This is a genomic window from Nesterenkonia halophila, assembly GCF_009467795.1.
GTDB classification, from domain to species: domain Bacteria; phylum Actinomycetota; class Actinomycetes; order Actinomycetales; family Micrococcaceae; genus Nesterenkonia; species Nesterenkonia halobia.
Map to the genome: position 1 here is coordinate 114,126 of NZ_WIAX01000008.1, position 57,553 is coordinate 171,678.

47 protein-coding genes and 1 tRNA gene (1 of these 48 running past the window's edge) are annotated in these 57,553 nt (G+C 72.6%); 23 read left to right on the plus strand and 25 right to left on the minus strand.

The annotated features are described in order from the left end of the window. Positions 1–55: 55 nt before the first annotated feature. Complete coding sequence (locus tag GCL72_RS04030; RefSeq protein WP_246161001.1) at positions 56–1,258, plus strand: YlbL family protein; 1,203 nt, start codon at positions 56–58, stop codon at positions 1,256–1,258. A 116-nt stretch (positions 1,259–1,374) separates the two neighbouring features. Next, positions 1,375–4,530: a UPF0182 family membrane protein gene (locus tag GCL72_RS04035; RefSeq protein WP_153143430.1), complete on the plus strand. Its 3,156-nt coding sequence runs from the start codon at positions 1,375–1,377 to the stop codon at positions 4,528–4,530. A 213-nt stretch (positions 4,531–4,743) separates the two neighbouring features. On the opposite strand, the gene GCL72_RS04040 is transcribed toward GCL72_RS04035, so the two are convergent. Next, entirely contained in the window at positions 4,744–5,193 is a 450-nt protein-coding gene (locus GCL72_RS04040; RefSeq protein WP_153143431.1) for a DUF2231 domain-containing protein, read from the minus strand. A 243-nt stretch (positions 5,194–5,436) separates the two neighbouring features. On the opposite strand from GCL72_RS04040, the gene GCL72_RS04045 reads away from it, so the two are divergent. The 3 genes from GCL72_RS04045 (at position 5,437) to GCL72_RS04055 (ending at position 6,407) form a co-directional block, all read left to right on the plus strand. Further along, positions 5,437–5,510: transfer RNA gene (locus tag GCL72_RS04045), tRNA-Met, on the plus strand. Between the two features lie 274 nt (positions 5,511–5,784). Continuing rightward, positions 5,785–6,000, plus strand: coding sequence for a hypothetical protein (locus GCL72_RS04050; protein WP_153143432.1), 216 nt, complete (start codon positions 5,785–5,787; stop codon positions 5,998–6,000). Positions 6,001–6,158: 158 nt separating this feature from the next. Next, complete coding sequence (locus GCL72_RS04055; protein WP_246161002.1) at positions 6,159–6,407, plus strand: TM2 domain-containing protein; 249 nt, start codon at positions 6,159–6,161, stop codon at positions 6,405–6,407. A gap of 43 nt (positions 6,408–6,450) precedes the next feature. Here GCL72_RS04055 and GCL72_RS04060 read toward each other — a convergent pair whose 3' ends face one another. From GCL72_RS04060 to GCL72_RS04080, 5 genes are all read right to left on the minus strand, one after another. Further along, positions 6,451–7,920 (minus strand): variant leucine-rich repeat-containing protein, encoded by a 1,470-nt coding sequence (locus GCL72_RS04060; RefSeq protein ID WP_153143434.1) that lies wholly within the window; start codon positions 7,918–7,920, stop codon positions 6,451–6,453. Positions 7,921–8,082: 162 nt separating this feature from the next. Continuing rightward, positions 8,083–8,667 carry a pyridoxal 5'-phosphate synthase glutaminase subunit PdxT gene (gene pdxT, locus GCL72_RS04065; protein WP_211364958.1) on the minus strand — a complete coding sequence of 195 codons (585 nt, stop codon included), beginning with the start codon at positions 8,665–8,667 and terminating at the stop codon, positions 8,083–8,085. Beyond that, on the minus strand, positions 8,664–9,569 hold the full coding sequence (gene pdxS / locus GCL72_RS04070) for a pyridoxal 5'-phosphate synthase lyase subunit PdxS (protein WP_153143436.1): 906 nt from the start codon (positions 9,567–9,569) through the stop codon (positions 8,664–8,666). The genes pdxT and pdxS overlap by 4 nt, the downstream gene beginning before the upstream one ends. Positions 9,570–9,767: 198 nt before the next feature. Continuing rightward, complete coding sequence (locus tag GCL72_RS04075; RefSeq protein ID WP_153143508.1) at positions 9,768–10,559, minus strand: PspA/IM30 family protein; 792 nt, start codon at positions 10,557–10,559, stop codon at positions 9,768–9,770. A 171-nt stretch (positions 10,560–10,730) separates the two neighbouring features. After that, entirely contained in the window at positions 10,731–12,287 is a 1,557-nt protein-coding gene (locus tag GCL72_RS04080; protein ID WP_153143437.1) for a hypothetical protein, read from the minus strand. 363 nt (positions 12,288–12,650) lie between these two features. Between GCL72_RS04080 and GCL72_RS09930 the strand changes: the two genes are divergently transcribed. Then, positions 12,651–14,360, plus strand: coding sequence for a S1C family serine protease (locus GCL72_RS09930; protein ID WP_281347425.1), 1,710 nt, complete (start codon positions 12,651–12,653; stop codon positions 14,358–14,360). A 7-nt stretch (positions 14,361–14,367) separates the two neighbouring features. Beyond that, positions 14,368–15,177, plus strand: coding sequence for a PIG-L deacetylase family protein (locus GCL72_RS04090; protein ID WP_211364959.1), 810 nt, complete (start codon positions 14,368–14,370; stop codon positions 15,175–15,177). Between the two features lie 70 nt (positions 15,178–15,247). Here the strand turns inward: GCL72_RS04090 and GCL72_RS04095 are convergent, their stop codons facing one another. The 3 genes from GCL72_RS04095 to GCL72_RS04105 form a co-directional block, all read right to left on the minus strand. Continuing rightward, the gene (locus GCL72_RS04095) at positions 15,248–16,888 is read right to left on the minus strand and encodes an anti-sigma factor domain-containing protein (protein ID WP_153143438.1); all 1,641 of its coding nucleotides are present in this window, start codon (positions 16,886–16,888) and stop codon (positions 15,248–15,250) included. Positions 16,889–16,950: 62 nt separating this feature from the next. Beyond that, positions 16,951–17,412 carry a tRNA (cytidine(34)-2'-O)-methyltransferase gene (locus GCL72_RS04100; RefSeq protein ID WP_153143511.1) on the minus strand — a complete coding sequence of 154 codons (462 nt, stop codon included), beginning with the start codon at positions 17,410–17,412 and terminating at the stop codon, positions 16,951–16,953. Between the two features lie 101 nt (positions 17,413–17,513). After that, positions 17,514–18,518 (minus strand): J domain-containing protein, encoded by a 1,005-nt coding sequence (locus GCL72_RS04105; RefSeq protein WP_153143439.1) that lies wholly within the window; start codon positions 18,516–18,518, stop codon positions 17,514–17,516. A gap of 44 nt (positions 18,519–18,562) precedes the next feature. On the opposite strand from GCL72_RS04105, the gene GCL72_RS04110 reads away from it, so the two are divergent. Further along, positions 18,563–19,789 carry a cysteine desulfurase family protein gene (locus GCL72_RS04110; RefSeq protein ID WP_153143440.1) on the plus strand — a complete coding sequence of 409 codons (1,227 nt, stop codon included), beginning with the start codon at positions 18,563–18,565 and terminating at the stop codon, positions 19,787–19,789. Between the two features lie 204 nt (positions 19,790–19,993). On the opposite strand, the gene GCL72_RS04115 is transcribed toward GCL72_RS04110, so the two are convergent. The 9 genes from GCL72_RS04115 to GCL72_RS04155 all read right to left on the minus strand — a co-directional run bounded on the left by GCL72_RS04115 (position 19,994) and on the right by GCL72_RS04155 (position 29,114). Next, a complete protein-coding gene (locus GCL72_RS04115) occupies positions 19,994–20,374 on the minus strand; it encodes a VOC family protein (protein WP_153143441.1) in 381 nt (126 codons plus the stop codon). A gap of 132 nt (positions 20,375–20,506) precedes the next feature. Beyond that, the gene (locus GCL72_RS04120; protein WP_153143442.1) at positions 20,507–21,616 is read right to left on the minus strand and encodes a uroporphyrinogen decarboxylase/cobalamine-independent methonine synthase family protein; all 1,110 of its coding nucleotides are present in this window, start codon (positions 21,614–21,616) and stop codon (positions 20,507–20,509) included. After that, positions 21,613–21,987: a chorismate mutase gene (locus GCL72_RS04125; protein WP_153143443.1), complete on the minus strand. Its 375-nt coding sequence runs from the start codon at positions 21,985–21,987 to the stop codon at positions 21,613–21,615. Before GCL72_RS04125 ends, GCL72_RS04120 begins: the two co-directional genes overlap by 4 nt. Positions 21,988–21,997: 10 nt before the next feature. Beyond that, on the minus strand, positions 21,998–23,146 hold the full coding sequence (mnmA, locus tag GCL72_RS04130; protein WP_153143444.1) for a tRNA 2-thiouridine(34) synthase MnmA: 1,149 nt from the start codon (positions 23,144–23,146) through the stop codon (positions 21,998–22,000). Positions 23,147–23,258: 112 nt separating this feature from the next. Further along, complete coding sequence (locus GCL72_RS04135) at positions 23,259–24,566, minus strand: DUF58 domain-containing protein (protein WP_153143445.1); 1,308 nt, start codon at positions 24,564–24,566, stop codon at positions 23,259–23,261. Beyond that, positions 24,566–25,666: an AAA family ATPase gene (locus tag GCL72_RS04140; protein ID WP_153143446.1), complete on the minus strand. Its 1,101-nt coding sequence runs from the start codon at positions 25,664–25,666 to the stop codon at positions 24,566–24,568. The genes GCL72_RS04135 and GCL72_RS04140 overlap by 1 nt, the downstream gene beginning before the upstream one ends. Continuing rightward, a complete protein-coding gene (locus GCL72_RS04145) occupies positions 25,647–27,119 on the minus strand; it encodes a DUF4350 domain-containing protein (RefSeq protein WP_153143447.1) in 1,473 nt (490 codons plus the stop codon). The genes GCL72_RS04140 and GCL72_RS04145 overlap by 20 nt, the downstream gene beginning before the upstream one ends. Next, positions 27,116–27,859 carry a DUF4129 domain-containing protein gene (locus GCL72_RS04150; RefSeq protein WP_153143448.1) on the minus strand — a complete coding sequence of 248 codons (744 nt, stop codon included), beginning with the start codon at positions 27,857–27,859 and terminating at the stop codon, positions 27,116–27,118. The genes GCL72_RS04145 and GCL72_RS04150 overlap by 4 nt, the downstream gene beginning before the upstream one ends. Positions 27,860–27,872: 13 nt before the next feature. Then, positions 27,873–29,114: a DUF7847 domain-containing protein gene (locus tag GCL72_RS04155; RefSeq protein WP_153143449.1), complete on the minus strand. Its 1,242-nt coding sequence runs from the start codon at positions 29,112–29,114 to the stop codon at positions 27,873–27,875. Between the two features lie 396 nt (positions 29,115–29,510). On the opposite strand from GCL72_RS04155, the gene mtrA reads away from it, so the two are divergent. The 7 genes from mtrA (at position 29,511) to eda (ending at position 39,660) form a co-directional block, all read left to right on the plus strand. Next, complete coding sequence (mtrA, locus tag GCL72_RS04160) at positions 29,511–30,200, plus strand: MtrAB system response regulator MtrA (protein ID WP_153143450.1); 690 nt, start codon at positions 29,511–29,513, stop codon at positions 30,198–30,200. 69 nt (positions 30,201–30,269) lie between these two features. Then, positions 30,270–32,147, plus strand: a complete 1,878-nt coding sequence (gene mtrB, locus GCL72_RS04165; protein WP_153143451.1) for an MtrAB system histidine kinase MtrB — start codon at positions 30,270–30,272, stop codon at positions 32,145–32,147. Then, positions 32,144–33,904, plus strand: coding sequence for an LpqB family beta-propeller domain-containing protein (locus tag GCL72_RS04170; protein ID WP_153143452.1), 1,761 nt, complete (start codon positions 32,144–32,146; stop codon positions 33,902–33,904). The genes mtrB and GCL72_RS04170 overlap by 4 nt, the downstream gene beginning before the upstream one ends. An 88-nt stretch (positions 33,905–33,992) precedes the next feature. Then, positions 33,993–34,958 carry a ComF family protein gene (locus tag GCL72_RS04175; protein ID WP_153143453.1) on the plus strand — a complete coding sequence of 322 codons (966 nt, stop codon included), beginning with the start codon at positions 33,993–33,995 and terminating at the stop codon, positions 34,956–34,958. Between the two features lie 218 nt (positions 34,959–35,176). After that, the gene (hpf, locus tag GCL72_RS04180; protein WP_153143454.1) at positions 35,177–35,899 is read left to right on the plus strand and encodes a ribosome hibernation-promoting factor, HPF/YfiA family; all 723 of its coding nucleotides are present in this window, start codon (positions 35,177–35,179) and stop codon (positions 35,897–35,899) included. Between the two features lie 378 nt (positions 35,900–36,277). Then, on the plus strand, positions 36,278–38,959 hold the full coding sequence (gene secA / locus GCL72_RS04185) for a preprotein translocase subunit SecA (protein WP_153143455.1): 2,682 nt from the start codon (positions 36,278–36,280) through the stop codon (positions 38,957–38,959). Positions 38,960–39,012: 53 nt separating this feature from the next. Continuing rightward, positions 39,013–39,660 (plus strand): bifunctional 4-hydroxy-2-oxoglutarate aldolase/2-dehydro-3-deoxy-phosphogluconate aldolase, encoded by a 648-nt coding sequence (eda, locus tag GCL72_RS04190; RefSeq protein WP_153143456.1) that lies wholly within the window; start codon positions 39,013–39,015, stop codon positions 39,658–39,660. Positions 39,661–39,693: 33 nt separating this feature from the next. On the opposite strand, the gene GCL72_RS04195 is transcribed toward eda, so the two are convergent. After that, positions 39,694–40,341 carry an Rv3235 family protein gene (locus GCL72_RS04195; protein WP_153143457.1) on the minus strand — a complete coding sequence of 216 codons (648 nt, stop codon included), beginning with the start codon at positions 40,339–40,341 and terminating at the stop codon, positions 39,694–39,696. 110 nt (positions 40,342–40,451) lie between these two features. Continuing rightward, positions 40,452–41,540 (minus strand): LysM peptidoglycan-binding domain-containing protein, encoded by a 1,089-nt coding sequence (locus GCL72_RS09850; protein ID WP_246161004.1) that lies wholly within the window; start codon positions 41,538–41,540, stop codon positions 40,452–40,454. A gap of 358 nt (positions 41,541–41,898) precedes the next feature. Here GCL72_RS09850 and GCL72_RS04205 point away from each other — a divergent pair, with 358 nt between their 5' ends. Then, a complete protein-coding gene (locus tag GCL72_RS04205) occupies positions 41,899–42,462 on the plus strand; it encodes a hypothetical protein (RefSeq protein ID WP_153143458.1) in 564 nt (187 codons plus the stop codon). A gap of 21 nt (positions 42,463–42,483) precedes the next feature. On the opposite strand, the gene GCL72_RS04210 is transcribed toward GCL72_RS04205, so the two are convergent. Next, positions 42,484–42,702 carry a helix-turn-helix domain-containing protein gene (locus GCL72_RS04210; RefSeq protein WP_153143459.1) on the minus strand — a complete coding sequence of 73 codons (219 nt, stop codon included), beginning with the start codon at positions 42,700–42,702 and terminating at the stop codon, positions 42,484–42,486. 277 nt (positions 42,703–42,979) lie between these two features. Here GCL72_RS04210 and GCL72_RS04215 point away from each other — a divergent pair, with 277 nt between their 5' ends. From GCL72_RS04215 to GCL72_RS04230, 4 genes are all read left to right on the plus strand, one after another. After that, entirely contained in the window at positions 42,980–43,717 is a 738-nt protein-coding gene (locus GCL72_RS04215) for a hypothetical protein (RefSeq protein ID WP_153143460.1), read from the plus strand. After that, the gene (locus GCL72_RS04220) at positions 43,714–45,651 is read left to right on the plus strand and encodes a CpaE/TadZ family protein (RefSeq protein WP_153143461.1); all 1,938 of its coding nucleotides are present in this window, start codon (positions 43,714–43,716) and stop codon (positions 45,649–45,651) included. The genes GCL72_RS04215 and GCL72_RS04220 overlap by 4 nt, the downstream gene beginning before the upstream one ends. Before the next feature lie 107 nt (positions 45,652–45,758). After that, positions 45,759–50,624, plus strand: coding sequence for an NAD-glutamate dehydrogenase (locus GCL72_RS04225; RefSeq protein WP_153143462.1), 4,866 nt, complete (start codon positions 45,759–45,761; stop codon positions 50,622–50,624). 3 nt (positions 50,625–50,627) lie between these two features. Then, positions 50,628–52,148: a sensor histidine kinase gene (locus GCL72_RS04230; RefSeq protein WP_153143463.1), complete on the plus strand. Its 1,521-nt coding sequence runs from the start codon at positions 50,628–50,630 to the stop codon at positions 52,146–52,148. A gap of 112 nt (positions 52,149–52,260) precedes the next feature. Here GCL72_RS04230 and GCL72_RS04235 read toward each other — a convergent pair whose 3' ends face one another. Further along, positions 52,261–52,509, minus strand: a complete 249-nt coding sequence (locus tag GCL72_RS04235; RefSeq protein WP_010524898.1) for a WhiB family transcriptional regulator — start codon at positions 52,507–52,509, stop codon at positions 52,261–52,263. Positions 52,510–52,932: 423 nt separating this feature from the next. Here GCL72_RS04235 and GCL72_RS04240 point away from each other — a divergent pair, with 423 nt between their 5' ends. The 3 genes from GCL72_RS04240 to GCL72_RS04250 all read left to right on the plus strand — a co-directional run bounded on the left by GCL72_RS04240 (position 52,933) and on the right by GCL72_RS04250 (position 55,713). Then, positions 52,933–53,391, plus strand: a complete 459-nt coding sequence (locus GCL72_RS04240; RefSeq protein ID WP_153143464.1) for a hypothetical protein — start codon at positions 52,933–52,935, stop codon at positions 53,389–53,391. A gap of 103 nt (positions 53,392–53,494) precedes the next feature. Next, positions 53,495–55,057 (plus strand): sensor histidine kinase, encoded by a 1,563-nt coding sequence (locus GCL72_RS04245; RefSeq protein ID WP_153143465.1) that lies wholly within the window; start codon positions 53,495–53,497, stop codon positions 55,055–55,057. Beyond that, positions 55,054–55,713, plus strand: coding sequence for a response regulator transcription factor (locus tag GCL72_RS04250; protein ID WP_153143466.1), 660 nt, complete (start codon positions 55,054–55,056; stop codon positions 55,711–55,713). Before GCL72_RS04245 ends, GCL72_RS04250 begins: the two co-directional genes overlap by 4 nt. A gap of 35 nt (positions 55,714–55,748) precedes the next feature. Here GCL72_RS04250 and GCL72_RS04255 read toward each other — a convergent pair whose 3' ends face one another. The 3 genes from GCL72_RS04255 to GCL72_RS04265 all read right to left on the minus strand — a co-directional run. Further along, a complete protein-coding gene (locus GCL72_RS04255) occupies positions 55,749–56,201 on the minus strand; it encodes a hypothetical protein (protein ID WP_153143467.1) in 453 nt (150 codons plus the stop codon). Positions 56,202–56,341: 140 nt separating this feature from the next. Then, positions 56,342–57,445 carry a hypothetical protein gene (locus GCL72_RS04260; protein WP_153143468.1) on the minus strand — a complete coding sequence of 368 codons (1,104 nt, stop codon included), beginning with the start codon at positions 57,443–57,445 and terminating at the stop codon, positions 56,342–56,344. A 62-nt stretch (positions 57,446–57,507) separates the two neighbouring features. Beyond that, positions 57,508–57,553, minus strand: partial view of a phosphotransferase family protein gene (locus tag GCL72_RS04265; RefSeq protein WP_153143469.1) — the 3' portion only. 1,271 nt of this gene lie beyond the right edge of the window; only the last 46 of its 1,317 coding nucleotides appear in the window; its start codon lies beyond the right edge, outside the window — the gene reads right to left on this strand; the stop codon is at positions 57,508–57,510.

Consider the following 57,553-nt stretch of genomic DNA (forward strand, 5'->3'; position numbering starts at 1 on the left):
CCGACGGCGCGTTCGTCCCGTCATGGCCAGGATGAGACAATGTCCTTCGATCACCATGACAGACCAGCATCAGTCGCCGCGTGCGGCGCAGCCTGCGCCGCCGGCCCAGGATCCCGGCCTCGCGCCGGCTTCCGCCGCGCCCGGGTCCGAGTCCTCCGACGACCGCCCCGCCGTCAGCGTCCCCGGCCCGCCGCGCCGTCGTCGCCTGCGCCGCGGCGTCCAGCTGGGCGCCGGGGCCTCGGCGCTGCTGCTGGGCGCGGCGTCGCTCTCGGTGCCCAGCGCCTTCCTCATCGAATCGCCGGGGCCGACCTTCAACACCATCGGCGAGACCGACGGCGACCCGATCATCACCGTCGACGGCGCCCAGACTTATGAGACCGACGGCAATCTGGATCTGACCACGGTCTACGTCAACGGCCAGCCCACCTCGACGGTCCGTGTGCCGGACATGATCCGCGGCTGGTTCGACCCGTCGGTCGACGTCGAGCCGCATGAGCTGGTCTACCCGTCGGGCACCTCCGCCGAGGAGGTCGAGCAGCAGAACGCGCAGGCGATGACCAGCTCCCAGGACCAGGCGGTGGCCGCCGCGCTGGACGAGCTCGGCATCGAGTACTCGCAGCGCCTGGAGGTCGTGGAGTTCACCGACGGCGCGGCCGTGTCCGGCGCCGACGACGTGCTGCAGATCGGCGATGAAGTCGTCGCGGCCGCCGGCGAGCGGGTGGCCGGCGTGCCGGGACTGCGCGATGCGGTCACCGACGCCGCAGGTCAGCCGGTAGGATTGGACGTGATCCGGGACGGCGAGCGGCAGGAGGTCGACGTCCCCACCTACGAGGAGTCGGACGGCCAGCACTACATGGGCGTTCTTCTGCAGGGGCGTTTCGAATTTCCGGTCGAGGTCGACATCCGGCTCGACGACGTCGGCGGGCCCAGTGCGGGGATGATGTTCTCGCTGGGCGTGATCGACACGCTCACCGACGGGTCGATGACGGCGGGGGAGCACTGGGCCGGAACCGGCACAGTGGAAGCTGACGGGACGGTCGGCCCCATCGGGGGCATCGCGCAGAAGGTCCGTGGGGCCGCGGCCGAGGGCGCGGACCATTTCCTGGCCCCGGCCGGGAACTGCGCCGGGCTCGACGGGCGCGTCCCCGCCGGCATCGACGTCTACAGCATCGAGGACGTCGGCCAGGGACGGTCGATCGTCCAGGCGGTTGGCGACGGCGACGAGGCCGCGCTGGACGCCGCGGAGACCTGCGGATGAGCGGTCCGCCGGCCTCGAGCACCACGCAGCATCACTGAAGCACTGAAGCACCGACGAGCACACCCACGACGCTGTGGGCCCCTCGGGGCCGCGGCAGAGGCGAGGAGAGGGTAGACGTGAGTTTCTCCCAGGGATTCGGTTCCACGAACCCCTTCAGCGGCGGAGGCCTGTTCGGCTCCGGGAACGACGACGACAGCTCCGGAGGCTCCGGCGGCGGGCGAGGAGGCGACGGCGGCGGCTCGAACAGCGCGCACAGCGGCTCGCGCCGGCCGTCGGCGCTGACCCTGACGATCATCATCATCGCCCTGCTCATCGGGGCGTTCATGATCTTCTCGGGGTTCTACGCCGAGATCCTCTGGTACAACCAGGTCGGATACTCCGACGTCTTCTGGACCGAGCGGCTGGCCCGGCTCAGCGTCTTCGCCGCCGGATTCGTGGTGATGGGCGCCTTCGTCTGGCTGAGCCTCTTCCTGGCCTTCCGCCATCGCCCGCAGACCCTGGGGCGGCAGGTCAACGAGTCGGTGCAGCGCTATCAGCGCACGCTGGACTCGATGCGCCGGCTGTTCATGATCGGCCTGCCGGTGCTGATGGGCTTCTTCGCCGGCACGGCGGCGTCGGGCGCCTGGGACACGGTGCTGCTGTTCTTCAATCGTGAGCCCTTCGGCGACAGCGACCCCGAGTTCGGCCTCGACTACGCCTTCTACGTCTTCAACCTGCCGTTCATCGGCTTCCTGACCGGATTCCTGGTCTCGGTGGTGCTGGTGGCCGGCATCGCCGGCATCATCTGCCACTACCTCTACGGCGGCATCCGGATCGAGCCCAACGGGCGCTTCATCATCGAGAAGGCCGCCCGCTGGCACATCGCGGTCACCGCCGCGCTGTTCGTGCTGCTGCAGGGGGCGAACTGGTGGCTGGACCGCTACTCCACGCTGCAGTCGCAGGACGGCGATTGGGCCGGTGCGATGTACACCGACGTCCACGCCGTCATCCCCGCCCAGGCCATCCTCGCCGTCGCCGCCGTGCTGGTGGCCGCGATCTTCATCGTCACCGCGGTGACCGGCCGCTGGCGCTTCTCCGTCATCGGCGTCGCGATGCTGCTGGTCACCGCGATCGTCGGCGGGGCGATCTACCCGTTCCTGGTGCAGGAGTACCAGGTGCAGCCGTCGGAGCGGACGCTGGAGGAGGAATACATCCAGCGCAACATCGACACCACCCGCTACGCCTACGGGCTGCAGGACATCAGCCAGGACAGCTACGACGCCGACGTCACCGCCGAGGAGGGCGGGCTGAGCGAGGACTCGGCCAATACGCAGAACGTGCGTCTGCTGGACCCGAACCTGGTCAGTGCCTCCTTCGGGCAGCTGCAGCAGTTCCGCCAGTACTACCAGTTCCCGGAGACGCTCAGCGTCGACCGCTACAGCATCGACGGCGAGGCGGAGGACACCGTCGTCGCCGCGCGTGAGGTGAACGTCGCCGACGACGCCTCCTGGGTCAACGAGCACCTGATCTACACCCACGGCTACGGGCTCGTCGCGGCCAACGCCTCCTCGGTGACCGCCGAGGGCCGGCCCGACTTCACGCTGCAGGGCATCCCGACCCGAGGCGAGCTGGCCTCGGACGAGGACTACGAGCCGCGCATCTACTTCGGCGAGAACGCTCCGGACTTCTCCATCGTCGGCGCCCCCGAGGGCGCGGACCCGATGGAGCTGGACCGTCCGGCCTCGGGCCAGAACGAGGAGGACGCGACCTACACCTTCGACGGCGACGGCGGCCCGTCGGTGGGCGGCCTGTTCAACCGGCTGGTCTACGCCATCCAGTTCCAGTCCCCGGAGATCCTGCTCTCCGGCGACATGAACTCCGAGTCGCAGATCCTCTACGACCGCGATCCCCGGCAGCGTGTGGAGAAGGTCGCGCCGTTCCTGACCGTCGACCAGAACGCCTACCCGGCGATCGTCGACGGCCGGGTGAAGTGGATCGTGGAGGGTTACACGACCTCCGACGACTTCCCCTACTCCGCGCAGCAGCAGCTCGAGTCGGCCACCACCGACTCGCTGACGCAGGGCCAGCCGGTGCTCTCCGGCCAGGTCAACTACATGCGCAACTCGGTGAAGGCCACCGTCGACGCCTACAACGGCTCGGTGGACCTCTACGCCTGGGACGAGGAGGACCCGATCCTGAAGGCCTGGGAGAAGGTCTTCCCGGACGCGCTGCAGTCCTACGAGGACATGAGTGCGGAGCTGATGGACCACGTCCGCTACCCGGAGGACATGTTCCGCGTCCAGCGCGAGCTGCTGGGTCGGTACCACGTCTCCGACGCCGGGGCGTTCTACGAGGACAACGACGCCTGGTCGGTGCCGGACGACCCCACCGAGGACGACAGCTCGGTGAAGCAGCCGCCGTACTACATGACGCTGCGGATGCCGGGCCAGGACGAGGCCGAGTTCTCGCTGACCTCCACGTTCATCCCGCAGGTGACCGAGGGGGCCCAGCAGCGCAACGTGCTCTACGGCTATCTCTCCGCCAGCGGCGACGCCGGCACCGGCGAGGACGGCGTGAAGAACGAGGACTACGGCAAGCTGCGGCTGCTGGAGCTTCCGCGCGACACGGCGGTCCCCGGACCCGGCCAGACGCAGGCGAACTTCGACTCCAACTCGGTCATCTCCCAGGAGCTGAACCTGCTGCGCCAGGGCGCCTCCGAGGTGATCAGCGGCAACATGATCACTCTGCCCGCCGGCGGCGGCATCCTCTACGTCCAGCCGGTCTACGTGCAGTCCACCGGCACCACCTCCTACCCGCTTCTGCGGAAGGTCGTGGTCTCCTACGGCGAGGAGGTCGGCTTCGCCGACAGCCTCGACCAGGCGCTGGACCAGGTCTTCGGCGGCGACTCCGGCGCCGAGGTCGCCGACGGCGCCGGCGTGCAGGGCGAAGAGGTCGAGGAGGAGGCCGGCGTCGACGGCGAGGGCGAGGGCGACTCGTCCGACTCCGGAGAATCCGGCGAGACCTCAGGCTCCGAGGAGTCTCCGTCGCCGTCTCCGGACGAGTCGACCCCCGCGCCGACCGGCCCGGCGGGCGAGCAGCTGCAGGACGCCCTGGACCGGGCGAACCAGGCCATGCAGGACTCTCAGCAGGCGCTGCAGGACAACGACTTCGCCGCCTACGGGGAGGCGCAGGACGAGCTGCAGCAGGCTGTCGAGGACGCCATGGCCGCCCAGGAGGAGATCGACGGCGGGTCCGGTGGCTCTGGAGGCTCCGAGGGCTCCGGCGGCGAGTGATCCTCCGCCGCTGAGCCCGGCCGGTCGACCGGTATGAGAAGGGCCCGGGAGCTGACTGCTCCCGGGCCCTTGCTCGTCCCGCGGCCCGGATCTGGGCCCCTCCGCACGTGAGCGGTCGATTCTGACGGCTCCGGGGCGGCGACACGCCGTCGGAGGCCGCAGAGTGTCGTCAGAAGTGACCACTCAGCGTGGGGCAGGGCCGGGAGGCTCCGCTCAGAGCATGTTGCGGATGTCTCCCCAGACGGCTTCGGCGCCGGTGTGGCCGGAGATGAGCGTCAGGCCGACGGCGGCCAGCGCGGCCAGCACGGTCAGCGCGCCGAGGACTCGGACCGCGGGAGAGCCGCGTCGCCGGCGGCCGGCGCGACGCTGGCCCAGGTGCCAGACGACGGCCAGCACGGCGAAGACTGCGCTGGCGATGAGCGTCGGGGTTCCCCAGGGTTCATGGTCGGCAGGCACTCCGACCGTCTCGGCCAGGGCGCGCCCGCTGCGCTCGGCGACCAGCGCGGAGATCGCGCCGACGACGGCGAGGACGGCTCCGACCGGCGCGCAGCTCCGACGCAGCGGCGGCACGAGCACGGCGAGGAGCACCAGCACGGCGGACAGCGGCACCAGGACGACCACGGCGTGGACGATCAGCGGGTGGAGGGGCAGATCCAGGATCATGGGCTCTCCCTGCGGTGGTGGTCGGAGGGGACGCCGGCCGGGACGTGCCGACCCTGCGGAGGGCCGAGCCCGGGCGTCTGCGGGTGGTCGCAGACTACCCGGCGGCGAGAGGGGGTGTCAGGTGGACGGGGCCGATCTGACGTGGTGCGGAGGACCTCCTCGAGGTGTGCTGCAGATCACGCAAGGAATCGTTCATCTCGATTTTGCGCCGCGCTCATCCATGGGTAGAGTGGAGCATGTCGCCGCGGGGTGGAGCAGTTCGGTAGCTCGCCGGGCTCATAACCCGGAGGTCGCAAGTTCAAATCTTGCCCCCGCAACGAAGAAGGAGGCCCCCGGCCTGGGAGAGATCCCAGGCCGGGGGCCTTCTGCATGTCCGGGGGTGGAGGCCAGCCCGCCGACCCGGCCGCTGCAGGTGCCGGGGCGTGGCAGTGCCGTCGCATGGACTCCGGGGACATTCGCACCGAGCCGGCTGGACGAGAACGCATCAAGGGTTCTCGTCGTGTCCCGCGCCGGCACCATGAATCCGAGAAGCCATCGGACGAGGGGACCGCTATGTCGATCATCCGGCCGCAGCCTGTCCAGGAGGCGCCTGTGCTGTCCTGGCTGCGCGACCATCCGCAGAACCTCGCCGAGGTCCACCGGCAGGCGTCCCAGGGCGCGCAGGGTCCCGTCCCGCGTCCCGCCGCACTGGTGCAGGAGACCGGCAACCCCGACGACGCCGTGCTGATCGTCGTCGACGGCCGTCCCGTGGGCTACATCGACCGTGAACTGGCCGCGACCTGCGCCCCGGCGCTGCGGTCGCTGTGAGCGCAGGGGGTCGACGTCGAAGTCCCCGTGATGCTCCACGGCCCCGGTCAGGACAGCGTCGGGATCCCGCACCCCGCCTCGCTCGCCGCCACCAGCAGGCTCCCTCGGCATCGGTCGCTGGCGCCCCGGCCCCGGTCGGCCAGGGTGGGGTCACCGTGGTGAACACCGTGTCCAGCCCGGCGGGCGCCGGCTACGCACCCGGGCCGCCCAAGAGCTTCGCCGCGGCCGTCCTGCTGTCGCTCTTCCTGGGGACCCTCGGCGTGGATCGCTTCTACCTCGGCCATGTGGGACTGGGCGTGGCGAAGCTGCTGCTGAGCTGGATGACGTTCGGCATCTGGCAGATGATCGATCTCATCGTCATCATCTGCAAGGGCACGCCGGCGCTGCGGGCGATCTGCTGGGAGTAGCGGACCACGAGGTCCGCCGCGGCACAGCTGCCGGCGTCGGAGCTCAGTAGGTGCTGTGCGTGCTGCGCGAGAGGTTGAAGCCCTCGCCGGTGATCTTGTTCCAGCAGGAGAGCTTCGACCGCATCGACTGGCAGGCGAAGTACTCGTTTGTCGTCGTCTGCCCGTAGGGGAGGATCTCCCGGTCGGCCTCCTCCACGGGATCCTCGCAGTCGGGCGCGGCCGTGGTGCGCAGGGTGCTCTGGTAGGTGATCAGGTCCGCCTCGTCGCAGCCCTCCGGCGCGGAGAAGTCATGCTCGACGATGCTGCAGTGCAGCCGATCGCCCATCTCGCAGCGGACGTTGCCGCTGGGCGTCATGAACGAGGCCAGCTCCATCGCGCCCTCGGCGGGGGCGTTGATCTCGATCCATCCGGTGCCCATGTCCTCGGCCGCCGCGGCGATCCCCGCGGAGGACTCGCCGGTCAGCTGCTGATGCACCTGGGCGCTCTGCAGCGCGCCGCATTCAGCCTGCAGGTCCTCCACGGTGCGCTGCACCAGCTCATCGTCCTCCGTGCTCCAGGAGTCCTCGTCGGCGGCGCGCTCGGCGTAGGCGGTGAACACGTCGACGTCGTCGGTGACGTCCTCGCAGGAGGAGGTCTGCGGCAGCTCGGACACCGCGGTGCGCAGCTCGTCGAGCGTCGGCCCGGTGGGCGAGGGGCTCGGCTCCGGCGAGGCCTCCGACGGCGAGGAGCTCGTCTCGCTCGCGGCGTCGCCGCCCGGCTCGGCCTGCGGGTCGCCGCGGTCGTCGAGGAGCATGATCACCAGCGCGGCGATCGCCACGACGGCGATGATCGGCAGGACGACGGCGAGCAGCACCAGTCCGACTCGTGAGCGACGACGGCGGGCGCGCTCCTGCAGCGCGGCCGCGCTGATGCCGGTGCCGGCTCCGGCGGCGAGCGTCGAGGCCGGCAGCGCCGGAGCAGGTTCCTCGGCTCCGTCCCCGCCGTCGGCTTCCGGCCCCGGAGATGCCGCGCCCGCGGCCGTTCCGGCCGTTCCGGTCGCTCCGGCCGTCTCGGTCGGTTCGGGTGATGTCGGCGGCTCGTCCGTCGCCTGAGTCGGAGCCGATGTCTCGGCAGGGCCCGTCGCCGCCGCGGTGTGCGCCGCCGTCGCCGCTCCGGCCGCCTCCGGCGCGCTGTCGCCGGCGTCGCTGCTCTCAGCGCTCCCAGCGCCCGCGTGCTCGTCGGGGTGCTCGTCGTCCCCGGGCTTGGCGTCGGGCTCGTCGTCCCCATGCTCGCCGTCCTCGTGCTCGGCGCCCTCCGCGGGCGCGGCCTCAGGATTGAAACGACGCATCAGCGCCGCGGTGATCGCGGGGTCTTCGAGATCGGCCAGCGCTTCCAGCAGCTCGGGATACGTCGCGGGGTTCGCCGCCACGGCGGGGCGCAGCTCAGGGTACTCCTCTGCGATCCAGTGCAGAGTGTCCCACTCGGACTCCGGGTCGGAGGCCAGGCGGCGGACATCGTCGTAGCTGAAGGTCATGATTCCTCGGCGCCGGGAGGCAGTCGGGGCTCGGGTCGTCGTGAGAGAGCTTACAGCGCCGAACGGCGGCGCGGCACTCCGATCCCCGGCCGACGCGCGGGAGGCCGGCGGAACCCGCCCGCGGGACGCCTCGGGCCGCCCCGAGGCGTCCCGCGGGCGGGTTCAAGCTCCGGCGAGCTGCACGAACAGCGCGTGCAGGCGGTGGTCCTCGGTCAGCTCCGGGTGGAAGCTGGAGGCCATCATCCGCCCCTGGCGCACCGCCACCGGTCGCTCGGCCGCGGAGGCGAGGACCTCGACCTCGCCGCCGGTCGACTCGACGACCGGCGCGCGGATGAACACCGCCGGCAGCGGAGAGTCCAGTCCGACGACGTCGAGGTCGGCGGTGAACGAGTCCAGCTGGCTCCCGTAGCCGTTGCGCCGGGCGACGATGTCCAGGCCGCCGATCCGCTCGAAGCCCTCCAGTGCCGCGGCGTCGGAGACGTCGTCGGCCATCAGGATCATCCCCGCGCAGGTGCCGAAGAGCGCCATGCCGTCGTCGTGGGCGGAGCGGATCTGCGGCAGCAGCCCCGTCGGGGCGGCCAGCCGGGCCATCGTGGTCGACTCCCCGCCGGGGACGACCAGTCCGTCCAGACCGGCCAGCTCGGCGGGGCGCCGCACGGTGCTCACCTCGGCGCCGACGGCCTGCAGAGCACGGACATGCTCGGCGACGGCCCCCTGCAGCGCCAGGACTCCGATCCGCGGGCTCACCAGCCGCGCTCGGCCAGCCGGTGCGGCTCCGGCAGGTCGGCGACGTTCAGTCCGACCATCGCCTCGCCGAGGCCGCGGGAGACCTCCGTGACCACCGACGGGTCGTCGTAGTGGGTGGTGGCCTGCACGATGGCCTTCGCCCGGCCCGCCGGGTCGCCCGACTTGAAGATGCCCGAGCCGACGAAGACGCCGTCGGCGCCCATCTGCATCATCATCGCCGCGTCGGCGGGCGTGGCCACGCCGCCGGCGACGAAGGTCACCACCGGCAGGCGGCCGTCGGCGGCGACCTGCTTGACCAGGGCGTGGGGAGCCTGCAGCTCCTTGGCCGCGACGTAGAGCTCGTCCTCGGCCATCGAGGTCAGCCGCGCGATCTCGGCGTTGATCGTGCGCAGGTGCTTGACCGCCTCGGAGACGTCGCCGGTGCCGGCTTCGCCCTTCGAGCGGATCATCGAGGCACCCTCGGTGATCCGGCGCAGCGCCTCGCCGAGGTTGCTGGCCCCGCAGACGAAGGGCACCGAGAACTTCGACTTGTCGACATGGTTGACGTAGTCGGCGGGGGAGAGGACCTCGGACTCGTCGATGTAGTCGACCTTGAGGTGCTCCAGCACCTGGGCCTCGACGAAGTGGCCGATGCGCGCCTTCGCCATCACCGGGATGGAGACGGTGTCGATGATGCCCTGGATCAGGTCCGGATCCGACATCCGGGCCAGTCCTCCGGTGGCGCGGATGTCGGCGGGGACGCGCTCCAGGGCCATGACGGCGACGGCGCCGGCCTCCTCGGCGATCTTCGCCTGATCGGGGGTCACCACGTCCATGATGACGCCGCCCTTGAGCATGTGGGCCAGGCCGGTGTTGACCGTCGTCGCGCCCTGTCCGGGCGACTGGGTGTTCTCAGGGGTCACTGATGGGCTCCTCGATGATGGATGCGGATCACGGATGCGCAGGCATCCATTGAAGCAGAGATCCGCGCGGTTTCGGCGGGATGGGGCCGCAGAACGTCATCCGCCGTCGGGCCGGGAGCGGGGGCACGCTCGGGGCACGCCCGTCGTCCAGCGATGGTGCGCCGGGTCGAGGGGGCGACGGCGGCAGGCGACGCGGCGTCAGCGCTGCTGCTCGGCCTCCAGGGCCGCCAGGTCGTCGGCGAGGTCGAGGTCTTCGGAGGTGGTGTCGGCGCCGTCGTCCTGACCGGCGCCCAGCGACTTGGTGTCGCCGCCGCCCTTCAGCGCCGCGAGCCGGGCGTCGACCTCCGCCTGCTCGCCGAGGTCCTCGAGGTCCTCGAACTGCGCGTCCAGGCTGGAGGCGGCCAGCTCGGACTGTCCGCGGACCTTGGCCTCCTCCCGGCGGATCTTCTCCTCGAAGCGGCCCACCTCGGAGGTCGAGTCCATGATGTCGATCGACTTCACGGCGTCGTGGACCTGGGACTGCGCCTCGGCGGCGCGGGACCGGGCGACGAGCTCGTCGCGCTTGGAGACCAGCTGCTGGCGCTTGGTCTTCATCTGCTCCAGGCCGTTCTTGAGCTTCTCCACGATCTCCCGCTGCGACTGGATGGTCGGCTCGGCGGTCTTGGCCGAGCTCTCCGCATCCATCTGACGCTGGATGGCGACCTTGGCGAGGTTGTCGAACTTCGCGGCGTCCTCGGTGTCGCCCTCCGCGCGGAGGTCGTCGGCCTTGCGCGAGGCGGCCAGCGCCTTCTGGCCCCAGGAGCGCGCGGTCTCCAGGTCCTCCTTGTGGTCGTCCTCCATCATCCGCAGATTGCCGATGGTCTGGGCGATGGCCTCCTCGGCCTCGGCGATGTTGTTGGTGAAGTCCCGGACCATCTGGTCCAGCATCTTCTCGGGGTCTTCGGCGTTGTCGAGCATCGCGTTGATGTTCGCGCGGACCAGCTGGGACATCCGGCCGAAGATGGACTGCTTGGACACGGTGATCACCTTTCATGGAGGGGGCGGGACCAGTCTAGTGAGTCCGTGGCCCGCGGCACAGGGGTGTGAACGGGCCGACGGCGGGCGGGGACGGGTGCAGGACGGGCGGGGACGTGGCCGGGCCGGGCCCGGACGGTGCTGGGGTCAGAATCGGCGTCGCCGGCGGCCATGACCGGGAGAGCCGAGGACGCCGCCGAAGCCGCCCGGGGCTCCGTAGTCGCGTCCGCCGCCCATGCCGCCGCCCATGCCGCCGCCCATGCCGCCGCCCATCCCCATGCCGCCGAAGCCGCCGCCACCGGTGAGATTGCCCTCGGCACGCTCCCGTTCGGCGATCTGCGCGGCCTGCACAGCGAGCTGCTTGGCCTGGGTCGCCGACTGCAGGGCCTTGGCCGGTTCGGTGTTCTCCTGCGCCTGAGCCTCGGCGAGGCACCGTTCGGCCTCGGCCATGCGTGTGCGCGCGGTGCTGCCGACCTGACGGCGGCGCGAGCGCAGGAAGTCCACCGAGGACTGGACCTGGTTGCGGGCGGAGAGCAGCTCGGTCTGCAGCGAGGCGCGCGCCCGGCGGTCCTGGGCCTGACGGTCGCGGACCTCCTCGAGCGGTGCGTCGAGCTCGCGGTGGGCCGTCTCGAGCTGGTCGCGCAGCTCCAGCGGGTTGATCGGGGCCTCGCCGTCGAGCGCGGCGCGCACGCGGCGCACGGCCTGCTCGGTCGCGGCGATCGGACCGGCCAGCTCCGGAGCCTGCCCGGCGTCGAGGATCGCTCGGGCCTGGGCGACGTCCTGCTCGGCGTCGGCGACTTCGCCGTCCAGCCCGCGCCGGGCCTCGGCGAGCCGTCCCGAGGTCGTCTCCATCGAATCCAGCAGGTCCGCGGCGTCCGAGGCCTCCTCCTCGCCCTCGTGCAGGGCCACCACGGCGTCGGACGCCCGCGAGGCCTCCACCGCCTCGCGAGCGCGCGCCAGCGCCGCCTCGGCCTCGTCGAGCTCCTCTCCGGTGCGCCGCAGATTCGCGACGTACTGCGGGAAGGCCGACGGGTCGTAGTTCTCCCGCAGCTCGGCCAGCCGCTCCTCGGCCGCGGCCCGACGGTCCCGCAGCCGCCCCAGCTGGTCGGCCAGCTGGTCGGCGGCCGGTCCCGGGTCGCGCTCCAGGCTGCGCAGGTCCTCGAATTCGCGGCGATGCTGCTCGAGGGTCGCGTCGATGCGCCGGCAGTTCTCCACGATCTCCTTCAGCGGGCCGCGCAGGGCCGCCTCCCGCGCCTGGTCGAGATCCTCCTGGGAGGGGTCCAGATCGCGCTCGGCATGGTCGGCCTGCTGCTGCAGGCGGAAGGACTCGGTGAGCAGCCGCCGGGCTTCGTCGATGTCCTCGCGGAAGACGGCCACCTGCTCGTCGCCGTAGGAGGCCTGGGCGAAGAGCACCTCCTGCTCCGAGGAGCGGACCGCCTCATCCGCGCCGACCAGCAGCGACCCGGCCCGGCGGCGCAGCGCATCCAGGTCTTCGGCGTCGAGCGGATCAGTCTGCTGCTGCTCGACCTCGCCGCCGTTCCGCGACCGGTTCGCGGCGGCGATGCGGCGCGACTGCGCCCCGCCGCGCGTCAGGTAGAGGGCGCCGACGCCGATGAGCGCCAGCACTGCGGCGCCGATGATCAGCGGACCGACGATCACGGCACCGACGGGCGGCATCAGGGGCATCGCGGCGGCTGGAACCATGTGGTCAGTCTATGGTGCGCCCCCGAGGCCGTCCACGGAGATCAGCGCCTGGGCAGGATGCCCGCCGAGACGGGCGGAGGGGCCGGCGGCGGGGGCGCTCGCCGGACTGCTGACCGGGCTGCTGGCCGGGGCCGTCAGCGGGGTGTTCGCAGGGGGTGAACGCTCGTCGGGGAATCGTTCAGCACATATTCAGCAGGTTATCGTCGTCATCACAGGGTGCCGACGCACAATGCTGGAGGTGCACCCGGGCAGGACCGTCCGTCGCGACGACCCCCGTCCGCTCCGCGCAGGAGGTGCACCGCCCCTCGAGCAGGGTCGTGGCCGATGCGCCCACGACCGCACCAGACTGAAGGCAGGTACACCATGACGTCCGGTCCGTACGATCCGCATTCCGACGACGACCGCACCGGCCCGTCCGGGCCGCAGGGCGAGCAGCCGCCGCAGCAGCCCCGCGAGGAGACGGACGGCCCGGAGCAGGCGCCGTCGACGCCGTCGTCGGGACCCTCCGGCGACGCTCCCGGCGCCGGGCATGGAGCACCGGATGCAGTTCAGCATGGCGCCGAGTACGGCGCCGAGTACGGCGCCGAGCACGGGGCCCAGCACGGCGCCCAGTACGGCGCCCAGCACGGGGCCGGGTATGGAGCTGAATACGGAGCTCAGCACGGTTCCCCGTACGGAGCTCAGCACGGCTCCCCCTACGGCTCCCCCTACGGCGCCTCATACGGGTCTGCCTACGGCTCCGACTATGGGGGCTCCTCCCCGGACCCGCACGGCTACGGGCAGCGGCCGACGGAGCCGGCGTTCGCCGCTCCGCAGGCCGCCGGCCCGCCGTCGGGCGGTCCTGATGACCGCGGGTCCCGCCGTCCGGCGACGGTCGGACTCGGCGCGCTGGCCGCCGGCGTCGTGGTGGCCAGCCTGCTCGGCGGCGGCGTCGGCGCCGGCACCGTCGCCCTGCTCAACGATCAGCCCACAGTGCAGACCAGCGGCAGCACCGGCGAGGGCGTGACGATCAATGACCCGGAGAGCGCCACCGCCGTCACCGCCGCGGCGGCGAAGGCCTCGCCGTCGGTGACCACGCTGCAGGTCAGCGCCGGCGGGCAGGGCGGCTCCGGCTCGGGGATCATCCTCGACGACGAAGGCCACATCCTGACCAACACGCACGTGGTCACCCTCGGCGGCGCCGCCTCGGACCCGCAGATCAGCGTGCGGCTGAACGACGGCAGCACCCGCTCGGCTCAGGTCGTCGGCACCGATCCGGCCTCGGACCTGGCCGTCATCAAGGTCGACGACCCCTCGGGGCTGCAGCCCGCCGAGCTGGGCTCCTCGGGCGATCTGAACGTCGGCGACCAGTCGGTGGCCATCGGCGCCCCGCTGGGCCTCTCCGGCACGGTCACCGACGGCATCATCTCGGCCAAGGAGCGGACGATCTCAGTGGCCTCCTCGGCGACTCCCGAGGAGTCAGAGTCTGACGCGCCCCAGCAGCAGGAGCAGCAGGAGCAGCAGGAGGGCGAGGGCTTCGAGTTCTACTTCCCGGACATGGAGGATCGGTCGGCTCAGAGCCAGATCCACCTGAACGTGCTGCAGACCGACGCGGCCATCAACCACGGCAACTCCGGCGGCGCGCTGGTCGACGGCGAGGGGCGGATCATCGGCGTCAACGTCGCCATCGCCTCCGGCGGCGGGGGAAGCACCACCGGCCAGAGTTCCGGCAACATCGGCGTCGGCTTCGCCATCCCGATCGACTACGCCCAGCGCGTGGCAGAGGAGCTCATCGCCGACGGCGAGGTCTCCCACGGGCTGCTCGGCGTGACGGTCGGCCCCTCGCAGGACCAGACCCAGCAGCAGGCCGCGACCGCCGGCGCCACGGTTCAGGAGGTCGCCTCCGAGTCGCCGGCCGCGGAGGCCGAGCTGCAGTCCGGCGACGTGATCACCGGCGTCGACGACCGTTCCATCCAGGACAGCACCGACCTGACCGCCACCATCCGGGAGTACCCCGCCGACAGCGACGTGACCATCACCTACCGGCGCGGCGGCGAGGAGCAGCAGGCCGACGTGACCCTGGGAGCGATGTGATCGCCGCATGACGCCGCTGTCCCGCTCCGCCGCCCCCGCCCCGTCGGCCGATGAGCTGGTCGACCCCGACCAGCTCGTCGAGCGTCTCGGCATCTCCCGCGTGCTGGCCGTGGGCGCCCACCCCGACGACGTCGACTTCGGCGCCGCCGCGACCGTCGCCGCCCTGGCCGAGCGCGGCGTCGAGGTCACCCTGTGTCTGCTCACCGCCGGCGACGCCGGCGGTTTCGAGGGCGGGCACGACCCGTCGGAGATGGCCCGGCGCCGGGAGGCCGAGCAGCGCGAGGCCGCCGAGGTGCTGGGGATCTCCGACGTCGTGCTGCTGGACGAGCGCGACGGCTGGGTCGAACCCTCTGCCGACCTGGTGGAGAAGCTGGTGCGGGTGATGCGGCAGGTGCGCCCGGACGTGGTCATCTCTCCGCATCCGGAGCGGGCCTGGGACCGGCTGCAGAAGTCGCATCCGGATCATCTGGCCTGCGGCGAGGCGGTGGTCCGCGCCAGCTACCCGGCGGTGGAGAACCCCTTCGCCTTCCCGCATCTGCGCGAGGACGAGGGGCTGGAGGCCTTCCGGATCGCCCATCTGCTGCTGATGGCCGCTCCGCAGGAGCGCATCGATGCACGGGTGGAGGTCACCGCGCAGCTGCCGACGAAGCTCGCCGCGCTGCGCAAGCACTTCAGCCAGCATCCCGACCCGGGGCAGATGGAGGAGCGGGTGGCCGACCAGATGCGCGCCGCCCATCCTGCGGGGCCCTCCGGCGCGCTCGCGGAGGGCTTCCACCACGTGGTGATCAACGGCCCGGAGACCTTCGCCGGGTTCTGAGCTCGTCGGGTACTGAGTTCGCCGGCTCCTGAGCCGCCGTCCGACCGGCGGGCGCCTCGCGCCCGCCGGATCACTCGCCGTCGGCGGAGTCTCCCGGCGAGTCGTCGCCGGAGCCGTCCTCGGCGGGCGACTGAGTCGTGTCCGGTCCGCCGTAGTTCGGCCCCGAGGCCCCGTCCTGCAGCGGGATCTCGACGACGACGTCGCCGGCCGGTCGCTCGCGGCCGGTGACCTCCTCCGCCGTGACCACCAGGGAGCGGTGCTCGGCGAGGTCGCTGATCTCGATGATCTCCTCGTCGAGCTCCTCGGCGGTGTAGCTGCCCAGCGAGGACGGCTGCGCCTGGGCGTCGGCGGGCATCAGCCACACCATGTAGGCCGCGCCGTCGGGCGTGCCGACCTCGGAGAAGTCCGCGTAGCCGAGGTCCTCGGACTCGGCCAGCACCGCCGTCGCGGTCCCGCCCTGCGCGAGCTCCAGGTCCTCGAGCCGCTCGGCGTCGGGGGCCTCGTCGGCGATCTGTCGGACGTCTCCGCCGGCGACGACGCGCCAGATGAGCACGCCGGCGACGATCACGACCAGCGCGAGGGCGGCGAGGACCATCCACCGCTTCATCAGCGGCTCGCGGCGACCCTCCTCCTCGGTCGCCTCGGAGAACTCCTCGACCATGCCCATGCCGACCTCCTGGTCGCCCAGGTCCAGCAGCACCTCCTCGATGAGGTGCGACGGCGGACGCACCGGGTGGACGGTGAACACCTCCGCCAGCGAGCGGCGGGCGGCGAGCACGCGCGTGTCCCATTCCTGGGCGACGTCGGACGCGGCGGTCAGCGCCGACTCGTCGAGCAGGGCGCGCTGGCGCTCGTCGATGGCGTCCAGCGCGTAGACCTCGGCGAGCTCGACCAACAGGCCCTTGTCGAGATCGGCGGAGATCTCCCGGGTGAAGTTCCGATTGGACCCGGAGGACCGGAGCACGTCCCGACGGGTCACCGCGGCCCGCAGGACCGGGTCGACCTGCTCCTCGCGGGCGGTGCGCCGGCTGTGCACACGGGTCATGCCGTCGCGCAGCCGCGACTTCACCGCCGGGACCGCCGCGCCGACGGCCTCGGCGATCTCCAGGTGCGTGGCCCCGACCAGATAGCTCAGCGCGATGACCTGGATCTGCGAGTCGGAGAGTGCCGAGAGATCGTCGACGACCTCTTCGGGCAGCCCGCTGATGCCGCCCTCCTCGGCGACGACCTGCAGCCGGATCGGCGTCGCCTGCCCCTCGCGGAATCGCTCGACCATGATGCGGTGCGCCAGCGGCACCAGCCACTCCAGCACCTGCTCGTACTCGTCAGGCCGGTAGCTGGCCTCGGCGTCGGCGTGCTCGTCGGTCAGCGACTGCGAGGCCGCCGTCTGCAGCCGCAGGTCGCGGGCGCGCTCGCCGGCCTGGTCCCAGAGGTGGCGGTAGACCGCCACTGTGGCGGTGTCCGCGCCGTCGGAGTGCTCGTGCATCAGCATCGCCAGTCCGTGCACGACGTCGGCGGTGGCGTCGTAGAAGGCCGCGAAGGAGGCCTGGTCGCCGGCAGCGGTGGCGCCGAGCATATCGGCCAGCGACGGCTCACCGTCGGTCGCGGACTCTGCCGCCGGGGAGCCGGGGGAGCTCGCGGGGTCGTGGACCGAGCGGTCGTCGGCGTCGTCCCGGCCGCGGTCGTCAGGACGTGAGGAAGGGGTCTCCATGATTCGCGAGTCTAGCGACCCGCGCCGGCGCCTGCGGGGACCGACGCGGACCGCGGCGGACCTCAGGAGGCGCCGTCGAAGCCCTGCTGCCGCCAGGCCTCGTAGACGGCGACTGAGACCGAGTTCGCCAGGTTCAGCGAGCGGCGGGAGGGCAGCATCGGGATGCGCACCAGGTCGGTGACGCGGGGATCGGCCTTGACCTCGTCATCCAGTCCCGTGGACTCGCGGCCGAAGAGCAGCACGTCGCCGTCGCGGTAGTCGATCGCGGTGTGGCTCGTGGTGCCCTCTCCGGTGAAGGCGAGGAGCCGCTCGGGGCGCAGCCGCTGCAGGGCGGTCTCCAGGTCCGGGTGCACGGTCAGCACCGCCAGATCGTGATAGTCGAGCCCGGCGCGCTTGAGCTTGGCATCGGCGAAGTCGAAGCCCAGCGGCTCGGCCAGATGCAGCTCGGCGCCGGTGACCGCCGCCAGGCGGATCATGTTGCCGGTGTTGCCGGGGATCTCGGGCTGGTCGACCAGCACCCGCAGGCGGGGGCGGGCCGTCGGGGCGTCGGCGGAGGCGGCGTCGGGGGCGTCGGAGGTCTCAGGCACGCCCACGATCCTAGCGACTCGGAGCGGGCGGACGCGCCTCAGCGGGTCACCGGCGACGCCAGCTGGCCGCGCAGCACGGACAGCAGGGCACGGTCGACGACGTTCGCCCGGGAGGAGATCGCCAGCTGGCCGGTGATCGCCCGCACCGCCCGGCCGGCGGCCAGCGGAGCGCGACCGCCGGGCCGCAGGGTCTCCACGACCGGGGAGAGCAGTCCGCCGTCGGGCGAGTGCAGGATCACCTGGTGGCCGACGGTCAGCTCCGCGCGCCGGCCGTGCTCGTCGGCGAGCCGGCGGAAGAGCGTCTCCTGCAGCTGGGCGGCCTGGCCGGCGAGGTCCGGCAGCGTGATGGCCCGCCCGGCCGCGCGCAGCGTGGTCCCGTCCCAGGAGGCGACCGACGCCGGCACCTCCAGCGAGAAGACCACCACCAGGGCATCGCCGCAGACCAGCACGTGCTCGGCGCGCTCGCCCTGCTTCGGCGGCCGGGCGCGGCCTCTGCGGTCCGGCCGGGGCGGCAGCAGATGGACGTCGTTGAACAGCCGCGCCGCCGGCAGCTCGGCCAACACCTGGCGTTCCAGCAGCTCGACGGTGCGGCGACGACGGCGCAGCGCCCTGCCGCCGACGAAGAGCCCGCGGGAGGCGAACTCGCCGTGGACCTTCTGGCTGGTCAGCGGCAGCGAGAGCGGCTGCGGTGAGGACAATTCCGGCTCGTAGACCACCGCCCGGTGCGCCGCGCCCGAGGGGGTCGCCCGCTCGGCCCCGCGGGCGGCGCCGGCGGCCGTCGGCGCCGTCCAGGACGGGACGTCCTCGGCCGGTCCGGCGCCGCCGGCCCGGCTGCGGCGTCGGTCATAGTCGGCCCGGGCCTCGGCCGATCCGAGGACCTCCCAGGCGTGCTGGACGTGCTGGAACTGCTCGTCGGTGCCGCCGCGGTCCGGATGGGCCTCCCGGGCGCGCCGCCGGTAGGCGGTGCGGATGGCCGCGGGGTCGGCGTCGGGCGCGACGCCGAGCACCGCGTAGAGGTCGGGATCGGGGGAGGGGGAGCTCATCTCCCGTTCACGATAGCGTCTCCGCCCGTAGAATCGGTGGCACGATGACGACGACCTCCCGGTACTTCGACCATGCCGCGACCACGCCGATGAAGCCGGCGGCGCTGGAGGCGCTCACCGCGGCGCTGACCGAGGCGGCGCCGCGGCTGGCCAATCCCTCCTCGCTGCACGGCTCGGGACGTCGCGCCCGACTGGCGGTGGACTCCGCCCGGGCGCGGCTGGCCGCCGCGCTGGGGTCCGACGCCTCCGAGGTGATCCTCACCTCAGGCGGGACCGAGGCCGACAACCTGGCGCTGAAGGGGCTGTACTGGCATCGCCGGGACCAGGACCCTCGGCGGACGCGCATCCTGCTCACCGGCATCGAGCACCATGCCGTGCTGGACACCGCCGAGTGGCTCCAGGCCCATGAGGGTGCCGAACTGGTGTTCGCCCCCGTCGACGCCGAGGGGATCGTCGACGTCGAGGCCTTCGCCGCGCGGCTGGCCGAGGCGCCGGAGGCGATCGCGCTGGCCACACTGATGTGGGCGAACAACGAGATCGGCGCGATCCAGCCGGTGGCCGAGATCGCCGCGCGCTGCGCCGAGCACGGCGTGCCGCTGCACACCGACGCCGTCCAGGCCTTCGGTTCCGAGCCCGCCGGCGCCGCGCCGGTGGACTTCGCCGCCAGCGGGGCGGCGACGCTGGCGGTCAGCGCGCACAAGATCGGCGGGCCGGTCGGCGTCGGCGCGCTGCTGGTGCGCCGCGACGTGGCGCTGACCCCGGTGCTGCACGGCGGCGGACAGGAGCGCGACATCCGCTCCGGGACCCTCGACGTCGCCGGACTGAGCGCCTTCGCCGTCGTCGCCGAGGAGGCTGTGGGTACCCGTGCGGAGGAGACCCGGCGGGTCGCCGGGCTGCGCGACCGGCTGCTGGAGGCCGTCGAAGGCCTCGACGGAGTGCAGCTGCGCGGGCCGGACCCGCGATCCCGCCCGGAGCGGCGGCTGGCGAACAATCTGCATTTCACCGTCGACGGCGCCGAAGGGGACTCGCTGCTGTTCATGCTGGACATGGCCGGGTTCGACACCGCCACCGGCTCGGCCTGCACCGCGGGGGTGCCGCGCCCCTCGCACGTGCTGCTGGCGATGGGGCTGGGCGAGGACGTCGCCCGCGGCGCCCAGCGCTTCACCCTGGGGCACACCACCACGGAGGACGACGTCGAGGCGCTGATCGCCGCGCTGCCGGAGATCGTCTCCCGCGCCCGGGCGGCGGGGATGGCCGGCGACCGACGCTGAGCGGGACCGGCGGGCCCCTGCCCGCCCCCGCCAGGTGTCACGCCCTCGTCCTGTTGTCACGTCCTCACCGGGTCGCCGCCGGCCTCTCTCCGGGCCCCGGCTCACGTGTCACGTCTGCACCGGGTTCTCACGTCCGGACAGGGGCATGACAACTCGGTCAGGATGTGACACCTGGGTCAGGGCCGCCGGGCCGAGCGGAGCGGGTCAGAGCGGGTCGAGCCGCGCCTTCAGCAGGCAGAACTCGTTGCCCTCCGGGTCGGACAGCACATGCCACGGCTCGGCTCCGGTCTGGCCGACGTCGGCCCGCCGCGCGCCGAGGGCCAGCAGGCGATCGAGCTCGGCGTCATAGTCCCGATCGGTGGCGTTGACGTCGATATGCAGCCGCGGCTTGCCCGACTGCGGAGCGCCGTGGCGACTGAGGATGATCGTCGGCTGCGGCCCGCCGAAACCGTCCCGCGGGCCGATCTCCAGGCTGCCGTCCCCCTCGTCGCCGAGCACCACGAAGTCCAGCGCCTCGCACCAGAACTCCGCGAGCCGCGCAGGGTCGACGCATTCGAGCACGAGTTCGCTGATCCGGCATGCCATGGTCCATCACCTGCTCACGGAGTCGGGGTCCGGGCACGCCGCGACGCATCCGGAGGCGAGGTCGTCATCTCGACGCTACTCGGAGCCCCGTCCGGGGCCAAGACGACGCGTCCGAGCCCTCGGCCGCCGCCGTCAGCGTCCCATCCGGTCGGTCAGCGCCTCGGCGGCGTCGCGGGTGCGGGTCGCCGCGCGCAGCGCCTCGACCTCGCCGGACTCGGCCAGCCGGTGGTGGTGGGCGGCGTCGAAGGGGGCGAGCAGCATCGCCGCCAGCGACGACGGCGCCATGCCCAGCCGGCGCCACGGCTCGGCGAGCCGGTCGGCCAGGGTGCTGACCTCCGGCGCCGCCGCCGGAGCCGCGCCGTCGACGCCGACGACCTCGCCGGGATGCAGGAGTCCGGCGAGGAACTCCACCCCCTGCTCGGCCAGCGTCGCCGTGCGCTCCCAGTCGGCGGTGTCCAGGCGGGTCACCGGCAGGCCGAAGCCGTCGACGCGCTCGTCGCCGCGGGTCGGATGATCCTCGAGATGCTCGGCGGCGACCGGGGCGCCGAGATCCAGCAGCACGCGGTCGGCGCCGGCGGCGCGCACTGCGGCGGCGACCTCGCCGATCATCCGGCGGGTCTCGTCGCGCGGCAGCGAGCGGATCGTGCGATACCCGCTGACAGTGGGCACGGCGCCGGCACGGACTCGGGAATGGTCCGGCTCGTCGATCACCACGGTCAGCGAGGAGGGCTGACAGGCGCGCCGCACGTGGGCCAGATGCTCGCCGAGTCCGGCGGCCAGCGAGGCGGCGATGTCGCGGCGGGCGCCGTGATCGACCAATACCTTCTCTCCGGAGGGCACGGCCAGCTGGGCGGCCAGGCTGACCGGACCCAGCAGATGCAGCACCAGGCCGGGCGCGCCGTCGGCGTGCGCGCCGGATTCGGCGGCGGCTCCGCGCACATCGGCGACGGCGTCGACGTCGGCGCTCAGCTGCCGCTCGGCCCGCTGCCGGTCGGCGCCGGGGCGCTGGGTGAGCCGCCAGCCGTAGGAGGTCAGCTCGGCGGGCAGCTCGCTGAGCAGCGCCGTCGCCCGGCCCAGCTGCGTGCCGTGATGGCCGCGGCGGGGCAGCGCCGGCACGGACGGCAGATGCGGGGCGGCCAGCTCGGTCTCCAGGCGCTCGACGACCTCGGGCATGGCGAGTCCGGGCATGGTCGCCGGCGCGGACGCGGACACCCGCGTCGCGGGGGAGGGGCGTGTGCTCATCGGGCGTCGTCGGCGGCCGGCTCGGCGGAGGAGGCCGAGAGCGCCTGGTGGTGGCGGATGACCTCGTCGATGATGAAGTTCAGGAACTTCTCGGCGAAGTCCGGATCCAGCTGCGCGTCCTCGGCCAGGCGCTTCAGCCGCTCGATCTGCCGGCGCTCGCGGGCCGGGTCCGCCGGCGGCAGGTCATGGGTCGCCTTGAGCACGCCGACCCGCTGGGTGGCCTTGAACCGCTCGGCGAGCAGATACACCAGGGTGGCATCGATGTTGTCGATGCTGGCGCGCATGGCCACCAGCTCGTCGAGGACCTCGGGGTCGACGCGACCGGCGACGTCGCCGCCGCGCGCATCCGGCGAATCAGGCGTGGAGCTCATGGCCCCCAGCCTAATCGGCGCCGACCGGTTCGTAATGCCGTGACCGGGCGGTGTCGATGGTCGCCTGCCCCAGCACGCGCGTGTCCTGGTACATGACCGCCGTCTGTCCCGGCGCGACGCCCGACAGCGGCTCGACGAGCTCGACGACCAGCCGCGGCGCGCCGTCCTCGGTCTCCGGCTCCTCGGCCTCCACACGGGCGCGGGCCGGGACGGGGTCGGCGTGGGCGCGGATCTGCAGGTCGACGTCGAACCAGTCGCCCGCGACCGCCTCGGCCACCGGCTCGCCGGCCCAGGAGAGCCGGATGCCGGTGAGCCGGTCGATCTCCAGCATCTCCTTCGGCCCGGCGACGACGGTGTTCTCCTTCGGCCGGACCTCGAGCACATAGCGCGGCTTGCCGTCCGGGGCGGGACGGCCGAGCTGCAGGCCGCGGCGCTGGCCGACGGTGTAGGCCTGCGAGCCGCCGTGCTCGCCGATGGTCTCGCCCTCGGGATCGACGATGGGCCCGTCGTGCAGGTCGATCTGCTCGGCGAGCCAGCCGCGGGTGTCGCCGTCGGGGATGAAGCAGATGTCGTGGGAGTCGGGCTTCTTCGCCACCGTGAGTCCGCGCTCGGCGGCCTCGGCGCGGACCAGCTCCTTCGACGGCGTCTCGCCCAGCGGGAACCAGCAGTGGCGCAGCTGCTCGTGGGTGAGTACGCCGAGCACATAGGACTGGTCCTTCGTCCAGGTCGCCGCGCGGTGCAGCTGCCGGTCGCCGTGCTCGTCGGTGAGCACCGTGGCGTAGTGGCCGGTGGCGACGGCGTCGAAGCCCAGCGCGATGGCCTTGTCCAGCAGCGCTTCGAACTTGATCTTCTCGTTGCACCGCATGCATGGGTTCGGCGTGCGCCCGGCGGCGTACTCGGCGATGAAGTCGTCGACGACGTCAGCCTTGAACCGCTCCGAGAAGTCCCAGACGTAGAAGGGGATGCCCAGCGTCTCGCAGGCCCGCCAGGCGTCGGAGGAGTCCTCGATGGTGCAGCAGCCGCGCGAGCCGGTGCGCAGCGTGCCGGGCATGCGGCTCAGCGCCAGATGCACCCCGACCACCTCGTGGCCGGCGTCGACGGCGCGGGCGGCGGCGACGGCGGAGTCGACGCCTCCGGACATGGCAGCGAGAATCTTCACCCTTCAACGCTACGCGGGCGGCACCGCGGGCGGCAAAGTCCCGTCGCCGGGGTGGGAGCCGGACGACGTCGCGACTCCGACCGGCCCCGGGAGTTCCGGCTCGGCGTCGACGTCAGAGCCGCCCGGCGGCCTTGAGCCGGATGTAGGCGTCGGCCAGCTGCGGGGGCAGCTCGTGCGGGGAGGCGTCGACGACTTCGGCCCCGAGCGCACCCAGCTGGCTGATCAGCGCCTGCCGCTCGATCATCGCCCGTTCGGCGGCCGCGGCGCGGTAGACCTCGCCGAGGTCGTCGCGGGCCAGCGAGCGACGGTCCAGCTCCGGGTCCCGGACGGCGGCGACGAGCACCAGGTGCTTCTGCGTCAGCTGGGGCAGCACCGGCAGCAGGCCCTCCTCCAGGGAGGCCGAGTCCAGCGAGGTCAGCACCACCACCAGCGAGCGCTGCGAGGTCAGCTTCTGCACGTGGGCCGGCAGCTGGGAGAAGTCAGCCTCCACCAGCTGCGGCTCGAGCTCGGCCATGGCGTGGACGAGCTGGTGGAGGAAGTCGCCGGAGGCCGCCGAGCGCGCCCGGGCGGAGACCTCGCGGTCGAAGCCCAGGAAGTCGACCCGGTCCCCGGCGCCGGCGGCCAGCACGCCGAGCAGCAGGGAGGCCTCCATGCCGGTGTCCAGCACCGGCTCGTCTGCCATCCGCGCCGCCGAGGTGCGCGAGGTGTCCAGACAGAGCACCACCCGCCGATCGCGTTCGGGCCGCCAGGTGCGGACCACCAGCTGCTGGCCGGCGGCGCCCTGCCGCCGGGCGGTGGCGCGCCAGTCGATCGAGCGCACGTCGTCGCCGCGGACATACTCGCGCAGAGAGTCGAACTCGGTGCCCGCCCCGCGCAGCTGCACGGCGGTCTGGCCGTCCAGCTCGCGCAGCCGCTGCATCTTCGAGGGCAGGTGCCGGCGCGAGCCGAAGGCCGGCAGCACGCGCAGCTCGTGCGGGACGCGGTGAGTGACCTGCCGGCCGGCCAGTCCCAGCGGACCCAGCGAACGGATCGTCGCCGAAGGGCTGACCAGCCGGCCGCGGCGCGTCGGGCGCAGCGCCGTGGCCACGCGGCGGCGCTCGCCGGGCGACAGCGCGATCCGGTGCTCGGGAGCCTCGGCGCCGGCGCTGGGCTGCCATCCGTCGCGCAGCCGGCCGCGCAGCCTCCGGCGACCTCGGTGATGCACCACCGTCGTCGCCGTCGTCGTCCGTCCCAGCCGGACCGCCTCGGCCGCGATCCGCTCGACGCGGACCCGCCGCGGCGAGCCGGCCAGCAGCAGGTCCACGACGACGAGCACCACCAGCAGCGCCAGGCAGACTCCGATCGTCGCGGAGACCGGCACGGCCACCACGACGATGCTCAGCGCCAGGGCGAGGCCCAGCAGGCGGCGGGTGAGCACCATCAGCGCGGCACCGCGACAGTGGCCAGGATGCCCTGCAGCACGTCGTCGGCGCTGACCCCGTCCATCGAGGCCTCCGGACGCAGCGAGACGCGGTGGCGCAGGCAGGGCAGGGCCAGCGCCTTGACGTCGTCGGGGGTGACGAAGTCCCGGCCGGAGAGCCAGGCCCAGGCCTTGGAGGCGTTGAGCAAGGCGGTCGCGCCGCGCGGCGAGACGCCGAGCTGGAAGCTGGGCGTCTGGCGGGTGGCCCGGGCGATGTCGACGATGTAGGCGACCACCTCCGGCGCGATGGAGACCCGCCAGACCGCCCGGCGGGCGGCGAGGACGTCGTCGGCGCCGGCGAGGGGCCGCACTCCGGCGTCGGCGAGGTCGGAGGGATTGAATCCGGCGGCGTGGCGGCGGACGACCTCGATCTCCTCGCCGCGCTGGGGAAGCTCCATAGTGACCTTCAGCAGGAAGCGGTCGAGCTGGGCCTCCGGCAGCGGGTAGGTGCCCTCGTACTCCACGGGGTTCTGCGTGGCGGCGACCAGGAACGGATCCGGCAGGCCGCGGCCCAGCCCGTCGACCGAGACCTGGCGCTCCTCCATGGCCTCGAGCAGCGAGGCCTGGGTCTTCGGCGGGGTGCGGTTGATCTCGTCGGCGAGCAGCAGATTGGTGAAGATCGGCCCCTCGCGGAAGCTGAAGTCGCCGGTGGTCGAGTCGTAGACCAGGGAGCCGGTGACGTCGCCCGGCATCAGGTCCGGGGTGAACTGCACCCGGGCGGTGTCCAGCGAGAGCGACGCCGAGAGTGAGCGCACCAGCAGCGTCTTGGCCACGCCGGGCACACCCTCGAGGAGCACATGGCCGCGCACCAGCAGGCCGATGAGCACGGCGGTGACCGCCCCGTCCTGGCCGACGACGGCCTTGGCGACCTCCTGGCGGACCCGGTGGAAGCGATCGCGCAGCACGTCGTCGCTGGGTTCGGCGCTGGGTTCGGCGCTGGGTTCGGCGCCGGCTGAGGTGCCGGATCCGGCGTCCGTCTCGGCCGGGGCGGAGGCGGCGGGCGCCGGGTCGCTCAGCTGCTGGGGGAAGGGGGGCTGGTCGTCAGTCACGGGAGAGTCCATCGCTTCCGTCGCGTCGATCGGCAGGTTCGGCAGGTTCGGCAGGTTCGGCAGGTTCGGCAGGGCCGGCGGGGTCGGCGGAGTCCGGTCGGCGGGGCCCCAGGCCGCTGCGGATGCGCACCTCGTCCTCCAGGACGGCCAGCTCCTGGGCGAATCGCAGCAGGTCGGAGCTGGAGGTCACGGCGGCGGCGTCGAGCATGCCGGCGACGGCGCGGGGCTCCCGGCCGGTGGTGGTCGCCGTCGCGTGCACGACGGCGGCCTCCTCGGCGGCCGGGCCGAGGCGCAGCAGCCGGGCGAGCCGCAGCATGTGCGCCGAGCGCAGCGTGCGCGCGGCGGCGTCGACGGCGTCGGCCTGCTGGTAGAGGCGGGCCCGGCCCTCGGCGGTCTCCGCGGCCGGGACCTGCACCGGCAGCGGTTCGGAGACGATCGGACCACGGCGTCGTCCGGCCACCAGGATCAGCAGTCCGGCGACGATCACCAGCCACCAGCTCAGCGTGGTCACCCAGTCCGGCAGGTGGTCCCAGGCGGAGCCGGGGGCGGTGTCGGAGACCTCGGCGGCGGTGCTGCGGTACCAGATCAGGTCCTCGTCCTGGCCGAAGAGCCAGACGCCCAGCGCCGCGTGGCCCTCGTCGGTGATGGTGCTGTTGGTGAAGGCGTCGGGGGAGCCGAAGACCACCCCGTCGTCGGTGAGCACCATCGTCGCCGCCGGTGCCGTCTCCGGGGCGGTGTCGTCCGGGGAGGAGGCCGCGGCGGCCTCCTCCCCGGTCTCGGCCGGTCCGCCCCCGTCGCCCGGCGCGGACCGGGCGAAGCAGGAGGGCAGGTCGGTGCGGTAGAGGTCGCCGGAGGCGGCTATGCTGCCGGCGCTGCGGGCGGCGGGCGAGGGGCATGCGGGGCCGGCGGGCAGCACCGGCGGCTGCGCGCCGAGGCCGGCGCCCGGCCCGCGGACCAGGTCGTCGCCGTCGAGCTGCGAGGAGCCGACGGCGTCGAGAGTCTCGCCGGAGGGGGAGAGGAAGACGGTCTCGCCCTGCCAGTCGGTCTCCTCGGGGAGCGTGCCGTCGACGAGCTCGGAGCGGATGCGGCGGTCCATCGGCCAGTCGGCCTCGAAGCCGACCAGTGTGGCCTCGGGATGCTCGGAGAGGCTGCTCCGCAGCTGCTCGGCGTCGCTGACCTCGTGGATGGTGACGCCCTGATCCTCCAGGACTTCGACGACGGCCCGGTAGCCGTCCTGCTCCGTGCTGCCCAGGCTGTACGGGGCGACGTCGGGGGTGGTCAGCAGCTGCTGGGCGAAGGCGAGCGTCGTGCCGAGCACGACCAGCAGCACCCAGAACTGCCAGCGGCGCCAGGTGCTGCGCAGGGCGGCGCGGCCGCTCTCGACGGTGGCGTCGGAGCGGTCGGCGCTCGCGGCCGGCGCGGCGGATCCGGCGGCCTCGACGGTCCGGGCGGTCTCGTCGGTCATCGCGGCGCCACCACCTGTGTCGCCGGGGACGACTCGGCGCCGTCGTCGGGTCGGCTGGTCTGCAGCGCGGCGTCGAGGGCGGCCAGCTCCTCGCAGTCCTGGGCGGAGAGCGGGTGTCCGCCGTAGCGCGAGAGGTTGAACAGATCGGCGGCGACGCGCAGCCGGCCGCGCTGGGCGGCGAAGACCGCCCCCAGCCCGACGGCGGCCTCGGTGGCGGTGCGCCCGGCGCCGGCGGGGATCAGATCACGTTCCTCGGCGGCGCGGACGATCGCCCGGAAGCGGTCGCGGAAGGCCGCGTCGGGCTCGCCGGCGGCCAGCCGGCGGGCGGACCGGTCGCGCAGCTCGTCGGCGGTGATCCCGTGTTCCTCCTCCAGGACCCGGTCCTCGACGGAGGCATGCTGCAGCCGGGGCCGGACCAGCAGCACGACCAGCACCACCACGACGGCGAGCAGCACCAGCAGCAGCACCGGTCCGTAGGGGATGTCCACGCCGGTGAGGGTGACCAGGCGGTCGTCCAGCCATGCCAGCACATCGCCGATCAGCCGGCGGATCGGACCGGCGTCGGCCGTGTCGTAGCGATTGTCGCGGAGCTCCTGCTCGAGCAGCTCGCGAGCGCCGTCGCGGGTCGGCCGCAGCGGCGGCGAGTCCGCGGCCGGCGTCGTGTCTCCGTCGACGGAGACGGCCGGCGGCGCGGAGACGGGTGCGGTCCAGGGCGCGGCCCACGGTGGAAGCGCGGTCATCAGCACCAGTGTCCTACTGCGGCCTCGCCGGGCCGCCGTCGTCCGGGCCGCCGGGCTGATCGTACGGACCCGGCTGGCCGTATGGACCGGGCTGGCCGTATGGACCGGGCTGGCCGTATGGACCGGGCTGGCCCGGCTGGCCGTACGGACCGGGCTGCTGCGTCGGCGGGGCGGCCCCCCGGGGCCGGCCCAGATGCTCCACCGAACCCGGCACGGTGACGCCGTCGTCGTGAGCCCCTTCGGCCGCGGACATCAGCGCGACGTCGAGCCCTTCCCGGCGGTGGCGGGCGTCGAGGTACATGACCGCCACGACGGCGCCGACCAAGGCGACCACCAGCGAGCTGGTCATCGTGGCGATCAGCGTGCTGACCGCCTGGAGGATCGTCGACCCCATCCCCTGCTCGGTCACGCCGCCGGGGGCGACCGAACTGCCGGTGCCGGCGGCGCCGATCAGTCCGGCGACGATCCCCAGGATGGTGCTGGCGACGAAGGCGATGAGCAGCACCAGCGCCAGCGTGCCGATCGTGGCCCACCGTCGGCCGGTGCCGAGCGCCCAGGAGCGGCCGAGGGACTCCAGCGGGCCGCGACGCTCGACGAGCACGGCCATCGGCGCGTACATCAGCCCGGCGGTCATCCAGAGGCTCAGCAGCAGGAAGCCCGGCAGGGCGAGCAGCAGGCCGATGCCGAAGGTCATGACGGTGACCAGCACGGCCACCGTGCCCGCGACGATGGTCACCAGCACGCCGATCACGGCGAGCAGCAGCACAGTGCCGATCAGCGCCCCGATCCGGTCGCGGCGCAGCGTCAGCATCTGGAGGAACTCGGTGCGCCAGCCCCAGGCGGCGCGCATCGTGGGCAGCACGATCAGCGCGAAGCCCACAGTCAGCAGCAGGTTCTGCAGGATGGTGATCACCACAGTCGCCGTGTAGTACGGCACCGACTCCGCCAGGGCGGAGAACACCTGGTCGTCCGACCAGGTGGACATCATCATCTGGTTCTCGAGGGTCGCCAGCGGCGCGGGGAAGAGCACCTGGGCGAGCATCAGCATCAGGAAGGTGACCAGGCCGGCCAGCAGGGGCAGCCCCAGCACCGCCTTCGGCGCGTGGCGCAGCATCGCAGTCCCTCCGCCGAGGATCTCGCCGAGACTCATCCGGCGCAGCGGGAAGACGGCGCCGGGGCGGGCCGGCTCCCCCGGGGCGGAGCCCGGTCCGGCGTGGGGGCCCTGCGGGCCCCAGGACGAAGGGGGCTGGGTCACGTCATCCTCCTGAGTGGACTCCGGCGCCGTGGGCCGCACAGCGTCCAGGTCATCCGTATCTTCCATGTCATCCGTGTCCTCGGCCCCGTCAGAGTCCTCTGCGGCGGGTCCCGGAGCGACGCCGGCCGAGGCGGGCGGAGCCGGTCGTGCGGCGGCGCGGGGTCGCCGTCGTCCCGGGCCTGCGGCCGTCTCCGTCCCGCTCCTCACTCTATAGCCCGCCGGGTGCAGTTCGCAGGCGACGCGTCAGGGTTGTGGAGGAATCGACTCCACACACGACCCCGTCGCCGGTTCCGCAGGGGCGCGGAGTCCGCGCCGGAGTCGCCGATGGCGCGGGGTCGTCATATATCCTGACCGCACACGTCAGCTGAGCCAGGGGACTGAGGAACAGGAGTTCGGATGAAAGCCAGGATTCTGGTCGTCGACGATGACGAGGCGCTGGCCGAGATGATCGGCATCGTGCTGCGCAACGACGGCTTCGAACCCACCTTCTGCGTCACCGGGGACGAGGCCCTCGAGGCCTTCCGGACGACCAGGCCCGACCTCGTCCTGCTGGACCTGATGCTGCCGGGCAAGGACGGCATCGAGGTCTGCCGGGAGATGCGCGAGGAGGCCGACACTCCCATCGTCATGCTCACCGCGAAGTCCGACACCGCCGACGTCGTCCGCGGTCTGGAGGCCGGCGCCGACGACTACGTGCCCAAGCCGTTCAAGCCCGCCGAGCTCGTCGCCCGGGTGCGGGCCCGGCTGCGGCCGACCGAGCATGTCGAGCGCCACGGCGACGAGCCGCTGACCATCGGCGACCTGAGCATCGACGTCGCCGGCCACGAGGTCCGGCGCGGCAGCACCCGCATCTCGCTGACTCCGCTGGAGTTCGACCTGCTGACGGCGCTGGCGCGCAAGCCCTGGCAGGTGTGGAACCGCGAGATGCTCCTCGAGGAGGTCTGGGGCTATCAGCACCAGGCCGACACGCGGCTGGTCAACGTCCACGTCCAGCGGCTGCGCTCGAAGATCGAGAAGGACCCGGAGAATCCCGAGATCGTCCAGACCGTGCGCGGCGTGGGCTACAAGGCCGGAGGGCAGGGATAGGCCATCGCTGAGGAGGAGTCCAGGGCCTCCGCCTCTCGCGCCGTCGCGATCACCACAGGCTCCATCCCGGTGGTCCCGTCGGCCGAGGCGGAGGAGTCCGCCCGCGCGCCGGAGGGGACCGAGGACGAGCCCCGCCCCGGCGCCGGGCGGCGCCTGTGGCGCGCCGTGGCGCGGCTGCCGCGGCTGTGGGGGCGCTCGCTGCTGTTCCGCGCCGTCGCGTTCACCGGCGTGCTCACCCTGGTCAGCACGCTGCTGGTCGCGGCCTTCCTGACCCAGCAGGTGACCACCGGGCTCTTCCAGGAGCGCTTCGACCAGGTCGAGCGGCAGGCGGTGGGCGGCCTGGAGCAGGGCCAGCAGCTGTTCAGCGAGCTGTCCGCCTCCAATCCCACCGAGGCCGAGCGCAGCGTCGACGAGACCATCGGGGTGCTGGGCGACGAGGGCTCCGAGCTGCGCCGCGGGATCCTGCTGGAGCCGCTGAACCCCGAGCAGCGATCCTGGGTGCAGGCGACGGCGACCGACGACGCGATCAGCGACGTCGTCTCCGACGAGCTGGCCTCCGCACTGGCCGACGGCGACTCGCAGTACTGGCAGTCGGTGTCCATCAGCGACGACGGCGAGGAGGAGCCCGGCGTCGTCTTCGGCACCCGGGTCAACCTGCCGCCCGGCGAGGCCTGGGGCCTGTACTTCGTCTACGACTTCTCCACGGTGCAGGAGACGCTGGCCTTCTTCCTGCGGATCCTGCTGCTGGCCGGCCTGAGCGTGCTGGTGCTCAACATGGCCATCGTCGCCTGGGTGACGCGTTCGGTGGTCAAGCCGATCTCGCACGCCGCCGAGGTCTCCGAGCGGATCGCCGCCGGCCAGCTCGACCAGCGCCTGGCGGTGCGCGGCGAGGACGAGATCGCCCGGCTGGGCATCTCCTTCAACCGGATGGCCTCCAATCTGCAGGAGCAGATCACCCGCCTGGCGAACCTGTCGAAGATGCAGCAGCGCTTCGTCTCCGACGTCTCCCACGAGCTGCGGACCCCGCTGACGACTGTGCGGATGGCCTCGGAGGTGCTGCACCAGTCCAAGGACGACTTCGACGTCGTCAACCAGCGCTCCGCCGAGCTGCTCCACCACCAGGTCGAGCGCTTCGAGGCGCTGCTGGGCGATCTGCTGGAGATGTCGCGCTTCGACGCCGGCGCCGCAGAGCTGGCGCTGACCGACGTCGACCTGCGCAGCCTGGCCGGCGAGGTGCTGACCTCGGCGCTGCCGCTGGCCGACCAGCAGGACGTGCAGCTGTCGATCGTCGTCCAGGGCGAGGACTTCGTCGCGCGGGTGGACCCGCGGCGCATCGATCGGATCCTGCGCAACCTGGTCAACAACGCCGTCGAGCATTCCGAGGGACGTCCGGTGGACGTGGTCATCGCCTCCTCGCCGACGGCGGTGGGTCTGGCGGTCCGCGACCACGGCATCGGGATGAGCCCCTCGGAGGTCGGCCACGTCTTCGACCGCTTCTGGCGCGCCGACCCGGCGCGGGCCCGCACGACCGGCGGATCCGGGCTGGGGCTGTCCATCGCCACGGAGGACACCCGGCTGCACCAGGGCGCGCTGGACGCCTGGGGGCAGAAGGGGCAGGGCGCCTGCTTCCGGCTGGTGCTGCCGCGTCGCCAGGACGTGCCCTACCGCGCCTCGCCGCTGGCGCTGCCGCCGGTCTACCGCGCCTCGGACCGCCGATCGGTCAGCGGGTCGGTGATCGGCGGGCCCTCCGCCGGGGCGACGGCGTACGATCGGCTGACCGAGCAGTCGCTGGGCGAGCAGTCGTCGCATGTCGAAGCTGGCGGCGCGGATGACACGACGGCCGTCGCCGCGGACCATGGGGAGGGCGACGAGCGCGCGGAGCGCGGCGGCCGGCCGCGCGCCGACGACGACCCGCAGGACCCGACGGCCGAGGAGGCGGAGGCATGAACGAGCGACGCCGTGTCCGTGCGACCACGCTGCTGGCCGTCGTCCTCGCGGCGGCGATGCTGCTCGTGTCCGCCTGCGCGCCGATGATCCCGACCAGCGGACCGGTGGGCACCTCGCGGCCGGAGTCGGAGGACGACACCCAGTACCTCAGCCAGCCCGCCTCCCCGCAGCCCGGCGCCTCGCCGGAGGACATCATCCGTGACTTCATCAAGGCCGGCGTCGGCGCCGAGGACGACTTCGCCGTCGCCCGCGAGTTCCTCACCGACGAGGCCTCTCAGCAGTGGCGCCCCACCGAGCGCACGCTGGTCTACACCTCGGATCCGGCGATCTTCTCCGAGGGGGACGACGCCTACTCGGTGCAGGTCGGCGTGGACTCCTCCGTGGACTCGAACGGCATCATGACTCCGCGGACCTCCTCTCCGGACTCGGTGGAGTTCACCCTGACCCGCGAGGGCGGCGGGGACGGAGAGGGCAGCGAGGACGGCGAATGGCGGATCGCCGAGGCGCCGCAGGGGATCATGCTCAGCAGCACGGCGTTCTCGCAGACGTTCCGAGCTCACACGCTCTACTTCTACGACCGGCAGCATGACTACGCCGTGCCCGATCGCCGATGGTTCATGGAGCGCGGCCGCGACGTCGCGGCCGAGACGATGCGCGCGCTGCTCGAAGGGCCCGCCCCCTATCTGCAGTCCGCCGTGGATTCGGCCTTCCCGGACGGCGCGGTGATGACCAGCGGGCCCGTCGAGGGCGAGGACGGGGCGACCACGATCGAGCTGGACTCCGAGCGCATCGCCGGGACCACCGCCGAGGAGCGGAGCCTGATGCGTCACCAGGCCAGGCTGTCGCTCGAAGGGCTGCCGGAGGTCGGCGACGTCGACCTGCGCGCCGGAGAATGGACCTTCGACGGCTCGAGCAGCCTCGAGGCGCTCGGCATCACCCACCGTCCGGAGGTCCAGTCGCTGCAGGTCGGTGTGCATGACGGGCGGCTGAAGCTGCTGGAGGGGCTGCAGACGCTGTCGATCGCAGGGCTTCCGGACATCTCCCATCTGGAGCCGCAGGCTCCGGCGATGCCTGAGGCCGCCGACGACGTCTACGCCTTCCTCGACGGAGACCGCGAGGCGCTCTATCATGTGCGCCCGGACCGGTCCGCCGTCTCGGTGGCCGAGGGGGAGGCGCTCACCCGGCCCTCGATGGACAACGACGGTTGGACCTGGACGGTCAGCAACTCCGACTCCGGCGCCACGATCCATGCGGTGCCCTATGACGAGTCGCTGGAGGCTTCGCCGGTGAAGGTCAGCGCCGACTGGCTCGACGGCCGGGAGATCACCTCGCTGCGCATCGCCCAGGACGGGGCCCGCGCGGCGATGGTCGTCGACGACGGCGGCGAGCGGACGCTCTACGTCGCCGGCGTCGTCCGCGACTCCGAGGGGATCCCGCGGGGGGTGGCCACTCCGATGGCGCTGCCGACCACCGTCGACGTCGAGCAGGTGCGCTGGGACGCCAACGATGCCCTGGTGGCCTGGGAGCCCGGCGGCGTCGAAGATGAGGCGGTGCAGATCCAGCGGGTCACGCTGGACATGACCACCGAGAACGTCGGCGACGTCCTGCTGGCGGTGCGCAACGTTTCCACCGGCGAGGGGACCGATCCGGAGCTGATGGCCGAGGCGGCGGAATCCTCCGTGGTGACCCTGCCCGGAGACGCCTGGAACCTGGACAATCAGGACGTCGCCCTGCACGACTACGCCTACGCGGGCTGAGCGCGCGGCCGGCGGCGACACTCCGGGCTCTCCACAGCGGCCGCGTTCGGGTTGGCCCCCAGTTCCGCCGCGGGGCAGGCTGGCCGTCATGGTGCCCCGTCCGTCCGAGCCTCAGGATGCCGGGCGCGGTCCGCGCGAGGGGTCGCGCCCCGCCGTGCTGCTCGACCGGCTCTGGTTCTCCCGCCCCGGCCACGGACTGCGGCGCGCCGTCGACGACGCCGCGGGTCTGTTGGTGCCGGTGTGGTGCCTGGGGTGCGGAGCCGAGGGGCGGCAGCTGTGCCCGCCGTGCGCCGAGGACCTCCGCGGCGCGCTGCGCCGGCCGCGCCCCGCCGAGCGTCAGGCCATGGCTCTGCCGATCGTCCACCGCCGCGACCCGGAGGGAGGCACGCACTCCGAGGTGCTCCCGGTCACCGCCGCCGGGCGCTACGACGGCGTCGTCGCCGGCGCCGTGCTGGGCTTCAAGGATCACGAGCACATCGGTCTCACCCGCGTGCTGGCTCCGGCGCTGGCCCGCGCCGTCGAGGCGGCGCTGGCCCGCGCCGACGCGGCCGAACGGGGTCCTGCCGAGGCAGCTGAGCGCGGCCCTGTCAGCGCGGGCGCGGACAGGGCCCGGCCGCCGGAGCTGGAGGAGCCGGTGAGGTCGGTGACGCCAGTGACGCCGGTGACGCCGGTGGTGCCGCCGCCGTCGGCGGCCTCGCGGCTGCGTCGCAGCGTCGACCCTGTCGAGCATCTGCTCGCCCATGCCGGGGTGCCGGCCGCCCGCGGTCTGCTGCGCCGTCGCGCGGCTCTCGCCGGTCTGCTGCCCGGGGGCTCGCAGAAGGCGCGCGGCGCGCGCGAGCGACGCCGGCGGCTGGCCGGCAGCCTGCGGGTCGCCCGACACGGGGCCGAGGCGCTCGCCGGGCGGGAGGTGCTGCTGGTCGACGATGTGCTGACCACCGGGGCGACGCTGGCCGAGATGCATCGGGCGCTCGACGCCGCCGGAGCGCGGGTGCTGGGGGCGGCGGTGCTCGCGGCCGCGCCGCGGCCGGTCGCGCCGTCGGCGACGCGGTTCTGAGACCGCCGCCTCGGATTCCGCCGGACCGTCGGGGCTGAGCAGGTCGGGGGAGATCCGGTCGGAGCGATGCGGATATTCGTCGCGCGGATCGGGTGACGTGCGCGGCGAATCGTCCTAGTGTGGAGTATGGGAATCTTCACGATGGGTCCCATCGCAGCGGCGACGGGACGAGCGGCCCGATCGACCGTTGTGCTGTCATCGGACACGAGGAGGTCGCCATGACCCTGCAGGTCAGCTACATCGGACGCAACATCCAGATCCCCGACGCCTTCAAGGAGCATGTCGAGGACAAAGTCGGCAAGATCGACCAGCTCGCCGACAAGGGCCACGAACTCGAGGCCAAGGTCGTCGCGGAGAACTCCCATCGGCGCAGCGAGACGACGATGACGGTGGAGCTCACCGTGTTCGGCCGAGGCAAGGTGGTGCGCTCCGAGGCACAGGCCGGCGACAAGTTCGCCGCCTTCGAGATCGCGTTCAACAAGCTGACTGAGCGGCTGCGCCGGCAGCGCGACAAGAAGAAGTCGCGGGCCCACGCGCCGCGGCACAACGGCGCTCCGGACGTCGCCACCGCGATGGCCGGGCTGGAGCCGGTGTCGACTGACCGTCCGCTGTACGAGCAGGTGCTCGAGGCCGAGCAGGCCGACGACGCCCCGCCTGCCGAGGAGGACTGGGACGCACCGATCAAGATCCGCCGGAAGGTGTTCCCCGCCGAGCGGATGAGCGTCGACGCCGCCGTCGACGCCATGGAGCTGGTCGGTCATGACTTCTTCCTCTACGTCGACGCCGAGACGGGCCAGCCCTCGGCGGTCTACCGCCGGCGCGGCTGGACCTACGGCGTCATCTCGCTGGACAGCGAGCATGCGGTCGAGGCGCAGGTGACGGAGGAGCGCTCCTACCGTCCGGAGAACGGCGCGACCCACGCCGCGGTCGGCGCCGCCTGACCTGACGACGGACGCCGGAGAAGCGGCCCGCCGGGGCCCGGATCGTCGCGGTCCGGGCCCCGGCGGCCGTCCGGGGACTGATCCCTGCGACCCGACGGATCCCAGGTGTCAGCCGGGGCCGTCGTGGGCCGGGATCCCGGCGGTGCGCCGGGGCGAGGCCCCCGCCCGGCGTCGAGACAGGACCCGGGGAACCTTTAGGCACAGTTGAGACGGACGGCGTAGACTGACCGAGGCTCCCGCGTGGCCCTCAGCACACGGCACTCGTGCGCGACCGCGTCCGGACCGGGCGCCGAGGGCGACGTCGACGGTGCGCCGGCCGGTGCCGGCGGCGTCGATGTCGGGGCCGTGCCCCAGTACGAACCTGATGGAGAACCGGCTGTGCCTACTCTGCTCGAACGAATCCTCAAGACCGGGGACAAGAAGATCCTCAAGACGCTGCGGTCGCAGACCGACGCCGTCAACCTTCTCGAGGACGAGTTCAAGGAGCTGTCCGACGGCGAGCTGCGTGCCGAGACCGAGCGCTTCAAGGAGCGCCATCGCGACGGCGAATCGCTGGACTCCCTGCTGCCCGAGGCCTTCGCCGCGGTCCGCGAGGCCGCCGACCGCACGCTGGGCCAGCGGCACTTCGACGTCCAGGTCATGGGCGGCGCCGCGCTGCACCACGGCAACATCGCCGAGATGGGCACCGGCGAGGGCAAGACGCTGGTCGCCACGCTGCCGTCGTACCTGAACGCGCTCACCGGCAAGGGCGTGCACGTCATCACCGTCAACGACTATCTGGCCAAGTACCAGTCGGAGCTGATGGGGCGTGTGCACCGCTTCCTGGGGCTGAACGTCGGCACCATCACCAACGACATGCAGCCCGCCCAGCGGCGCGAGGCCTACGCCGCCGACATCACGTACGGGACGAACAACGAGTTCGGCTTCGACTTCCTGCGCGACAACATGGCCCAGTCGCTGGACGACCTGGTCCAGCGCGAGCACCATTTCGCCATCATCGACGAGATCGACTCCATCCTCATCGACGAGGCGCGCACCCCGCTGATCATCTCCGGCGCGGCCACCGGAGGCATCTCCCGCTGGTACTCCGACTTCGCGACGCTGGTGACGAAGCTGGAGAAGGACGCCGACTACGAGGTCGATGAGAAGAAGCGCACCGTCGGCGTGCTCGAGGCCGGGATCGACAAGGTCGAGGACTACCTGGGCATCGAGAACCTCTACGAGTCGCGCAACACGACCCTGATCCAGTACCTGAACAACGCCATCCGGGCCAAGGAGCTCTACAAGCGGGACACCGACTACGTCGTCGTCCGCGGCGAGGTCCACATCGTCGACGAGCACACCGGGCGCATGCTCAAGGGCCGCCGCTACAACGAGGGTCTGCACCAGGCCATCGAGGCCAAGGAGAGCGTGCAGATCAAGCCCGAGAACCAGACGCGGGCGACGGTCACGCTGCAGAACTACTTCCGCAGCTACGAGAAGCTCTCGGGCATGACCGGCACCGCCGAGACCGAGGCCGCCGAGTTCATGTCGACCTATCAGCTCGGCGTGGTCCCGATCCCGCCGAACAAGCCGCGCCAGCGGGAGGACCACAATGACCTCGTCTACAAGAACGAGGTCGTGAAGTTCGACGCCGTGCTCGAGGACCTCGTCGAGCGGAACAAGAAGGGCCAGCCGGTCCTCGTCGGCACCGAGTCGGTGGAGAAGTCCGAGTACCTGTCGAAGCTGCTGGCGAAGGCCGGCATCCGCCACGAGGTCCTCAACGCGAAGAACCACGAGCGCGAGGCCGCGATCGTCGCGCAGGCCGGCCGCCGCGGAGCGGTCACCGTCGCGACCAACATGGCCGGCCGCGGCACCGACATCATGCTCGGCGGCAACGCCGAGTTCAAGGCCGTCCACGAGATGGAGAAGCTGGGTCTGGACCCTGTGGAGGACTCCGAGCAGTACGAGGCGAAGTGGCGCGAGGTCTTCGAGCAGGCCAAGGAGGAGGCCGAGGCCGAGGGCGACGAGGTCCGCGAGCGCGGCGGCCTCTACGTGCTGGGCACTGAGCGTCACCAGTCGCGCCGCATCGACAACCAGCTGCGCGGTCGCTCCGGCCGACAGGGCGACCCCGGCGAGTCCCGCTTCTACATCTCGCTGACCGACGACCTGATGCGTCTGTTCAACCAGGCCGCCGCCCAGCGGATCATGAACTCCAAGGCCATGGACGATCAGATCCCGGTCGAGCACAAGTTCGTCTCCAGCGCCATCGCCAATGCCCAGCAGCAGCGCGAGGGCCAGAACACCGAGATGCGCAAGAACGTGCTGAAGTACGACGACGTGCTCAACCGTCAGCGCCAGGCGATCTACTCCGACCGCCGACGGATCCTCGAGGGCGACGACGTCCATGAGAAGGTCCAGCACTTCATCGAGGACGCCGTCGGACTCATGATCGACGAGCACACCACGGCGAGCTCCTCCGAGGACTGGGACCTGGAGGCCCTCTGGGAGGAGCTCTCCGGGCTCTATCCGATCGCGCTGACGATCGAGGACGTCGTCGAGGAGGCCGGCGGCGTCGACCAGCTGACGGTGAAGATGCTCAAGCGCGAGATCATCTCCGACGCGAAGGTCGCCTACGAGAACAAGGAGAACGAGCTCGGCGAGGACGCCATCCGCCAGCTCGAGCGTCGCGTGCTGCTCTCCGTCATCGACGAGAAGTGGCAGGAGCACCTCTACGAGATGGACTACCTGAAGTCCGGGATCGGCCTGCGGTCGATGGCCCAGCGCGACCCGCTGGTCGAGTATCAGCGGGAGGGCTACCAGCTCTTCCAGACGATGGCCGACACGATCCGCGAGGACTCGGTGCGCTACCTCTTCAACGCCGAGGTGCGCACGGCCTCGCCGCAGGTGCAGGCCGCTGCGCGGCCCGGCACGACGGAGAACGCGGGCGACTCCGCCGATCAGCAGGTCTCCGTGCCCGGCATGGAGGATGCGCAGAGCGGCGAGGACGACGCCGAGCTGGAGTACACCGCGCCCAGCGAGACCGGCGACTCGACCACGGAGACCCGCCCGACCCGCTGAACGAACCGGGACGCCGCCCCGGGCGCCGTCCTGACGCACTGAGGAGACCAGCGATGTCCCGGACCCCGGCCCGTCCCGACCCGCTCGACGTCGCACCGGTCATCCCGGTGGTCGAGATCCGCGAGCGGGCGCAGGCCGTGCCCCTGGCGCGCGCCCTCGCCTCCGGCGGCGTGCCCATCGTGGAGATCACGCTGCGTACTCCGGACGCCCTGGAGGCCGTCGCCGCCGTGGCCGAGGAGGTGCCCGAGATCCTCGTCGGCGCCGGCACGGTGACCGCCCCCGATCAGGTCCGTCGAGCCTGCGACGCCGGCGCGCAGTTCCTGGTCTCGCCGGGCACGACGCCGGCGCTGCTGGCCGCGATGCTCGACTCCCGGCTGCCCGTCCTGCCGGGGACCGCGACCGCCTCGGAGGTGCTGGCCGTGCTCGAGGCCGGCGTGACGTCGGTGAAGTTCTTCCCGGCGGAGGCCGCGGGCGGAGCGGAGCAGCTGCGCGCGCTCGCCGGGCCGGTGCCGGAGGCGCGGTTCTGCCCGACCGGAGGCATCACCGCGGCCTCCGCTCCGCAGTACCTGGCGCTGCCGAACGTCGCCTGCGTCGGCGGCACCTGGCTGACGCCGCGGCAGGTGGTCGAGGCCGAGGACTGGGACCGCATCGAGTCGCTGGCCCGCGAGGCGGCCGCGCTGGCTCCGCCGCAGGACGACTGACCCCGGCAGGGTCCAAGATCCGGCGCGGGGCGTTCAGCCCATCTCGAGGGCGACCACGCGCCAGCGCCCGCGGTGGGCCTCCATGCGCATCGCGCAGGCGCGGGTGCGGGCGTCCTCGGTGAAGATCACCGAGGCCTCCCAGATCCCGCCTTCGACATGGTCGGCGCGGACCTGCCGGATCTCCAGCGGCCGCGGGGTCGGAGCGGGCGCCTGCTCGTCCGGACCGTCGGTGCGGCGCCGGGCCATCAGCTCGGCCCGCTCGCAGACCTTCTGGTAGACGCAGGCCTCCAGCCAGTGCTGCATCTGCTTCACCGGCCGGGCGCCGCTCAGCGACTCCATCGTCGCCTGGCAGACGATGCGCGAGATCGCCACGATCTGCCGCCGTTCCTCACGCAGTCCGGCCAGCTGGGTCGGACGGCGCCGGTCCCCGTCGGTCTCCGCCGTCGCGGCGAGCTCTGCCGATCCCTCCAGCTGACGCAGCAGCGTCGGCGTGGTCGTGCCGCGCCGGGCGGCCAGCGGGTCGACCGGGGCCGGTCCGGGACGCTCGGCGGCAGTCTCGCCGGCGAGGTGCGCATCGTGCCGGATCAGCGGGTCGCCGTGGGGCATCCGCACGTGGCGCCGCATGCGGCGACGTTCCGGCTCGTCGGCTCCGGTCCGGTTCTCGAGGGCGGTCGCAGTCATCGGCTCGTCCTTTCGCTCGGCCGTCGCGGGCTCTCCGTCGGCGGCGATCGATCGTGCTCAGTCGGTGCTCAGTCGGTGTCGGTCGTGGGGCGAGGTCGGCGCCCCGGTGCTCAGCCGCGGGGACGCTCGTCGGGCAGCTCGAGCACCATGCCGGGCCGCAGCTCGGAGGGATCGTCGCCGATCGTCGCTCGATTGGCGGCGTACCAGCGCGGCCATTCGGCCGCGATCTGCGCGTCGGCGGCTTCCTCGCCCAGCTGCTCGGCGGCGATGCTCCAGAGCGTGTCGCCGGACTGGACGACCACGTGGTCGGCCTCGTCGGCAGCAGTGCGGGTCTGGCCGCCGGTGAGTCGATCCCCGGGCTCGGGGGAGGTCGTCCGCTGGGACCCCGCGGGCCGCGACGTCGTCGACCCGTCGGATCCGGCGGACTCCTCGGCTCCCTCGGAGGAGCTGTCCGACGGATCCTCCGACGGGGCCTCGGAATCGGGGCTCGACGCGTCGTCGGCCGTGTCGTCGGCCGTGTCTCCGGCGCCGTCGGCCGGCCCCGCGTCCTCGTCGTCGGCCGGTGCCGGAGCGAACAGCGGGTCCGGGAACTGGTCCCCGCGGTCAGCCACCAGGTCGGAGTCCGCGCCCGCCGTCGAGCCGGCCGCTTCGTCCTGCTCGTCCTGGGCGGAGGCGGCGCTGGGCGTCGGGACCGTCGTCTGGGACGCCACGGAGCTCGAGACCCCGGCGGCGGTGCCCATGACGGCCATCTGGGCGCCCAGAGCGACCACCAGCGCGCGCCGCATGAAGCCGGGGGAGAGGAGCTCCAGCAGCGCGGTGCCGCGCCGGACGCCGATGCGTCGGCTGAGCTGCAGCAGGGCGGTGGCGGCCACGGAGAGCGCGGCGAGCAGGCTCAGCAGCACGCCGAGTGCGACGCACAGCAGGCCGATGAGCTCCTCGACGGCCTGCAGGTCTCCGACGGCCAGGTCCTGCCGCTGCTCCTCGAGGGTCGCACCCCAGACCTGCAGCGTGGACGCCTCCGGCCGCAGCAGGCGGGCCGCGGAGATCTCGGCCCCGGACATCAGCACAGCGCCGAGCACCAGCAGCAGCGGACCGCTGACGACGACCAGCAGCGTCAGGACGACGTCGGCGGCGGAAGCCCGCGAGGGGGCGGGGCGGCCGGCGACCGGCGGCGGGGCCGGTGCATGGATCGCGGACATCGGCGAGCTCCTTCTCCTCATCGGACGGCGCCGGTGCGTTCTTCGGCGAGCGACCGTCGTGAGGAAGACTGTACACCGATCATGCGGTTTGATGCGATTTGGTCGAGATGAGACTGGATGCGGCGATCTGGGTGTCCCTTGGTGCCCGTTCTCAGTCGATAGGTGTCGTCCCTGGTCAGCGTCGTCGGACGGCGGGAGGAGAGCGCGCGGCTCGGTGGGGAGCGGATCGTGGGGCGGATGCGTCATGATGTCCACTGCACGCGATCATGCGTGCCGCGCCGCGTCCGGCCGGACGACGGGCGAGCACCGTCGAGCGCGTCGCCCGGGCCGGGGCGAGGCGGGAGGGGAGGCCGAGAAGATGCGTTGGGATGCGCTGTTCGCCGATCTGGAGGCTCAGTGGGAGGCCGGTGCCGCCGAGGAGCGTGATCGGGAGATCGCCGAGGCGGTGCGCGCCGAGCGCGCGACGGTGCCCTTCGCCGACCGGCTGCGTGCTCAGCGGGGCGCGCGGGTGAGCATGATCGTCGCCGGGGCCGGCTCGATGGTCGTGGACGTGGACACCGTCGGCGAGGACTGGCTGGCCGGCGCGGAGGGGCACGTCGGCGTGCTGGTGCCGCTGGAGGCGGTGCTCGCCGTCGACGGTCTGCCGCGGCGGGCGCAGGAGGAGACCTCGCCGACGCGACGGCGGCTGCGCATGACCAGCGCGCTGCGGGCGCTGGGGCGGGATCGTGCCGTGGTCTCGCTGCTCTCCGCGCAGGCCGACGTGCTGGCCACCGGACTGCTGGCCGCCGTCGGGCGTGATCACGTCGACGTGGCGCGCACGCGTCCGGGCGAGACGCCGCGGGCGCGTGAGGGCCACGGGTTGCGCACTGTGCCGCTGTCGGCGATCACGCTGGTCCGCAGCGAGGACGGCCCGGTGATGTGAGCCGGGAGGTGGGCCGGCGCGTCAGGCGGTGGATTCGTGGCGGCGCTGCTCGCGCGCCTCGCGCTGCAGGGCGTACTGGTGCTCGATGTACTCGTCGAGCTTGGCCTCCTCCACGCGCCACTGGCCGCGGCCCCCGACCTGGATGCCCTCGAGCTCCCCGCTGCGCACCAGGCTCCGGGTCTGATCCATCGAGATGTTGAGCACCTCGGCCACATCAGGAAGGGTCAGGAAGCGGCGCATCGGATACCTCCGTCGGGTCGCCGCCGATCGGCGGGGGATCGGCGCATTTCATGGGATTCGCGGTCGGACGATGCGGATCGTTCCTTGTTCGTCCGCTGTGGTCGATTGTGGCACAACGGCCGAGACGACGGGATGTTTCATCCACAAGCTCGGCGCCGACCTGGGTTTTCCACAGCCGGAGCTCGACGATGGGTCAGCCCCGCCTCCCGTCGTCTACCCTGTCGGGTGCACAGGCGGGACGGGCAGACCCGGCCCGGAGAGCGACGCGAGGAAACGCATGACGTCTGAGATGGAGGGGACGGCCGAGTCGGCCGCGGACCGGCTGAAACGCCCCAGCTGGAAGGACCCGCGCCTGCTGGTGGGGATCGTGATCGTGCTGGCCTCGGTGGCCGGCGTGGTCGCGCTGGTCTCGGCCCAGGACCGCACGACGCCCGTCTACGCGGCCGCACACACGCTGAGCGTGGGCGAGTCGGCGGACGAGGATGATCTGCGCGTGGTCAACGTGCAGATCGACGAGGTCCGCGACGACTACCTGCTCGCCGACGAGGAGCTGCCCGCCGAGCAGCAGTTCGTCTCCGTCGTCGAAGAGGGCGAGCTGGTCCCGCGACGGGCGATCGACGACGCCGACCCGCAGGGTCGGCAGGCCCTGACGCTGATGGTGGAGCACCCGCTGGCCCAGGCGGTGGAGACCGGCCGACAGGTCGACGTCTGGGCGGCCACGCCCGGGCGGATGGCCGGCGACGAGGCCGCCGTCGAACAGCTGACCGCCGGCGCCGAGGTCTCCGAGATCTCCGAGTCCAGTTCCACCTTCGGCGCGCAGTCGGCGCTGGAGGTCGAAGTCCTGGTGGATCCGGAGCAGGTGCCCGCGATCCTCGCCGCCGGCAGCTCCCAGGCCGTCGTCTCGGTGCTCCCGGCGGGCTCTCCCGAGCCCGAGCCCGAGGCGATGGTCGAGGGCGACTCCGAAGGCGGCTCCGGCGAGTCCGGCGGCGGATCCGGCGGGGAGGGATCCGAGTGAGGCGCTGCTCGGTCGTCACCACCGGACAACTCCACCGGGACCACATCGCCGCGATCGAGGGCCTCCACAGTGATGTCACCGTCGACCGCCGCTGCTCCGACCTGGTCGAGCTGATCGCCGCCGCCCGAGCCGGGCGCGCCGATGCGGCGCTGATCATCGGCGGGACCGAGGAACTGACGGGCAGCCGTCTGGCCGAGCTGCGCGGGGACGACGTCGTCGTGGTGGCGATCTCCGACCTCGCCGACGAGCGCCGGCGGCTGGCCACGCTGGGCATCGCGGCCCTGCCCGACGACGTCGGCGTCCATCTGCTGGTCCCGGCGCTCCGCGGTGAGGAGATCGAGCCGCCGGAGGAGCTCGACGCCGAGCTCGAGGCGCTGGTCGCGGCCGAAGGTCCGCCGGAACCGGAGGGCGAGGACGCCGCCCTCGAGGCGGGGGCCGGCGATTCATCCTTCGGTGCTGGGCGCAAGGACGGCAGCGACGGCACCCATGGCTCGGACGGCACCGCCGGCCGCGAGCCGGGGGCCTCCGCCGCGGAGCGTCCGGAGGACACGGCCGTCGACGTCGCAGGGAGCGACGCCGACGGGACCGGCGTCGGCGGCGACCGCGGCGAGGCGGGGGACGTCGACGACGCGGCGTCCGCCGGAGCGCCCGGTCCGCGACGCGCGGCGAGCGGCGAGGCTCCCGCCGACGCCGACGGCGACGTCGGCGCAGATGGTGCGGAGAGGGCGGAGGCCGCGGACACTGCGGACAGCGCGCCGGCGGACTCCGAGGATTCCCCGCCCGAGCAGTCCGACTCCCCTGTGCAGGGCATCACCGTGGTCTGGGGCGCGCCGGGAAGTCCGGGGCGGACCACCACCGCGGTGAACATGGCCGCCGAGCTCGCCGGCACCGGGCGCCGCGTGCTGCTGATCGACGCGGACACGGTGGCCGCCTCGGCGGCGGTGCAGCTCGGTCTCATCGAGGAGTCGGCGGGGCTCGCCCAGGCCTGCCGCCAGGCCGATCTCGGACGGCTGGACGCCTCCCGGCTGCGGCGGATCGTCACGCTGGTCGACGTCGCCGGCTGGCGCCTGCACCTGCTGACCGGCCTGCCGCGCGCCGATCGCTGGCGCGAGCTGCGCGAGCGCGGCCTGCGCCAGGTGCTGCGGATGGCGCGGGACGAATACGACCATGTCGTCGTCGACGTCTCCGCCTCCATCGAACAGGACGAGGACCTCACCTATGACACCTTCGCCCCGCAGCGGCATGCCGCGGCGGTGGCGGCGCTGGAGGAGGCCGACAGCGTGCTGGCCGTCGGCGCCGCCGACCCCGTCAGCTTCCCGCGGCTGGTCAAGGCCCTGGAGGAGCGGCGGCTGCTGGTTCCGGAGACGCCGGAGCCGCAGGTGGTGATCAACCAGCTGCGCGCGCAGGCGGTCGGGCGGTCGCCCGAGGAGCAGATTGCCGAAGCCTGGGCCCACTGGGGCGCGGCGGCGACGATCGTCCGGCATCTGCCGTGGGATCGCGAGGCCTGCGACGTCGCGCTGCTGCGCGGGCAGGTCCTGGCGGAGGCGGCCCCGGGATCGGAGCTGCGTCGCGGCATCGCCGCGCTGGCCGGTGTGGAGCTGGCCGAACGGCGGCGCGGGCTCTTCGGCCGGCGCCGGGGCGGAGAGCGGCGCTCCCGTCGCCGGGCGGACCGTCGCGGCCGCGGCGGCCGACGCGGGACGGAGGCCCCGGAGGCCGAGACGGCCGTCTCCGCCGATGCGGCGACCCGGAGCGCGGAGGCCGACGACGGCGTCGCCGGCGGCGCGGACGGCGCGGCCGACGTCGGTGGCGACGGCACCGCGTCCTCGGGGGCGACTGAGCAGGAGAGCGCGCCGGCGCGTGCCGACGCGGGCACGGATGCTGAGACGGATGCGGGCACGGACGCCGACACGGGGGCCGGCGCCGAGTCGCGGTGACGCACCGGCTCACGCGGCGGACGCGATAGAGTGAGGCTCGGAACCTGGACGACGTGGTCCGGCTCCGCACTGCTGAGCCGCGGCACATCCGAGTGAGCGAGGGGCACATGGCCGAGACAGTTCTCTGGACGCGCGACGACTCTGAGGTGGAGACGCTGCGGAGCGCATACTTCGCGCATGTCGCCTCCGATGATCTGCGGGCGGTCAGCCGGGCCGACCAGCGTGCCCGCGTCGAGGAGCATCTCCAGCTGGCGGGGCGGCGCACCGACGCCGCTCCCGAGGCCGCAGTCGTCGTCGGCGAGCGGCGCAGCATCGCCATGGTCGTCACCGACGACATGCCCCACCTGGTCGATTCGGTCACCGCCGAGGTCTCCCGGCACGGGCTGGCGATGTCCCTGGTCGTGCACCCGATCGTGCTGACCACCCGGGAGACGACGAGCGGCGAGCTGCTCGCCGTCCGGGAGGTGCCCACCGCCCAGCCGGGGATGTCCTCCGGCGACACGCAGACGCTGCCCGACCTCGCCGTGCTCGTCGACGACGAGTCCCGGCGCACCGCCGTGGAGTCCTGGATCGCCGTCGACATCGATCATCCGATCGACGAGGAGCAGGCCGACGAGCTCGCCGAAGGGCTGCGGCGGGTGATCGGCGACGTCGCCGCCAGCCACCGCGATCAGGACCGGATGGGCGGGCGGGCCCGCGGGGCGGCGGGGCTGCTGCGCGAGAACGACAGCATCGATGAGGCCGCCGAATCGGCGGACCTGCTCGACTGGATGGCCGACGGCAATTTCCTCTTCCTCGGCTACTGCGAGTACGTGCTGGACCGCGACTCCGCCGACGGCGCCCAGCTCGTCCCGCAGCCCGACAGCGCGCTGGGGATCCTCGCCGAGCGCCACGGGCTGGAGGCGCTGCATCGTGAGCCGGCGCGCGAGCGGAGCCCCGAGGCCTCCGCCGAGGAGTCTGCCGAGGAGGCGGCGCGGGATCGGGCGCTGGTGATCACCAAGGCCAACACCCGCTCCAGCGTCCGGCGCCGGACCTACATGGACTACGTCGCGGTGAAGACCTTCGGCTCCGACGGCTCCGTCGCCGGCGAGCGGCGCTTCGTCGGACTGTTCAGCCAGAGCGCCTACACCCAGTCCATCGTGAACATCCCGCTTCTGCGCTCGCGCGCCGACCAGCTGCTGCGCCGCTCGGGCTTCAGCCCTGACTCGCACTCCGGCGCCGACCTGCTGCAGATCCTGGAGACCTACCCGCGCAACGAGCTGCTCCAGATGGACATCACGGAGGTCGAGGAGACCGCCTGGCAGATCCTGCAGCTGCAGGAGCGGCGTCGGATCAAGCTGTTCCTCCGCAAGGACCTGCACGGGCGGTTCATGACCGCGCTGCTCTACATGCCCCGCGACCGGTTCAACACGGCCGTGCGGCGGCGCGTGCAGGACGAGCTGATGCGGCACATCGATGCCGAGTCGATCGACTTCAACGTCCGGCTGACCGAGTCGGTGCTCGCGCGGCTGTTCTTCCGCATGCGGCTGTCCGACGACGCCGCGGAGATGGCGCTGAGCATCGAGGAGCTCCAGGCGAAGCTCGCCCGGACCATCCGCTCCTGGGCCGAGGGCATCGCGCAGGAGGCGGCGGAGAACCGCCCCGAAGGAGAGACCGAGCGCATCGCCGCGCGCTGGGGCGAGGCCTTCCCCGACGACTACCGCGTGCTGTACGAGGTGCCCGAGGCGCTGGCCGACATCGCCGAGCTCGAGCAGCTCGAGGCGCATCCGGAGGCCGGCCCGCGGATGCAGTTCTACGCCCCGGGCGGCGAGGACCCCGCCGACATGCGGCTGAAGCTCTACCTGACCGAGCCGAAGACGCTGACCGAGACGCTGCCGGTGCTCGACGATTTCGGCCTGTCCATCCTCGACGAGCGCTCCTACACGCTGACCTGCGGTGACGGATCGGTATTCCACCTCTACGACCTCGGCCTCGGATACCCGGAGGGGATCGAGTCCGGCTCGGTGGACATCGGTCTGCTGGAGGAGGCTTACTCGCAGGTGCTGCTCGGCACCGCCGAGTCCGACGTCTTCTCGCGGCTGGTGCTGCGCCTGGGCCTCGACATCCGCACCGTCATCGTGCTGCGGGCCTACGCGAAGTACATGCGCCAGCTCGGCAGCTCGCACTCCTACGACTTCCTCGCCGAGACGCTGCGGCAGAATCCGGAGGTCGCCCTCGCCCTGGTGCGGCACTTCGAAGCCCGCTTCGACCCGACGGCCGAGGCCGGAGGCGAGGACGGCGGCGCGGAGGACCGCGAGGAACTCATGGACCGCCGTCGTCAGGAGGTCCTGGACGCCCTCGAGCAGGTCCGCACTCTCGACGCCGACCGGGTGCTGAGCGCCTTCCTGAACCTCATCGACGCCACGGAGCGGACCAACGTCCATCAGGGCCATGTCCGGGTGGCGCTGAAGATCGCCCCGGACCGCGTCGACTCGGCGCCCGAGCCGCGGCCGGCGCACGAGGTCTTCGTCTACGCCCCCGACGTCGAGGGCGTGCATCTGCGCTTCGCCAAGGTCGCCCGCGGCGGGCTGCGCTGGTCGGACCGGCAGGAGGACTTCCGCACCGAGGTCCTGGGGCTGGTCAAGGCTCAGATGGTCAAGAATGCGGTCATCGTGCCCTCCGGGGCCAAGGGCGGCTTCTATCCCAAGCAGCTCCCCGACCAGTCCGTCGGCCGCGCCGAGTGGATGGAGGCCGGCAAGGCGGCCTACCGGACCTTCATCCGCGGACTGCTCGACGTCACCGACAACCAGGTCGAGCGCGACGGCGTCATGGAGATCGTCCCGCCGCGCGCCGTCGTCCGCCATGACGGCGACGATCCGTACCTGGTCGTGGCCGCCGACAAGGGCACGGCGACCTTCTCCGACACCGCCAACGCGATCTCTCAGGAGTACGGCCACTGGCTCGGCGACGCCTTCGCCTCCGGCGGCTCGGTCGGCTATGACCACAAGGAGATGGGCATCACCGCCCGCGGAGCCTGGGAATCGGTGAAGGCGCACTTCTCCGAGATGGGCCACGACACCCAGTCCGAGGACTTCACGGCCGTCGGCATCGGGGACATGGCCGGCGACGTCTTCGGCAACGGGATGCTGCTCTCCGAGCACATCCGCCTGGTCGCCGCCTTCAACCACCTGCACATCTTCATCGACCCGGACCCCGACGCCGCGGCGAGCTTCGCCGAGCGGAGCCGCCTGTTCGCCGAGCGGCCGTCCGGCTGGGACGCCTACGACGAGAGCCTGATCTCGGCCGGCGGCGGCGTCTTCTCCCGCACGGCGAAGACCATCCCGATCAGCGAACCGATGCGGCGGCGCTTCGACCTGCCCGCCGACATCGAGCAGATGACCCCGCCGGAGCTGATCGGCGCGCTGCTGAAGGCCCCGGTCGACCTGCTCTACAACGGCGGCATCGGCACCTATGTGAAGGCGGCCGAGGAGAGCCACGACGACGTCGGCGACCGCGCGAACAACGCGGTGCGCGTCGACGGCCGCGAGCTGCGCGCGCGGGTCGTCGGCGAGGGCGGCAACCTGGGCCTGACCCAGGCCGGCCGCATCGAGGCCGCCCAGCAGGGCGTGCGGCTGAACACCGACGCGATCGACAACTCCGCCGGCGTCGACTGCTCCGACCACGAGGTCAACATCAAGATCCTGGTCGACCAGCTGGTCGCCTCCGGCCACCTCGACGCCGACGAGCGGCCCGAGCTGCTCCACAGCATGACCGAGGAGGTCGCCGAGCTGGTGCTGGAGACGAACCGGGACCAGAACGTGGTGCTGCTGACCGACCGGCACCGGCTGGGGGACTGGTCGCCGAGCTTCCACCGGCTGATGGGCTGGCTCGAGCAGACCGTCGGGCTCGACCGCGAGCTCGAGGGACTGCCCACCGACGAGCAGCTCGCCGCCCGGCGCGACGCCGAGGAGCCGCTGACCTCCCCGGAGCTCGCCGTGCTGGTGGCCTGGTCGAAGATCCAGCTCAAGGGCGCCCTGGTGGAGTCCTCGCTGCCCGACGACGACTGGTTCACCGCCACACTGGAGGAGTACTTCCCGTCGGTGCTCACCGACCGCTTCGCCTCGCAGCTGCCGCGGCACCCGCTTCAGCGCGAGATCATCGCCAACGAAGTCGCCAACGACGTGGTCGACATGGGCGGGGCGACATTCGTCTTCCGCGCGATGGAGGAGACGTTCGCGACCGAGGAGCAGGTCGTGCGCGCCTTCGTCGCTGTCCGCGAGCTGTTCCGGCTGGGGGAGTTCGACGCGGTGATGCGCGAGCTGCCGGTGAGCTTCCCGCGCGACGAGTGGGCCCACACGTACCTGGACATGCGCCGGCTGCTGGACCGGGCGGTGCGCTGGTTCGTCAACCATGCCGCCCGCGGCACCTCGGTCCAGGAGGACGTCGAGGCCTTCGCCGAGCACATCCGGCCGCTCTACGGCCGGCTGGAGGAGCACATGCGCGAGGAGGACCGCCGGCGGGTGGCGGCTAAGCGCGAGGCCGCCCGCTCCGCCGGGATGCCCGAGCAGCTGGCCGACTGGGTCGGCGAGGTCTTCGAGAGCTTCTCGCTGCTGGACATCGCCGCGCTGGCCGCCGAGCTCGACGTCGACTCGGCCGACGTCGCTGACGTCTACTTCGCCGTCTACGCCGAGTTCGACATCGACGCGCTGCTGGTGCGCATCACCGACCAGCCGCGCCGGGACAAGTGGCAGGCGCTGGCCCGCGGCGCCCAGCGCGACGAGCTGTACCGTGCCGTGCGCGAGGTGACCGAGTCGGTGCTGACCACCACGGAGCCCGGCAACGCCGAGACGCGGCTGCTCAGCTGGCGGGAGGCGCATGAGGCGAAGATCAGCCGGGTGGAGAAGCTCGTCGACGAGGTCAACCAGGTCAGTCGCGACAACGTCGCCTCACTGACGGTGCTGCTGCGTCACCTGCGCGGCATGATCGGGGCCTGATCCGTGGCCGTCTTCGACGACCCGCTGCGGGACCATCAGCACCTGGACGCCGCCGACGTCGACCATCTGCACCATCTGGTGGGCGACTGGCAGATGCTGGCCGACCTGGCGTTCTCGGATCTGGTCCTCTGGTTCCCTCCCACGGAGGAGGGCTTCGTCGACGAGGAGCAGCGCTCCTTCATCGCCTTGGCCCAGGCGCGGCCGTCGACCACCCAGACCGTGGTCCACCGCGACGTCGTCGGCGACCGGATCCGGGCGGATCTGAAGCCGATGGTCGCCCGCGCCTGGAAGCACCAGGTGGAGACCAACTCCTCCGACCAGGGGATGCCGGCGCCGGCGCGGATGCGCGTGCAGGCGGTGCCGGTGCTGCGCGGCGGGCGCACCCTGGCGGTGGTCACGCTGCACTACTCGGTGGCCGCGCTGCGCACCCCCTCGCGGCTGGAGCTGACCTATCGGCGCTGCGCGGCGGACCTGCTGACGATGATCGTGCAGGGGCGCTGGCCGCAGGGCCCCTACGAGTTCAACAGCTTCGGCGGCGCGCCCCGGGTCGGCGACGGGCTGCTGCGCCTCGACGCCGAGGGGCGGATCTCCTTCGCCAGCCCGAACGCGATCTCCGCGCTCTCCCGGCTCGGAGTCGCGGACTCGCTGGAGGGGCGTTCGCTGGCCGGCATCGGCGCCGAGCTGCAGCGGGCCACCGGAGTGGCCGTCGACGAGACCCAGCCGATGCTGCTCACCGGGAAGAAGGCCAGCCGCACCGAGCTGGAGGCCCACGGCGCCGTGGTCACCGTGCGGTCGGTGCCGCTCTACCGCGACGACGAGCGCTTCGGCGCGCTGGTGCTCTGCCGCGACGTCACCGAGCTGCGTCGCCGCGACCGGCAGCTGATGAGCAAGGACGCCACGATCAAGGAGATCCACCACCGGGTGAAGAACAATCTCCAGACAGTCTCGGCGCTGCTGCGCATGCAGTCCCGGCGGATGGACGGAGAGGAGGGCCGCGGGGGCCTGCAGCGGGCGATGCGCCGGGTGGAGACCATCGCGATGGTCCACGACTCGCTGTCCAAGGGACTGGAGGAGAGCGTCGACGTCGACGAGCTGATGCGCCGCCAGCTGCATCTGGCCGCGGAGATGGCCCAGTCGGAGCGCTCGGTGGCCACGCGTCTGACGGGCAGCTTCGGGCAGCTGCCTCCGGACATGGTCACGCCGCTGGCGCTGGTGGTCACCGAAGTGGTGGCCAACGCCGTCGAGCACGGGCTGGGGACGCTCGTCGACGACGCACCGCTGACGGTGGAGCTGCGCGCCGCGCGCTACGCCGACGCCGCGGGGCGGCGCCGGCTGGATCTGGAGATCGTCGACGACGGCGTCGGCGTCCCGGAGCAGGAGTGGACGCCTGGTCTGGGGCTGCAGATCGTGGAGACCCTGGTCCGCGGCGAGCTCTCCGGCGGCATCGAATGGGTCCGCGGCGAGGGGCAGGACCCTCGGCCGGGGACGAAGGTGGTGCTCCACGCGCCGCTGGTCTCGGGCTGAGCGGCCTGTCGTCGCGGCATGAGGAGACCCCCGTCGCACGCGGCGACGGGGGTCTCTCGTCCGGTCGGCCGCCCGTGGGCGGCCGGAGGACTGCTCGGCCGGTCCTCGCTGATCAGGAGGCGCGGCGGGCGCGGGCGGCGCGCCGCTTGAGGGCTCGGCGCTCATCCTCGCTCATGCCGCCCCAGACGCCGGCGTCCTGACCGGTCTCGAGAGCCCACTGCAGGCAGGTGTCCAGCACCGGGCAGCGGCGGCAGACGCTCTTGGCCTCCTCGATCTGCAGGAGAGCCGGACCGGTGTTGCCCACCGGGAAGAAGAGCTCGGGGTCCTTGTCCAGGCAGGCGGCTCGGCTGCGCCAATCCATGCGAATCACTGCTCCTAGGCGCCCGCTCGGGGCGAGATCACTCGGGTGTCGGGCTGCGGCGGGACCTCGACCCGAGACTGTGAAGTCGCCAGGGAGGCGGTGCCGCCGACCGGGGCGCAGGGAAGCTCGGTTGCGGACGCGGGCACGACCGCACAGGTGCAACGAGACGATGCGGGGACTGCGCTCCCGGATCAGTACGTGTTCAAGGCTGACACGTTAACAGGGCGCAAACAAGATCTCCGATCCTGGAAATCAGTCGGGAGCCATGTGGAATCACTCACAGCGCAGACGCGGTTTCGTGCGGCGCCGAGGTCTGCTGCGCCGCTCGCCGCCCGGCCGCTCGTGCCGGGGATCGGCCGACGGCGGCCCGTCGTCGGCCGGCCGGCACGGAGCACTCGCTCCGGTGCGTGGTGCAATGGTCCCATGGCCTCAGAGGACTCCATCCAGCCCGACGTCCACGCCGCCGGCCGGCCCCGACCCTTCACCCGGGCGCGGGCGCGCCCGGTCACGGTGTGGCTGCTCTTCCTCATCCTCTTCGTCCAGGGAACAGCCACGGCCTTCACCGCACTCGGCTCGTTCTTCGGCTCCGATACCGCGGTGCTCGACGCCGCGGGCGTGGCGGTGATGCTGGTGGTCTACCTGCTCGCCGCCGTCGCGCTGGTGCTGCTGGGCTTCGGCCTCTTCCAGGGAGCGCCGGCGGCGCGCACTCCGGCGATGGTGATCGAGCTGCTGCTGGTGATCGTCTCGGTGAGCTATCTGGCCCAGGGGGTGCTCGTCGTCGGGCTGCTGCTGATGATCCCGGCCGCCGCCGCACTGGTGCTGGGCTACGTCGGACCCACCCAGCGCTGGATGGAGGCGGGCCGCCGCGACCGGCGGCGCTGAGCGACCGGCGCGTCCGCGGGGAACCGGCTCCGGGCCCGCGGATGAAGGAATTCTCATGCGCCGCAGGGCCTGACAGTGCGTCGGCGGTGACAGACTGGTGGCCATGGAACGCCTCGCCGACTCGTCCGCCGACCCGGCGAGCGGCCGCCGTCGACGACTGCTCGGTCCGCTGCTCGACCGGCTGCTCAGCGTGCGGGCGCGCATCCTCGCCGCCGTGGTCGGGCTCGCCGCCCTGGCCCTGGCGGCGGCCGGCACCACCGCCTTCGTGATCCAGCAGGTCCAGGTCGAGCAGCGCATCGACGCCGAGCTGGAGGCCGACGCCGAGCAGTTCCGCGTGCTGCACGAGGTGGGCATCGATCCGAGCACCGGCGAGGACTTCTCCTCGCCGACGGATCTGGTGCGCACCGCCATGCAGCGGATCATCCCCACGCGCCACGAGGACGTCGTCGGGATGGTCGACGGTCAGGTCGCCTTCACCTCGCCGGTGACCCCGATGGACATGGAGCACGACGCCGAGCTGGTCGAGGCGCTCTCCGGTCCGACGACGGCGGAGCGGGCGAGCCTCTCGACGATCACGACCGAGCAGACCACCTATCGCGTCGCCGTCGTGCCGGTCCATCCGGAGGGCGACGAGGAGGGCGGCGTCGCGGCCTTCGCGATGGCCCACGACATCGCCGCGGAGAAGGGGGTCTTCGCCGAGGGCTTCGTGACCTACGGGATCGTCGCCGCGCTGTCGCTGGTCGTCGTCGCGGTCGTCGGCTCGGTGATCGCCGGCCGGCTGCTGCGTCCGGTCGGGGTGCTGGCCTCCTCGGCCCGGCGGATCGGCCGGGAGGACCTCTCCGAGCGGATCCCGGTGACCGGCAGCGACGACCTCGCCGAGATGACCCGCTCGGTCAACGAGATGCTCGATCGACTCGAGGATTCGGTGCGCGCCCAGGACCGGCTCATCCACGACGTCTCCCACGAGCTGCGCACTCCGCTGACCATCCTGCGCGGGCATCTGGAGGTGCTCGACGTCGGCGATCCCGAGGACGTGACCGCCACGCGGCGGCTGACCCTGGACGAGATGCAGCGGATGAACCGCGTGATCGACGACCTGACCACGCTGGCGCAGGCCGGTCACCCGGAGTTCGTCCACCCCGTCCCCGCCGACGTCGGCCGGCTCACCGACGAGGTCTATGACAAGGCCGTCGCGCTGGGGGAGCAGCGATGGGTGGTCGACGCCCGCGCTGAGGGCGAGGTGTCGCTGGACCGCGAGCGGATCACCCAGGCCTGGCTGCAGCTGGCGGCCAACGCTGCGAAGTTCTCCCCGCCCGGCGCCGAGGTCCGCCTGGGCTCGGAGCTCGTCGGCGGTGAGCTGCGACTCACCGTCCGCGACCAGGGCGCCGGCATCGCCGAGGAGGACCGGGAGCGCATCTTCGAACGGTTCGGCCGCGCCGACGCGTCCACGCCGGGCTCGGGCCTGGGCCTGCCCATCGTCCGGGAGATCTCGCGCGCTCATCGCGGCCGGGTCGAGGTCGACTCCGAGCTCGGCGTCGGCACCATCGTCACCGTCGTCCTGCCGACGGAGGCTCCGCGGCGTCCGGAGCCCGGAGCGGCGCGGTCCCGGGCCGAGGGCGCGACCGACGATGGGCATGACCACCACGACAGAGAGGCAGATCGATGACCCGGATCCTGATCGTCGAGGACGAGGACCTGATCGCGTCGTTCGTGGAGAAGGGGCTGCGCGCCGCCGGCTACACGGTGGTCCGCGGCGCCACCGCCCGCGAGGGCTACGAGCTGGCGATGAACAATGCGGTGGACTTGGCGGTCCTGGACCTGCGGCTGCCCGACGCCGACGGGTTGGATCTGCTCTCCCGCCTGCGCGGGGACGGCTTCCGGGCGCCGGTGGTCATCCTCACAGCGCGCAGCACGCCGGCCGACACGGTGGTGGGGCTGGAGTCGGGGGCCGACGACTACATGGCGAAGCCGTTCAGCATCGACGAGCTGCTCGCCCGGATCCGGCTGCGCCTGCGCGGCACCACGGGCGAGGAGCCCAGCACGCTCTCCGCCGGCCGGCTGACGCTGGATCTGCACGCCCGGCGCATCGCCGTCGGCGACGCCGAGCATGAGCTCTCCTCCCGCGAATTCGCGCTGGCCGAGACCTTCATGCGGCATCCGGGGCAGGTGCTCTCCCGCCAGCAGCTCCTGGAGCTGGTCTGGGGATACACCTTCGACCCCGGGTCCAATCTGGTCGACGTCTACGTCCGCTACCTCCGCGGCAAAGTCGGCGCCGCGGCGATCACCACGGTGCGCGGCGTGGGCTACCGGCTGGAGGCCTGAGGGGCGGCGCAGTCGGCGGCCGCGAGGGGTCCGGCTCAGTCATCGTCCTCGTCGTCCTCATCGTCATCGTCGTCCCAGTCGTCATCGTCCCCGTCGTCGTCCACCGTCGTCGGCGGCGCGGGGTCCACTGTGCTGGGCGTGGTCCAGGACCCGTCGCTGCTGCTTCCGCCGGAGCCACCGCCGTCCTTTCCGCCGGTCGTCCCGTCGTCGTCCGGGGAGGGCGTCGGCGAGGCCGCGGGGGAGGGCGTCGCCGTCTCGGTCGGCGACGGGGAGGACGCGTCGGAGGAGGGCTCGGCGGATGACGCGGCGGAGGACGTGGCGGAGGACGCCGACGGCGTGCTCGGCCGGGCGGTCTCGGCGCCGACCTCCACGGCCGGGCCCAGATCGCGGCCGCCGTCGTCGCCGGCGAGAGCGGCGAACGCCGCGGCACCGCCGACGGCGATGATGCTCAGCGCGCCGGCGACGGTCCAGGTGCTCTGTCGACCCATGGGGGCTGGTCCTTCCTCTCCGCCGAGGACGGGGGTCCTCGGCCATTCTCCCCGACGGTCGGCGACGATCCGTCGGGATGATGTGCCTCCATCCTCTCCGGTGCGCATGAACACTCGATGAGGCGACGATGAGAGAGCTCTCACTCCCGCCGGACGCCGTCGAGGAGCACCGAGTCGACGGAGCTGTCGACAGAACCGGAGACGGCGGCGCGCAGTGCGGCCGCGACCTCGGTGTGCCGGGGGCGCACGGCGTAGACGCAGCCCAGTCGCAGCAGCGCGGCCAGCTCGTAGGTCGCCAGCGCCTCCTCCGGCACGCCGCGCCGCGCGGCGGCGTCGGTCACCGTCGCCGCGACGGTGCGGCTCTGCGCGGGGGCCCAGATCCCCTGGCGCCGACGCAGCGTCGCGTGGGCGCGCAGGTTGCCCAGATCCAGGGCCGGGTCGGCGAGACAGGCGGTGTCGGCGTCCAGCAGCCCGGGCGCGGGGCCGCCGTCCTCGCCCTCGTCACCGTCGTCCTCGTCCCGCTCGCCGTCAGCGACGGCGACCAGCAGCTGCTTGTCGTGCAGGTCCCGATGGGCGGGGGCGAGCGGGCGGTCCGGCAGCCGCCGCAGCCGTCCGGCGAGCAGCTCGGCGGCCGCGCGGGTGCGTTCGACGTCGGCGATCCAGCAGGCGACGCGATCGACCCAGCCGGTCAGCACCGCGGCCTCGGCGGCGGCGTCGTGGACGGGCGCCGCCGGATCGGCGGGAGCCGAGGAGGCCGTGATCCAGGCGGAGCAGACCGTCTCCCAGGCCCGCCGCCAGCGCCGCGGCGAGAACGGCGTCGGATCGTGCAGGCCGATGCCCGGCAGCGCGGCGAAGGTCACCGTCGAGGCGTCGTGGTCCAGCACGGCAGGGGTGCGGAACGGCCCGTCGAAGGCCGCCGCCCGCTCGATCCCGCGGAGGATGCCCGCGGCGCGGCCCCGCCTGACGACCTTGACGAATCGATCGTCGAGGCGGACCACCGCCCGGCGTCCCGGCCGGTGGGAGACGACCTCGCCGAGGTCGGCCGGCCGGGCCAGGGCCGCGAGCTTCGGGTCGCGGCCGGGGGGCAGCAGCTCGAGGCCGTCGGCGCCGAGGAAGCCGGCCCGCCGGGCGCCGCCGTCGTCGAGCTCGACGGCCAGGCGCGCGCCGTCGGCGGCGGGCCAGGCCCGGGTGACGGCCAGGCGCCGGCCCTCGACGAGGAGCGCGGCCGGCGGGAGGTCCGGCACGGCCTGCAATGCTGTGCTCGGCGGCGCCGCAGCAGGGGGAGTCGCAGCTGGGGGAATCATCGTCATCCTCTCCGGGTCCGGGGCGGTCGCCCCCTGTCGAGACGTCCT

Excerpts from the sequence above, each read along its gene's own strand:
- GCL72_RS04250 (WP_153143466.1), top strand. The coding sequence starts at position 55,054 with ATGACCCGGATCCTGATCGTCGAGGACGAGGACCTGATCGCGTCGTTC.
- GCL72_RS04105 (WP_153143439.1), bottom strand. The coding sequence starts at position 18,518 with ATGAGCTCCCCCTCCCCCGATCCCGACCTCTACGCGGTGCTCGGCGTC.
- mtrA (WP_153143450.1), top strand. The coding sequence starts at position 29,511 with ATGAAAGCCAGGATTCTGGTCGTCGACGATGACGAGGCGCTGGCCGAG.
- GCL72_RS04135 (WP_153143445.1), bottom strand. The coding sequence starts at position 24,566 with ATGGTGCTCACCCGCCGCCTGCTGGGCCTCGCCCTGGCGCTGAGCATC.
- GCL72_RS09850 (WP_246161004.1), bottom strand. The coding sequence starts at position 41,540 with ATGTCCGCGATCCATGCACCGGCCCCGCCGCCGGTCGCCGGCCGCCCC.
- GCL72_RS04210 (WP_153143459.1), bottom strand. The coding sequence starts at position 42,702 with ATGCGCCGCTTCCTGACCCTTCCTGATGTGGCCGAGGTGCTCAACATC.
- hpf (WP_153143454.1), top strand. The coding sequence starts at position 35,177 with ATGACCCTGCAGGTCAGCTACATCGGACGCAACATCCAGATCCCCGAC.
- GCL72_RS04170 (WP_153143452.1), top strand. The coding sequence starts at position 32,144 with ATGAACGAGCGACGCCGTGTCCGTGCGACCACGCTGCTGGCCGTCGTC.
- GCL72_RS04140 (WP_153143446.1), bottom strand. The coding sequence starts at position 25,666 with ATGGACTCTCCCGTGACTGACGACCAGCCCCCCTTCCCCCAGCAGCTG.
- GCL72_RS04195 (WP_153143457.1), bottom strand. The coding sequence starts at position 40,341 with ATGACTGCGACCGCCCTCGAGAACCGGACCGGAGCCGACGAGCCGGAA.
- GCL72_RS04090 (WP_211364959.1), top strand. The coding sequence starts at position 14,368 with ATGACGCCGCTGTCCCGCTCCGCCGCCCCCGCCCCGTCGGCCGATGAG.
- GCL72_RS04075 (WP_153143508.1), bottom strand. The coding sequence starts at position 10,559 with ATGTCCCAGCTGGTCCGCGCGAACATCAACGCGATGCTCGACAACGCC.
- GCL72_RS04145 (WP_153143447.1), bottom strand. The coding sequence starts at position 27,119 with ATGACCGACGAGACCGCCCGGACCGTCGAGGCCGCCGGATCCGCCGCG.
- GCL72_RS04245 (WP_153143465.1), top strand. The coding sequence starts at position 53,495 with ATGGAACGCCTCGCCGACTCGTCCGCCGACCCGGCGAGCGGCCGCCGT.
- GCL72_RS04125 (WP_153143443.1), bottom strand. The coding sequence starts at position 21,987 with ATGAGCTCCACGCCTGATTCGCCGGATGCGCGCGGCGGCGACGTCGCC.
- GCL72_RS04215 (WP_153143460.1), top strand. The coding sequence starts at position 42,980 with ATGACGTCTGAGATGGAGGGGACGGCCGAGTCGGCCGCGGACCGGCTG.
- GCL72_RS04235 (WP_010524898.1), bottom strand. The coding sequence starts at position 52,509 with ATGGATTGGCGCAGCCGAGCCGCCTGCCTGGACAAGGACCCCGAGCTC.
- GCL72_RS04040 (WP_153143431.1), bottom strand. The coding sequence starts at position 5,193 with ATGATCCTGGATCTGCCCCTCCACCCGCTGATCGTCCACGCCGTGGTC.
- GCL72_RS04225 (WP_153143462.1), top strand. The coding sequence starts at position 45,759 with ATGGCCGAGACAGTTCTCTGGACGCGCGACGACTCTGAGGTGGAGACG.
- GCL72_RS04030 (WP_246161001.1), top strand. The coding sequence starts at position 56 with ATGACAGACCAGCATCAGTCGCCGCGTGCGGCGCAGCCTGCGCCGCCG.
- GCL72_RS04205 (WP_153143458.1), top strand. The coding sequence starts at position 41,899 with ATGCGTTGGGATGCGCTGTTCGCCGATCTGGAGGCTCAGTGGGAGGCC.
- GCL72_RS04095 (WP_153143438.1), bottom strand. The coding sequence starts at position 16,888 with ATGGAGACCCCTTCCTCACGTCCTGACGACCGCGGCCGGGACGACGCC.
- GCL72_RS04060 (WP_153143434.1), bottom strand. The coding sequence starts at position 7,920 with ATGACCTTCAGCTACGACGATGTCCGCCGCCTGGCCTCCGACCCGGAG.
- GCL72_RS04150 (WP_153143448.1), bottom strand. The coding sequence starts at position 27,859 with ATGACCGCGCTTCCACCGTGGGCCGCGCCCTGGACCGCACCCGTCTCC.
- eda (WP_153143456.1), top strand. The coding sequence starts at position 39,013 with ATGTCCCGGACCCCGGCCCGTCCCGACCCGCTCGACGTCGCACCGGTC.
- GCL72_RS04175 (WP_153143453.1), top strand. The coding sequence starts at position 33,993 with ATGGTGCCCCGTCCGTCCGAGCCTCAGGATGCCGGGCGCGGTCCGCGC.
- GCL72_RS04115 (WP_153143441.1), bottom strand. The coding sequence starts at position 20,374 with ATGGCATGCCGGATCAGCGAACTCGTGCTCGAATGCGTCGACCCTGCG.
- GCL72_RS04120 (WP_153143442.1), bottom strand. The coding sequence starts at position 21,616 with ATGAGCACACGCCCCTCCCCCGCGACGCGGGTGTCCGCGTCCGCGCCG.
- GCL72_RS04080 (WP_153143437.1), bottom strand. The coding sequence starts at position 12,287 with ATGGTTCCAGCCGCCGCGATGCCCCTGATGCCGCCCGTCGGTGCCGTG.
- GCL72_RS09930 (WP_281347425.1), top strand. The coding sequence starts at position 12,651 with ATGACGTCCGGTCCGTACGATCCGCATTCCGACGACGACCGCACCGGC.
- GCL72_RS04240 (WP_153143464.1), top strand. The coding sequence starts at position 52,933 with ATGGCCTCAGAGGACTCCATCCAGCCCGACGTCCACGCCGCCGGCCGG.
- GCL72_RS04255 (WP_153143467.1), bottom strand. The coding sequence starts at position 56,201 with ATGGGTCGACAGAGCACCTGGACCGTCGCCGGCGCGCTGAGCATCATC.
- GCL72_RS04110 (WP_153143440.1), top strand. The coding sequence starts at position 18,563 with ATGACGACGACCTCCCGGTACTTCGACCATGCCGCGACCACGCCGATG.